Genomic DNA, 57,671 nt, shown 5'->3' with positions numbered 1-57,671 from the left:
GCTCGGGTACAGCTCGGCGTAGGTCGCGCCGAGGAAGGTCCCGTACGACGCGCCCACGTAGTAGAGCTTCTCGTCGCCGAGGGCCGCGCGCAGCAGGTCCATGTCGCGCGCCGCGTCCACGGTGCTCACGTGGCCCAGCAGATCGCTCGACCTGCTTGCGCAGGCCCGCCCGTAGGCGCCGGTGCCGTCCAGCCAGGCCTGCTCCTCGGCGGGGGTGTCCGGCGTCGCGTCGAGCTGGGTGAAGGTGTCCATCGCGTTGTCGGTCAGGCAGCCGATCGCGGTGCTGCGGCCGACGCCGCGCGGGTCGAAGCCGACGATGTCGAAGCGCTTGCGCAGGTCGGCCGGATACCTGAGGGCCGCGTACTGCGCGAAGTCCAGACCGGAGCCGCCCGGACCGCCCGGATTGAGCACCAGCGAGCCGATGCGATTCGGGCCGCCGGCGGGCTTCTTGATCACCGCGAGCTTGATCTTCGGGCCGTCCGGCTTGGCGTGGTCCAGCGGCACCTGGAGCGTGCCGCACTGGAAGCCGCCGGTACACGCGGTCCACCCGATCGGCTCGACCGCGGCGGTCGGCGGCGCCTTGTCGGTGGGCGTGCCGTCCGAGTCGGCGGTCGCGGGCGCCTTGGCGGAGTCCGCGACCCGGTCCGGTGATTTCGCCGACGATCCCGACTCGCATCCCGCCACCAGGAGCAGGCCGACCGCCGCCGCAACGACCCTCGCGCACGAACCCCGCATCATGCGACCCGCTCCTCAGCTAGCCCAGTACGACCGTGCACCTCAGGGGAGGGTAACCACGCAACCCGGCGATACTCCCGACGACGCGACGACGCGACACGCGGTCACGCGGTCACGCGGTCACGCAGTCACGCAGTCACGCAGTCACGCAGTCACGCGGCAACGCAGCCGCCCGATCAACTACACCGCTTCCCCTTCGCCGGCATGGTCCCCCGCAACAGGAACCCCTCCACCGCCCCGTCCACGCACGTGCTGTTGCCGCCATACGCCGTGTGCCCCTCGCCCTCGAAGGTCAGCAGCGTCGCGTCGGCCAGCTGGCTCGCCAACTTCTCGGCCGAGGCGTACGGCGTGGCCGGGTCACCCGTCGTCCCGACCACCAGGATCGGCGCGCTGCCCTGCGCGCGGATCGTGTGCGGCTTCGCCGGCGACTTGAACGGCCAGTCCTCGCAGCTCTGCCCGGTCAGGTCCTCGGCGGTGACGTCGCGCGACAGCAGCGGCGCCTCGGCCTTGAGCCGGGTCAGCGCGGCCTGCACCTGCTGCGGCGTCGGCGCGTCCCCGGACCCGTCCGCACAGCCGATCGCGATGAACGCGTCCGAGCTGTTGTCGTAGTGCCCTTCCTCGTCCCGCCCGTTGTAGTTGTCGGCGTAGAACAGCAGCGCGTCCGGCGACTTGCGCACGATCGCGTCGGCGAGCGAGTCGCGCAGGTACTTCCACGCGGTGTCCTTGTCGCCGTAGAGCAGACTGATCACACCGGTCCAGCCCAGGCTGGAGGTGAGCTTGCGGCCGCCCCGGCCGGTGAGCGGGTTCTCCTGAAGGCCGTCGAGGAAGTCGGCGGCCCTGGTCGGCGCGGTCTTCGGGTCGTTGCCGAGCGCGCAGCCCGAACGCCCCGCGCAGTCCTCGGCGAATCGGCGCAACGACCGGTCGAAGCCCACCTGCTGCTCGACGGACGCACTCAGGTTGTCCGCGGCCGGGTCCACCGCGCCGTCCAGGACCAGTCGCCCGGTGCGGGTCGGGAAGCGTTCCGCGTAGGTGGCGCCCAGGTAGGTGCCGTAGGAGAAGCCGATGTAGTTGAGCTTCTCGTCGCCCAGGGCCGCGCGCAGGACGTCCATGTCGCGTGCGGCGTTGTCGGTGCCGACGTAGGGCAGCAGTTCGCCGGACCGGCTCTGGCACTCCGCCGCGTAGGTCTTCTCCCGTTCCTTGGCCCGCGCCTCGGCCCGGACCGGGTCCTCGGGCAGGTCCTCCGCCACGTACGCGTCCCGCTCGGCGTCGGTCATGCACTTCACCGGCGCGCTGCGTTCGACCCCGCGCGGGTCGAAGCCGATCAGGTCGTAGGCGTCCTGGAGCGGCTTGCCGATGGTGTCCTCGGCCATCCACCACGCCGCCTCGACCCCGGAGCCGCCCGGACCGCCGGGGTTGAGCAGCAGCGAGCCGATCCGCTGCCCGGGCTTGCCCGCGGTCTTGCGGGTGACCGCGATGTCGATGGTCTTGCCGGTCGGCCGGGAGTAGTCGAGCGGCACGGTGAACGTCGCGCAGCGGAACGCCTTGGCCTGGCTGCGCTCGTCGGGGTCGTCGCTCTCGCACGCCTTCCAGGCGGGCTGCTGGGTGTAGAAGCGCGTCAGCCGGGGATCGGGGTCACCGGGCGTGGCCGGTCCCTTGGCACCGGCCACGGTGGGCCGGGCCGGGCCGGATCGGCCGCCACCCGCGGCATCACCGAGATCGGACGCGACCGTACAGCTCGCGACTGTCGCGACGGCGAGCGCGACCGGAATCGCACGGCCGAGGAGTCCCACCCGGGATATTCGTTTCACGCGTACTGCCTACCATCGAACGGACACTCACGCACGAACGGTACGCGGCGGGCCCGGGCCACGCGCGCCCGCCCCGGGGCGCCCGGTCCGATCCCGCCGCGTCGCGTCACGCCGCCGGGGTCCGGGTGTTGCGACCCAGGAAGGCGAGTGCCTCGGGCAGTTGACGCACTATGTCGCCGGAGGCTCCGCCGGCGCCCGGGATCGCCTTGACCGACGTCGGCGCCTTGGCCTTGGCGGCGAATTCGCTGCCCGTACTGCCGGTGTGACCGGAGAGCAGGATCTGTACGTCGGGCCGCGCGTCGAGCAGCCTGACCGGGTCGTTCGCCGCCTTCGCCGCCGCATCGGCGCCCCACAGCGGGGACTTGAGCGTGGTCCGGCCGGACAGGCTGACCGCCGCCGCGTAGTACTGCGGGTACTGCAACGCGTACTTGACCGAGCACAGGCCGCCCGAGCCGTCCCCGATCAGCGCCCACGAGGCGCGGTCGGCACTCGCGCGGTAGGTCGTCAGTACCGCCTCGCGCACGTCCTCGTTGTGGAAGGTGGCCATCTTCGGCCCGTTCGGGATATCGCTGCACTCGGTGTCCTTGGCCGCCGTCCGACCGGCTTCCGCATCCTGCTTCGAGTACGGCATCAGTTCGGGCGCGACCACGATGTACGGCGGGACCGTACCGGCCTCGATGGCCGCCGCGAGCTTGGTCAGGAACGGCACGGAGTCGTCCACGAAGCTGTTCGACTCGATGCCCGGGAGCGCGGACTGGGTGACCAGTACGGGGTAACTGCGGCCCTGGTTGGCGGCGTTGTCGTAGCCCGGCGGCAGCCAGACCCACACATCGGCGGTGACTCCGGACCGGCCGCCCGCGAGGGTCGTCCTGTTCAGCGTGCCACCGGACTTCGCGCCCACCTTGGTGAACTTCTGTGGCGCGGCCTTGGGTTGGGCCGACGTGGCGGACGGTTCGACCGACGGGTCGGCGCCGGTGGAGGACGCGACGTTCTGCTTGTCGTCGTCGGAGATGCCCTTGTACGCGAAGGTGCCGCCGACGCCCGCCGCGACCACGGCCAGCGCGAGCAGCCCGATGCCCAGCGGCGAGCGCACCCCACGCTTACGACGAACGGACGCCGGGTCGGCCCCGATCGGCCGGGCCTCGGCAACGCGCATCGGCTCGTGGCGAGTCAAACCCGCGGGCGCGGACGAGGTGAGCTCCACCGGTGCGAACGGCAGCGGCGCCTCGGCTCGAACCCGGGGCGACTCCGAAGCACTCGTCCGCTCGGGCGCGTTCGTCGACTCCACCGCACGGACCCGCGCGGCCGGGGCAACAGGCGCGACGGGCGCGATCGGCCCGGGCCGGCTCGATGTCCCACCCCGCACCTCGGCCGGCGTCGACACGGCGGCCCGGGGCCCCGGTTCGCCCCTCGGACCGGCCTTCGGTCGCGCCGGAACCTCCGTCGGACCGGCCTTCGCACCGTCCCTCGGACCGGCTGTCGAATCAATTGCCGAATCGGTTGCCGAATCAGCTGCCGAATCGGTCGACGAGAGGCTCTCGGCCGGGTCGGCCGCACCACGCGACTTGCGCGCTCTCAGCACGAGAACGACAACCGCCCCGAGGGTCACCGCGATCAGCAGACCTTTGAGCGTCCTGGTCACGGAACGCAACCCCGCACCGTCCTTCCGAACCTCACCAGCCACAATGTTCCCGCGAACTCTCCCACGATGACGTCCGAGCGGGGGTCCCGGGTTCCGCCCCAGGAGCACCTCCGCTCCAAGGAGTGAAGGCCCGAACCGAACACACCCGCAAACAACCGGACGGCCTTGCGACGCTCCCGTCGAGCGGACGACCGAACGGGCCGAGCGCAGCGCACGAGCAGCACGAACACGGACCACGCCGGCCCCACCCGGCCACGGAGCGGACGCGCGACACGGCAGTCGGCCGAGCCGGCACCGAGGCCGGGAAGCGCTCGCCCCGACCGACCGGCCTACCCCGTCCGCAGTGTCAGCACCATCGCCTCGACGGCCAGCAGCGGCGCCACGTTCGCGTCGATCGCCCGCCGACAGGCCAGGATCGCCTCGATCCGGCGCAGTGTCGCCTCCGGGGTGGAGGAGCGGGCGATCGTGTCCAGGTCCGCGCGCAGCACGTCGTTGGCCAGGGGCACGGCCGCGCGCAGTTGCAGTGCCAGTACGTCCCGGTAGAACGCGGTCAGGTCCACCAGTGCCCGGTCCAGGCAGTCCCGCTGGGTGCGGGTGGCCCGCTTCTTCTGCTTGTTCTCGAGTTCCTTCATCACGCCGGCCGTGCCGCTGGGCATCCGGCCACCGCCGACCGCCCCCAGTGCGGCCCGCAGATCCTCGGTCTCGCGACCGTCCAGGTCCGCCGCGACCTGCTTCGCGTCCTCCGCGGCGGCGTCCACCAGCCGTTGTGCCGCGGCCATCGCCTGGCCGATGTCGCCGACCACCATCGGGATCCGCAGCACGTCGGCCCGGCGTCCACGCGCCTGTTCGTCCAGTGCCAACCGGCGTGCGCTCTTGATGTCGCCGCCGGACGCGGATGCCGCGAACGCGGCCATCGCCGGGTCGATTCCGTCCCGGCGCATCAGCAGATCGGCCACCGCGCCGGCCGGAGGCGTACGCAGTGCCACATTGCGACAGCGCGAGCGGATCGTGGGCAGCGCGTCCTCCAGGGACGGTGCGCACAGCAGCCACACGGTACGGTCGGCGGGTTCCTCGATCGCCTTGAGCAGTACGTTGCCCGCGCCCTCGGTGAGCCGGCCGGCGTCCTCCAGGATGATCACCTGCCAGCGCCCGCCCGCCGGCGTCATGGCCGCGCGGCGGACCAGGTCGCGGGTTTCCTTGACGCCGATCGAGAGCAGTTCGGTGGCGACCACGTCGACGTCGGCGTGCGTCCCGGTGAGCGCGGTGTGGCAACCGTCGCAGTGCCCGCAGCCGGGCTCGGCGCCCAGGGCCAGGTCCGGGCTGACGCACTGCAGCGCCGCCGCGAACGCCCGCGCGGCGGTCGCCGTGCCGACCCCGGGCGGGCCGGTGAACAGCCACGCGTGGGTCATGCCGCCGACGCCCTCGCCCGCGAGGACCGCCCGGGCGGCGCCGGCGGCCGTGCGCAGTTGCTCGGCGACGCGATCCTGCCCGACGAGGTCGTCCCAGACGGTCACGCGCTCTTGTCTCCTCGATCCGGTGTACCCCCGATACGACCGTACCGGGGTGACGTGACAATCGAGGCCACGTCACCCTCGGACGGACCCGACCGAGGGCCGGGCCGTCGGGAGCCCGACCGACGGAGCCCGACCGACGACCGGACCACCAGGCCCGCCCGAGGGCCGAACCGACACTCCACGGCCGACGACCGGACCGACAAGACCCACCCGACAACCGGACGCCAGGGCCGTATCAGGCCCCGGCGTCAGGCCCCGTGATCAAGCCCCGTGATCAGGCCCGGGCGTCAGGCCTTGTTGCGACGCCAGCGCCGCTTGCGCCCCGGCTCGCCCGACTCCTCGGGCGTACCCGCGTCCGCCGCTTCCGCGTCGTCCGCGTCCGGGCCGGCCGTCCACGGCCCGAGCAGGTCGTCGGCCAGTGTGTGATCGCCCGGCTCCGCCGGCGGCGGCACGACCGTGGGCAGTGCGTGCGTCTCGTCCAGGTTCACCTGCGGGATCTCCCGGGTGTCCTCGGCCGCCTCACGCAGCCGGATCTGCTGCAACTCGGTGGTGTCGGCGTCGTCCGCGGGCGGCTTCGGGATGCCGTGTACGGGCGTGTCCGCCATCGACGGGTCCGGCCGCCGGATCCCGTGCACCGGCGTCTCGACCATGTCGCCGTCCCGGGAGGGACCCGCCTCCGCGGCCAGCGCGGCAGCCTCCTGCGCGGCGCGGGCCTGGGCCGACGCCGCGGCCTCGGCCGCACGCGACGCCTCCCGCTCGGCCCGGCGGCGATCCGACTCGGCCCGGCGCAGCGCGTCCTCCGCCCGCCGACGCTCCTCGGCGGCCCGGCGCTCGTCGGCGACCCGGATCGCCTCCTCGGCCCGCATGCGCTCGACGTCGCGGGCCGCCTCGGCCTGCAACCGGTCGCGCTCCTCCTCGGCCAACCGCTGCCGCTCCAGAGCCGCCTCGCGCTCCTCCTCGGCATCGGCCCTGGCCTGCTCGGCCTGGAGCGCGGACGCCTCCTCCAGCCGGCGGCGCTGCTCGTCGCGGCGCTCGGCCTCCTCCTCGGCGCGCACCCGAGCCTCCTCGGCCCGGGCCTTGGCCTCCTCGGCGACCCGCTGCTGCTCCTCGGCCCGGCGCTCGGCCTCCAGCGCGAGCCGACGGCGCTCGGCCTCGGCGTGCAGCCGGGCCTCCTCGGCCGCCTCGGCTGCGGCACGGGCCCGCTCGTCCGCCTCGGCGGCGATCCGGCGGGCCTCCTCCTCGGCATGCCGCTGCTCCTCCTCGGCCAGCCGCGCGGACTCCTCCTCCAGCCGGGCCTGCTCGGCCTGGCGCTGACGCTCCTCGCTCTCCGCCCGCAGCCGGGCGATCAGCGCGGCCTTCTCCGCGTCCCGGGCGGCCTGCTCGGCCTTGCGCCGGGCGTCCTCCTCGCGCATGCGCTTGGCCAGCTCGAGCGCCTGGCGCTTCTCCTGCTCGGACAGCGGCAGTTCGCGGTCGAGCCGGTGCCGAATCGGCGTGGTGACCGCGTCCGGCTCCTGGTCGGCGTCCACCACCAGGTAGCGGTCGGGGTCGTGCGCGGCCAGGTCCAGGAACGCGTGTCGCACCCGCAGGTGGAACTCGCGCGGCTCGGACTCCAGGCGGTCGGGCGCCTCGGTGAAGCGGCCGTGTCCCACCGAGGGGTCCAGGTCGAGCAGGATGGTCAGGTCGGGCAGCAGCCCGTCGGTGGCCCAGCGCGAGACCCGGCCGATCTCCCGCGCGCCCAGGCCGCGACCGGCGCCCTGGTAGGCGATCGAGGAGTCGATGTAGCGGTCGCTGATCACGATCGCGCCGCGCCGCAGGGCGGGCAGGATGACGGTCTGCACGTGCTCGGCGCGGTCCGCCGCGTACAGCAGCGCCTCGGTGCGCGGGTCGACCGGAGCGCCGTCCAGATCGAGCAGCATCGCCCGCAGCCGCTTGCCGACCTCGGTCGCGCCGGGCTCGCGGGTGACCACGACCTCGTGTCCCTTGGCCCGGATCCAGGCCGCGATCGCGTTGGCCTGGGTCGACTTGCCCGCGCCCTCGCCGCCCTCCAGGGCGATGAAGAAGCCGGTGGCCCCGGCCGGTCGGCCGGTGATGTGGTCCTCGTTGCGGGTGGCCGCGGCGAGGTCGCGCAGGATCGGCACGCCGCGCCGGTCGTCCACGCTCAGCAGCGCGACCCAGCCCAGGATCACCACGAACGCGCCCGTGCCGGCCAGGACCAGCGCGGCTCCGCTGTAGTCGAAGGTGAACCGGTCCGCGATCACCCACGAGCGCATGCCCAGGTAGCCCGCGGCGATCGGCCCGGCGACCAGCGCCACGAACAGCACGATCCGCACGATCAGTTGCGCGAACGCGAACGCCCGGGCCCGCAGGTCCTCGCCGAAGTCCAGGCCGTACATGGTGTATCCGGTGACCCACGCGACGCCCGCGAACACGCCGAGCACGGCGGCGAGTACGGCGGCCACCACCACGTTGGCGACCGCGGCCAGGATCAGCAGGGTCAGTCCGGCGAACATCACCGCCATGCCGTACAGCCGACGTCGGCTGAACGCCGGCACCACCCTCGGGCCCCACAACATGCCCGCGCTGACGCCCGCGATGAGCATCAGGAACACCGTGCCGTAGGCCGCGTTGCCCGCATGCAGCCCGGCCACCAGCAGCGGAGCGGTGGCCACCAGCGCGCCGCCCGCCAGGAACAGCGCGATCATCCCGACGATCAGGCCGCGCGCGGTGCGCCCGTGCCCGAACACCCTGCGGCCGTCGGCGAGCACCTTGAAGGGGTTGGGCCGCCGGGTGCTGACCGAGCGGCCGCGGGTGGGCATCCGGATCAGGAAGGCGAACACCGAGGCGAGCAGGAACACCGCGCCCGCGGTGTAGCAGGCCAGGTTCGAGGGGTGCTCGACGAACATCGACACGTCGTGCGAGAAGGCGGTGCCGACCAGCGCGCCGAGGATGAACAGCAGCGCCGCCGCCGGGGCCGCGCCGTAGGAGGTGACCAGGTTGAACTGGTTGGCGGTGCCCAGCCGTTGGCGCGGCACCAGGTTGGGCACGGTGGCGTCGCGGGCGGGTCCGGCGAGCGCGCCGACCACACCGACCACCGCGGTCGCGCCCCAGACCCACCACATCTTGTCCACGAACGGCACGGACACGAGCACCAGGGCCCGGATCACGTCGCACGTCACCAGCGTCCAGCGCCGGTCGAGGTGGTCCACGATCGCGCCCGCCACCGAGGAGACCACGGCGGCCGGCAACATCCGCAGCGCGAACACCACCGCGACCGCGGTGGCGTGCTTGCGGTAGTCGCCCTCGACGGTCCACAGCGCGGCCGAGGTCAGCGCCAGCAACGCGAGCCAATCGCCCAGCGCGGAGGCCGCGACCGCGAACCAGAAGCGGCGGAAGGGGCGGATGCTCAGCACGCCCCCGATGCCCTCTGTCGGTTCGACCTGACGGGGCGGTATCGCCGAATCCGGCGCTTGCTGCTCCGCGTGCGTCATACGGAGAACCCTAACGTCGTCACCTGACGGGAAACGGCAACCTCGGCCGGATCCCCCGTGCTCCGGCGGCGGACCGTAGCACAGGGCCCGATGTCGTCGCCGGAACCGACCGAGGCGGCGCCGGATCCCGCCGGCGCCGCCTGGTCGAAACGTACCGAGATATCCCTACCTCAGTCTTGTCGCCTCACGCCTTGTCGGCCGCGTTCTTCGCGCCGGCACTCGCCGTCGCCTTCGCGGCGGCCGACTTCGTGGTCTTGCCGTCGGCGGCCGGCTTCTTGGCCGCCGTCTTCTTCGCGGCGGTCTTCGTCGCCGTCGCCTTCTTCGCCGGGGCCTTCTTGGCCGCCGCCTTCTTGGTCGTCTTCTTCGCCGGGCCCTTGGCCCGCTTGTCCGCGAGCAGCTCGTAGCCCCGCTCGGGGGTGATCGTCTCGACCGAGTCGTCCGCACGCAGCGTCGCGTTGGTCTCGCCGTCGGTCACGTACGGGCCGAACCGGCCGTCCTTGACCGTGACCGCCTTGCCGCTGACCGGGTCGGTGCCCAGTTCCTTCAGCGGCGGCTTGGCCGCCGCCCGCCCGCGCGCCTTGGGCTGGGCGTAGATGGCCAGCGCCTCCTCCAGGGTCACCGTGAACAGCTGGTCCTCGGTCTCCAGCGAGCGCGAGTCGGTGTCCATCTTGAGGTACGGGCCGTAGCGACCGTTCTGCGCGGTGATCTCGGTACCCGTCTCCGGGTGCTTGCCCACCACGCGCGGCAGCGTGAACAGCTTGAGCGCGTCGTCCAGGGTGACGGTGTCCAGCGCCATCGACTTGAACAGCGACGCGGTGCGCGGCTTGGGGCCGTTCTTCGCGGCGGCCTTCTTCGCGGTCTTCTTGGCCGGCTTGGCGCCGTCCGCGGCCGGTGCCGGGGCGGCGGGCGCCTCGGGCTCGGGCAACACCTCGGTCACGTACGGGCCGTAGCGCCCGTCCTTGGCCACGATCATGTGCCCGCTGACCGGGTCGATGCCCAGCTCGTGGTCGCCGCTGGGCTTGTCGAGCAGTTCCTCGGCCTTGGCCACGGTCAGCTCGTCCGGCGGCAGGTCGTCCGGCACGTCCGCGCGCCGCTCGCCGCGCTCGACGTAGGGGCCGTACCGGCCCACACGCAGCACGATGCCCTCGCCGACCGGGAACGAGTTGACCTCGCGGGCGTCGATCGAGCTGAGGTCGGTGACCAGGGCCTTGAGGCCGCCGAGGTGGTCCTCGTCGGGCCGGCTCTCGTCGCCGAAGTAGAACCGGCGCAGCCACGGCACGGCCTCGGTCTCGCCGCGCGCGATCCGGTCGAGGTCGTCCTCCATCTTCGCGGTGAAGTCGTAGTCGACCAGCGTGGCGAAGTGGCCCTCCAGCAGGCCGACCACGGCGAAGGCGAGGAATGAGGGCACCAGCGCGGTGCCCTTCTTGAAGGTGTAGCCGCGGTCCAGGATGGTGCCGACGATCGACGCGAACGTCGAGGGGCGACCGATCTCCCGGTCCTCCAGCTCCTTGATCAGCGACGCCTCGGTGTAGCGGGCCGGCGGCTTGGTCGCGTGGCCCTCCGGGGTGAGCTCGTCGGCGCTGAGCGCGTCGCCCTCGGTGACCATCGGCAGTCGCCGCTCGCGGTCGTCCAGCTCCGCGTCCGGGTCGTCCGAGCCCTCCACGTAGGCCTTGAGGAAGCCGTGGAAGGTGATGATCTTGCCGCTCGCGGTGAACTCCGCGTCGCGCCCGGGCAGGTCCGCGCCCTGCGCGATGCCGCCGATGCGCACGGTCACCGACTGGCCGACCGCGTCCTTCATCTGCGACGCGACGGTGCGCATCCAGATCAGTTCGTACAGCCGGAACTCGTCGCCGGACAGCCCGGTCTCGGCCGGCGTGCGGAAGCTCTCGCCCGAGGGACGGATCGCCTCGTGCGCCTCCTGCGCGTTCTTGACCTTGCCGGCGTAGACCCGCGGCGCGTCCGGCACGTACTCGGCGCCGTACAACTCGCGCACCTGCGCCCGGGCGGCCGTGACGGCCGTCTCGGACAGCGTGGTGGAGTCCGTACGCATGTAGGTGATGAAGCCGTTCTCGTACAGCTTCTGGGCGATCTGCATGGTGCGCTTGGCGCCGTAGCCGAGCTTGCGCGAGGCCTCCTGCTGGAGGGTGGTCGTGCGGAACGGGGCGTACGGGGAGCGGCGGTAGGGCTTGCGCTCGACGGCGCGCACGGTGAACGACGCGGATTCCAGCGCGGCGCTCAGCGCACGGGCGCCGGCCTCCTCCAACTGGAGCACGCCGGCGTTCTTGAGCTTGCCGTCCGGGCCGAAGTCGCGACCGGAGGCGACCCGCTTGCCGTCCAGCGAGACCAGGCGCGCGTTCATCGTGCTCGGGTCGGTGGGGTCGCCCGCCCGGCCGGTGCCGAACACGCCCAGCAGGTCCCAGTACGAGGCCGAGGTGAACGCGCGGCGCTCCCGCTCGCGCTCGACCACCAGGCGGGTGGCCACCGACTGCACGCGGCCGGCCGACAGGCGCGGGCCGACCTTCTTCCACAGGACCGGCGAGACCTCGTAGCCGTAGAGGCGGTCGAGGATGCGGCGGGTCTCCTGCGCGTCGACCAGTCGCTGGTTCAGCTCACGCGGGTTGTTCACCGCGTTGCGGATCGCGTCCTTGGTGATCTCGTGGAACACCATGCGGTGCACCGGCACCTTGGGCTTGAGCACTTCCAGGAGGTGCCACGCGATGGCCTCGCCCTCGCGGTCCTCGTCGGTCGCCAGGAAGAGTTCGTCGGCGTCCTTGAGGAGCTTCTTCAGCTTGGCGACCTGGGACTTCTTGTCCGCGTTGACCACGTAGATCGGCTCGAAGTCGGCGTCGACGTCGACACCGAGTCGGGCCCACGGCTTGCCGGCGTACTCCGCCGGTACCTCGGCGGCGCCGTTGGGCAGATCGCGGATGTGTCCCACGCTCGCCTCGACCACGTAACCGGGGCCGAGATAGCCCTTGATCGTTTTCGCCTTGGCCGGGGACTCGACAATGACGAGTCTCAGGCCGTCGCGCGCGGTCTCGCTGCTCGGGGACACCTTCGCTTCTCTCTCCATCGTCGTCGGCAGCGGCCGTGCCCGGTTGGGCAAGGCCGTACTCGGGGATTCGTATTCACATTGCGGTTGCCGGGTGGCGGAGCGTGACCGGGAGTCGGCCCCGTGTGTCAAACCGGTTCTGCTCGGCTTGTCACGGAGTCGTCCCGAGGCCGCCGTCCGACCGGACCGTCCCCCGGATCCGGCGATTCGCTCCGACGTCCGCGTCCCTCGCCCCTCGAACGGTAACGCGCGCATCGCGGTTCCCGCCTCCCGACCCCGTTGGTTCGCGGTCGAGCTGGAAGCCGCCGCCTCCATACAACACATTTTCTTGGCAACGGCAAGGAGCATCCTGTGGGGACAACACCTGCGACTGTACAGGCGTGCCGCCCCGGATCACGGTGCACCGGCCCAAGCCGCGCTCAGTCGGTGGGGTCGGGCCGCTCCCCGGCAGGCTCCCCGACCTCGGGGAACAGCAGGAATCCGTCGGCCACCAAACCGCGCAGTTCGCCGGGTACGGCATCGCGCAAGCGGGCCGGATCCTCGTCGAGCAGCTCGGCGATCGCGTCCACGATGACGCCGGCCGGAAGCCGGCCGTCGCTGGCTCCGGCCAGCGCCGCGCCGACGGTGTCCACCCGGTCCGCCCGGCACATGCCGCGCCGCTGACGCAGCACGACCGCCTCGGGGTCCTCGGCGCCCGGCGCGCCGGTCTGCTCCTGGACCACGTGGTCGGCGAGCCGGAAGGCGACGTCGAGCAGGCCGTCGTCGTCCGTCCGGGCCAGGGCGTCCTGTCGGCCGAACCAGGCGTGCACCTCCGCGCCGAGCGGTTGTTCGATCGCGTGCGGCCAGTCCTCGATGTGCACGTTCGGCGTGTCGGAGCCCGACGCACGCAGCGTGATCCAGCCGAATCCGATGCCCTCCACGCCGTCCCGCTCGAACGCCGCCAACCAGGCGTCGTAGCGTTCGGCGTACGCGGCGCCGTGGTGGTCACCCGAATCGCGCAACCACAGCTCGGCGTACTGCGCCGGGTCCTGCACGTCGCGCTGGACCACCCAGGCATCGCAGCCGGTGGGCGCCAGCCAGGCCGCCAGCCGGTCCTGCCAGTCCCGGCCGCGCAGGTGCTGCCAATTGGCCAGCAGCTGGCAGTAGCCGCCGTCGTTGAGGAACCGCGGCGCCTGCGCCACCAGCAGCCGACACACCTCGTCGCCGGGCAACCCCGCGTCGCGGTAGGTGTACCGCTCGCCCACCGGAGTGATCACGAACGGCGGGTTGGACACGATCAGGTCGAACCGCTCGCCCTCGACCGGCTCGAACAGGCTGCCCTCGGCCAGGCCGACGTTGCCCACCCCGGACAGCGCCATGGTCAGCCGGGTCAGGTCGAGCGCCCGCTTGTTGACATCGGTGGCCAGCACCGAGTCGGCGTGTCGCGACGCGTGCAGCGCCTGCACGCCGCACCCGGTGCCCAGGTCCAGCGCGCGGCCCACCCGCTCGCGCACGGTGATGCCGGCGAGCGTGGTGGACGCCCCGCCGATGCCCAGCACGTGATCCGCCCGGACCGGGCCGTTGACCCCGCCGATGCCCGCGCCGAGGTCGGACACGACCCACCAGTCGGTGTCCGCCTCGCCGTAGGGCCGGATGTCCACCAGCGGCCGCACGTGGTCGCCGTCCTGTTCCAGCAGCCCCCCGGCCAGCGCCTCGGCCAGCGGGAGGGCGCGCCGTACGTGCGCCTCGGGCGCGGGCGTCTGCAGCAGGAACAGCCTGATCAGCACCGCGAGCGGGCTCGCCGCGTCCGCCCGCAGGGCACGCAGCGCCGGCACGGTCTCACCGCGCGACAGCGCCGCGTATGCCTGGGGGCCGAGGGCGTCGAGGCAGCCGTCGACGGTGTAGCGGGCCGCGATCAGGGCCTCGCGAAGTCGGGCCACCTGGGAGGTGTCGTTCATCGTCACGCGCACCATCCTGCCTCGTGCGCGCCGGGGCGGCGGTCAGCCGGCCGGTGCCGTGCCGGTCGGCGGGGCCGAGGAGGACTCCGCGCCGGCGCTCGGCGGCGGGCTGCTCGGCGCGGTGGAACCGGTCGAGGACGCGCTCGGCGAGGTGGACTTGTCGGGCGCGGGACTCGAGGCACCGGCGCTCGGCGTCGTGCTCGTCGTGGGCGCCGAGGAGGTGACCGGGGTGGTCGGGATGGCGTCCGGCTTGCCCGCCGCGCACCCCGGCACCGCCGCGAGCGCCTTGCCGGCCTCACCGCGGTGCAGCCTGTCCAGGGCCGTGTGCGAGGACGCGCGCAGCCCGTCGATCTCCGGGTTCAGCGAGCGCAGCCCGTCGGCGAACTCGTTCTGCTTCTCGATGGTCAGGCCCTCGACCTTGGCCTGGATCCCGGCCCAGCCCTTGGCCGCGTTGCGCAGCTCCGCGACCACCGAGGTGCGCAGCGTGGCGCCGTCGGCGACCGCGGGTATGCCCGCCTTGTCGATCGCGTCGGCGAGCGCGTTGTCCGCGTCGGCGAGTCGGGAGATGTCGGCCGCCAGCCGGGTGCGCAGGGTCGCGGGCTGCTCGTTGGGGATCACCTTCCCCACATCCGCCAGCGCCACCCGGGACTCGTCGATCCGCGCCGTCACGTCCACCGCGCAGACCTTCGCGGCCCAGGCCCGCAGTTCGGCCTGCTTCTTCTTGTTCTCGTCGTTCTTGTCGTCGCCGCCGCCGCATGCGGTCAAGGCCGATGCCAGGACCAGCGCGGAGACCACCAGGAACTTCCTCGACACGCTTTCCACCTTTGCTCGGAGCCGGACGCAGACTCGCACAGCGCAAAGGTGTTCGGCCAAACGTGCACTCTGCCCGCGGCACGGGCGCGGTTCCGGTTTCTCCGGTTCCGCGCCCGTACGTACCTCGGGTCGGATCAGGCGGCCGCCTTCGTCGCCCGCTCCTCGTGGTCGCCCTCGTCCTCGCCGACGACCACCGACTTGCGCTTGCTGTACCAGACCGCGCCCACGATCACCACGATCGAGAAGGCCGCCGCCAGAGCGCGCAGCGCGCCGTTCTCGTCCGCGCCGATGCTCAGCTTGATCACCGCCGGCGCGATCAGCAGCGACACCAGGTTCATCACCTTGAGCAGCGGGTTGATCGCCGGTCCGGCGGTGTCCTTGAACGGGTCGCCGACCGTGTCGCCGATGATCGTGGCCTCGTGTGCGGCGGAGCCCTTGCCGCCGTAACTGCCGTCCTCGACCATCTTCTTGGCGTTGTCCCACGCGCCGCCGGAGTTGGCCAGGAACACCGCCATCAGCGTGCCGGTGCCGATCGCACCGGCGAGGAACGCCGCGAGCGGGCCGATGCCCAGGGTGAACCCGACCGCGATCGGGGCCATCACCGCGAGCAGTCCGGGGGTGGCCAGCTCACGCAGCGAGTCGCGGGTGCAGATGTCCACCACTCGGCCGTACTCGGGCAGTTCGGTGCCGTCCATGATCCCGGGTCGGGTCCGGAACTGGTTGCGCACCTCGAACACCACCGCGCCCGCGGCCCGGGAGACCGCGTTGATGGCCAGGCCGCTGAACAGGAACACCACGGCCGCGCCGAGGATCAACCCGACCAGATTGTTCGGCTGGGTGATGTCGGTGGAGAACGCGAACGAGGTGAGCTTGGAGGCGTCCGCGAGCCCGCCAGCCTCGTCCACGGCCGTGCGCACGGCGTCGCGATAGGACCCGTACAGCGCGGTCGCCGCCAGCACGGCGGTCGCGATGGCGATGCCCTTGGTGATCGCCTTGGTCGTGTTGCCCACCGCGTCGAGCTCGGTGAGCACCTGGGCGCCCTCGCCCTCGACGTCGCCGGACATCTCGGCGATGCCCTGCGCGTTGTCGGAGACCGGTCCGAAGGTGTCCATGGCCACGATCACCCCGACCGTGGTCAACAGACCGGTGCCCGCGAGTGCGACCGCGAACAGCGCGAGCATGATGATCCCGGCGCCGAGCAGGTACGCGCCCAGCACCGCCACCGAGATCAGCACCGCCGCGTACACCGCGGATTCCAGGCCGAGCGCGATGCCGGACAGGATCACCGTGGCCGGACCGGTCAGCGAGGTCTTGGTGACATCGCGCACCGGTCGCCGGCTGGTCTCGGTGAAGTAGCCGGTCAACTGTTGGATGACCGCCGCGAGCACGATGCCGATCAGCACCGCGACCAGCGCGAACACACGCGGGTCGGCGTCGTGCGCGAGGATCTCCTGGTCGCTCAGCCCGTCCAGATCCGAGAACTTGCTCGGCAGGTACAGGAACGCGGCGCCCGCGACCAGGACGAGCGAGATGATCGCCGAGACGAAGAAGCCCCGGTTGATCGCGGTCATGCCGCTGCGGTCGCCCGGCCGGGGCGCGACCGTGTAGATGCCCACGATCGCGGTCAGCACGCCGATCGCGGGCACGATCAGCGGGAAGACCAGGCCCGCGTCGCCGAAGGCGGCCTTGCCCAGGATCAGCGCGGCGACCAGGGTGACCGCGTACGACTCGAACAGGTCCGCGGCCATGCCCGCGCAGTCGCCCACGTTGTCGCCGACGTTGTCGGCGATCGTCGCGGCGTTGCGCGGGTCGTCCTCGGGGATGCCCTGTTCGACCTTGCCGACCAGGTCCGCGCCCACGTCGGCGGCCTTGGTGAAGATGCCGCCGCCCACGCGCATGAACATCGCGAGCAGCGCGGCGCCGAAGCCGAAGCCTTCGAGCACCTTGGGGGCGTTCTCGCGGTAGAGGATCACCACGAGCGCGGCCCCGAACAGGCCCAGACCGACCGTGAACATGCCCGCGACGCCGCCGGTGCGGAAGGCGATCCGCATCGCCGCGTCCCGACCGGCGTTCCCGGCCCGGGCGGCCGCCGCGACGCGCACGTTGCTGCGCACCGCGAGCCACATGCCCACGTACCCGGTGACGGCCGAGAAGACCGCGCCCACCAGGAAGAAGATCGAGCGGCCGATCCGCTCGTTCCAGTCGTCCGCCGGCAGCAGCATGAGCAGGAAGAAAACGCCCACGGCGAACACCGCGAGGGTGCGGAACTGACGGGCCAGGTAGGCCGCCGCGCCCTCTTGGATCGCACCGGCGATCCGGCGCATGGATTCGGTGCCCTCGTCGGCGGCGAGCACTTGACGCACGAGTCCGGCGGCGACGCCCAGGGCACCGAGGGCGATCACCGCGACGATCACGACGTAGGTGAGGTTGCCGCCGGAGACGGAGACGTCCGCGGCGACGGTGAGTTCGGAGGGGTGGATCCCGGACATTCGTCCTCCTTGGCTAGGAGCACTTTCAGATCGGGACTTCTCAATGCGAAAGGAGTGTATGCAAATGATCAAGATCAGACCATGGGAATCGCCATGATCAGATCAAATTACCGATGAAATCCGGGCGTGATTCCCAAAATCGGCGTGTCGATCCGGAATCAGGTTTTACGACCCGAAAAAGGGGATACACGAGAACGCCGAAATCGCCCCCGGGCATCCCGGAGGCGATGAGGGTCGTACGGGGTGGGGCTCGGTCAGCCCACGGTCTCGGCGGACTTCGCGCCGGAGGGCCACGACATGCGGATCACGCCGCCCTCGGCGCCGGTCCGCACGTCGAGGTCGTCGACCAGGCCGAGGATGACGGCCAGGCCCATCTCGTTCTCGATCAGGTCCAGGCCGGAGCCGTTCGCGGACAGGTCGGGCACCATTCCGGCGCCCTCCGCGAGGCCGGCCTCGGTCAGCGCCGGCTGTGGCACGCCGTCGTTGACCTCGATACTGAAGCGGCCGTTGCCGTCGTCCAGGGTGACCGTGACCGGGCGGTCGTCGTCCACCCGGTCCTGGTGCATCCCGACGGCGCGGGAACACGCCTCGCCGACAGCGAGACGCACCTCGTCGAGCACCGTCTCAGCAACCCCCGCGCGCCGCGCCACGGCGGCGGCGACGAGCCGCGCCGTGCGGACGTGTTCGGGCAGCGCGCTGAAGCGCAGCTCGACGATGGCCATGGTTCCCCCAGCCGTGCGAGCACCCGCCCGGGCCGGCGCGGGTGCGGTGTACGTCCGGTCAGGACGTACGTCGGTCAGTCGGACGAGGCGATGGCCACGGCCACCGACGGATGAATCGGGAAGACCTTGGTCAGGCCGGTGATGCGGAAGATCTTCAGGATGCGCTCCTGAGTGCACACCAACTGCAGCGACCCTTCGTGGGCACGCACCCGCTTCAGGCCACCCACCAGCACACCGAGCCCGGTCGAGTCCAGGAAGTCGACGGCTTCCATGTCGACGATCAGGTGGAACTGGCCTTCGTTGACGAGTTCCACCAGTTGCTCGCGCAGCTTGGGTGCGGTGTATACATCGATCTCGCCGCCCACCTCGACGATCGTACGACCGCCCTCGGTTCGGGTCGACAGGGACAAGTCCACGGATCCTCCAGCACCTTGCTCTTGAGCGGTCGCCCCCCATGGATCGGCAGCCGCCAAGGCATTCAACCACTTATGGGCACTAGGGGACGATGAATCCCGCGACATTGGATGTAACACTGGTGCCCGATGCAGCCCAGAACACGCCCCCCGGAAGGTCTTCTCGGCCGCCTTTTGGCGGGTCGGGATCGACCCGATCGAGTGACGCACGTCCGGCGCATACCCGCTCGCGAAGGCGTTACCGCAGCCTGGCCCGACTGGGTTCGGCCGGAAGTCGGCGACGCGTTTCGCGCTACGGGTATCGAAGTGCCGTGGGAGCATCAGGCCCGCGCCGCCTCTGTTGCGGCACAGGGCCGCTCGGTCGTGATCGCCACCGGCACCGCCTCGGGCAAGTCCCTCGCCTATCTGTTGCCGGTCCTCACGACCCTGGTCGAGGGCGCGGACGCGCCCAGTGGGCGCGGTGCGACCGCACTCTACCTCGCTCCGACGAAGGCGCTGGCCTCGGATCAGGCGCGCGCCGTCGAGGAGTTGCGGACCGCGAATCCCGCGCTCGGGTGTGTCCGGGTCGCCACCTACGACGGCGACACGCCCGTGGAGGTGCGGCAATGGGTGCGCTCCCACGCGTCCTACGTCCTGACGAATCCGGACATGTTGCACCGTGCGTTGCTGCCCGGACACCGCTCGTGGGCGGCGTTCCTGCGCTCGTTGCGCTACGTGGTGATCGACGAATGCCACACGTATCGCGGCGTTTTCGGCTCCCATGTGGCCCAATTGATCCGCCGGCTGCGCCGGGTGTGTCGCCGGTACGGATCCGACCCGGTGTTCATCCTGGCGTCGGCGACCGTGTCCGATCCGGCGGTCGCCGCCGAACGGCTGATCGGCGCGCCCGTGGTCGAGGTGACCGAGGACGGCTCGCCGCACGGCGAACTGGTGTTCGCCCTGTGGGAGCCGCCACTGACCGGCCACGAGGGTGAACACGGAGCACCCGTCCGGCGTACCGCGACCTCGGAGACCGCGGATCTGCTCGCCGACCTGGTGCTCGACGGCGTACGCACGGTCGCCTTCGTGCGCTCGCGACGCGGCGCCGAGGTGGTTCGGGTGATCGCGCGCGATCACCTGGCCCGGGTGGACGAGGCACTGGCCGATCGGGTGGCCACCTATCGTGCGGGCTATCTGCCCCAGGAGCGGCGGGCGATCGAGCGCGCGCTGCACGACGGCAGCCTGCTCGGGGTGGCCGCGACCACCGCGCTCGAACTGGGTGTGGACATCTCCGGCCTGGACGCGGTGCTGATCGCGGGCTATCCCGGCACCCGGGCCTCGCTGTGGCAGCAGGCCGGGCGCGCGGGTCGGGCCGGACAGGAGGCGCTGGCCGTCCTGATCGCCCGGGACGATCCGCTGGACACCTTCCTGGTGCACCACCCCGAAGCCCTGTTCGACCGCCCGGTCGAGGCGACCGTGCTGGACCCGGACAATCCGTACGTGCTGGCCCCGCACCTGTGCGCGGCCGCGGCCGAGTTCGCGCTCACCGAGGAGGACCTGGAGCTGTTCGGACCGGTGGCCGCGGAACTGCTGCCGGGCCTGGAACGGCGCGGGCTGCTGCGCCGGCGGTCCACCGGCTGGTACTGGACGAGCCGGGAGCGGGCCACCGACCTGACCGACATCCGCGGCGCGGGCGGGCCGGCGGTGCGGGTGGTCGAGCAGGACACCGGGCGCCTGCTCGGCACGGTCGACGCGCCCGCGGCGCACTCCGCGGTCCACCCCGGCGCGGTGCACCTGCATCAGGGCGACACCTTCCTGGTCCGCGAACTCGACCTCGGCGAGGGCGTGGCCCTGGTGCGCGCGGCGAATCCGGACTGGACCACCAGCGCGCGCGAGGTCACCGAGATCCGGATCCTGGAGACCGCACGCAGCCAGGAGTGGGGCGCGGCCCGGCTGCACTTCGGCTCGGTCGAGGTCACCGGCCGGGTGGTCTCCTTCCAGCGCAAGCGGATCATCACCGGCGAGGTACTGGGCGAGCACAAACTGGACCTGCCCGAGCGCAGCCTGCGCACCCGCGCGGTGTGGTGGACGGTCACACCCGACCAGGTGGCGGCGGCGGGCATCGAGCCGACCGACCTGCCGGGCGCCGCGCACGCGGCCGAACACGCCTCGATCGGCCTGCTGCCGCTGTTCGCCACGTGCGACCGCTGGGACATCGGCGGCGTGTCCACGTCGCTGCACCCCGACACCGGCCTGCCGACCGTATTCGTCTACGACGGCCACCCGGGCGGCGCGGGCTTCGCAGAACGCGCCTACATCACCGCCACTGCCTGGCTGAGCGCGACCCGCGAGGCGATCGCGTCCTGCGAATGCGAACACGGCTGCCCGAGCTGCGTGCAATCCCCCAAATGCGGCAACGGCAACCAGCCGTTGGACAAGCTCGGAGCGGTGGCGCTGCTGGACGCTTTGCTGGGGGTGGGTGGGCCCGGAGAGGCGGGCGGCGGGGGCGCCTGAGTCGCGCGGCCGGCGGGTGGGGTGGTTGTCGGGCCGGCGTGGGCGCCGGCGTGGGCCGGGGGGCCTGCGGGGGTGGGGGTGGTCACCTCGACCGTCGCGAAGTCGTTGGTGAGGCGGCAGCGGGTCAGCGTGGCGTGCTGGGCCTGGGCCACGCGGCGGGCCAGGGCGCACGCCTCCTCGGGGCCGGCGGCGGCTCTGCCTGCCGCCGCGAGTGCGGCCAGGTCGGCCGCGGCGGCTGCGCGGTGGCGGGCCGCGACCGCGCCGGCGAAGGCGAACACGAACGCCACCACGCACATCGGCACCAACGCGAGCGCGAGCACCCACAACGTTGCCGAGCCCTCCTGCGCCGAGGGGCGTGGGCTCACGGCGGCACCTCGTCCTCCATGGCGGCCACCGCCACATGTTCCACGTGGAACCGCACCCCGGCCCAGGCCGCGCCCGGAACGCCGACCTCGCCGGCGACCCGGAAGCGCACCAGGCCGTCCGCGCGGGACACCTCCGTCCGCGCTGCGACCGGCCCGGCGGCCCGCGCCCGTTCCTGGGCCACCGCCGCCGGCTCGCCCCGGGCCAGTGCCCGAGCGCCCGCCTGCGCCGCATCCACGCAGCGGATCTGCGCGGCGGCGGCACCGATTCCGGACACCGACACGGCGGTCAGCAGGACCAGGACCGGCAGTACGACCGCGGTTTCCGCGGTGACGAAGCCGTTCACCGCACGTGCCCGGCGAGCGGCGGCACGGGGCTCGGGACGAGGCTTGGTGCACGGCTCGGGACGAGGCTTGGTGCATGGCTCGGGACGAGGCTCAGAACGAGACATCGAGGGCCTTGGTGATCACGCCGGTGAGCGCCTGCGCGACGCCCGGACTGGTCACGATCTTGAACAGCACGGCCCCGAAGGCCACCGCGGCGACCGTGCCCACCGCGTACTCGGCCGTGGTCATTCCGGCGTCGTCGCGCAGCCGCAGCCACATCCGACGCGCGGTCGGAGCGGTAATCGGCAGAAGAAGGCGCAAGCGCATGTGAGTCTCCCTTTTTTCTGTGTACGTGGATGAGTCGGAAGGTCAGAAGGGCTGCAACAGGGTCGTCGTCAGCCCGATCACGATCGGAACCACACCGATCAGCAGGAAGGCCGGCAGGAAGCACAACCCGAGCGGAACGGTGGCGCGCACCCCCACCCGGCGCGCGGCCGCGGCAGCCGCCCGTCGATGCTCGGCCCGTTGTTCGTCGGCCATCCGGGCCACCAGGGCCGCCGCCGGCGCACCGCCCGTCGCGGCCCGGGCCAGCGCCCGGCCCAGCGGCGCGAGCACCGGATCGTCGGTCAGCCCGAGCCAGCACCGACCCGGATCGCCGCCCAACCGCAGCGAGGCCACGATCGGCCACAGCCGGGCCGCCAGCGGTCCCCCGACGGCGTGCGCGACCGCCTCGGCGGCCTCCACGGGCGAACTGCCGGCCAACAGACACGCCGCGAACAGGTCGGCGGCAGAGGGCAGATCGGCCCGCAGCCGCTCCCGGAGCACGCGCCCGGAACGGGGCTCCAACCGGCCCAGCCGCCGGTCGAGCGCGAGCGCCACCACGACCCCCACGCCGCCTCCGATCCACCCACCGAACAGCACGAACACGGCCGCCCCACCCAGTAGCGCCGCCACCCGCCGCCGCCACACCGGATCGTGCCCCCGCCCCGGCTCCCGCCGGCCGCGCCGGTTGCTGCCGCTCCCCCGCACGGCGCCCCCGGCGCCCGCCGCCGCCGCGACGACCGCCACCGACATCGCCACGCCACTCACGCCCACCACCCGCCCCCGATCCACCCCGAGATCAACCCCGCCCGAGACCCACCGCACCGAGCCGCACCCGACCTCCCGCGCCCGGCGCCCCACCGGTCCCTCCTCCGAGCCGGCCCCCGCCCCTGCCGATACGCGGAACGCGCCGCCCCTCACGCCGCCCCCGAGGCCGCGTGCGCGGCCAGGCGGTCCGTCCACTCCAGGCCGATGGCCACCAGGGTCAGGCCCACGCACAGGCAGGTGATCCCGGTCGGGGTGCGGAGCAGTACGTCCAGGGGTCGGGCGCCCAGGCCGCTGCCCAGGAACAGGCCGAAGACCGGCAGCGCGGCCAGTACGTGCGCGGTCGAGCGGGCTCCGGCGAGTTCGGCGAGCGATTCCTCGTGCGCGTCCTCCTCCGCTCGCAGCGTGGCCGCGATGCGTTCCAGCGCCGACGCGAACCCGGCGCCCCGACCGGTCGCGATCCGCCAGCACGCGGCGAGCCGCCGAAGTCCGGCCGCCCCGGGTCGGGCCGCCGCCCGGTCCAGCGCATCCGGCACGTCGCCGCCGACCCGGGCCGACCCGATCGCCTCGCCCAGCACCGCCAGGATCGGCCCCGACACCGCGCGCGCAGCCGCCGCCAACGCCTCCTCCGGCGACCGTCCCGCCCGCAACTCCCCGGCGAGCGCGGCACACAACCCGACGACTCCGGCCCGCACCGCGGCGGCCTCCCCAGCGGCCGCGGCCCGCGCCCACCGTCGACGCAGCGCCCACGCCCCCGGCAGCGCCACCAGCGCGGGCACCGGCGACGCCAGCAGCAGCGCCGCACCGCTTCCGGCCGCGAGCACCGCGAGCGGCACCCGATGCCGCCGCACCGCCGCCCCGAACGCCGATCGACCCATCCGCTCGACGTCGAACGCCCCCAGCACCCCCCGCAGCCGAGCCGGCCCACCCCGAGTCGTCGACAACCACACCAGCCCCGCGACCCCACTCGCCGCAACCAGCGCCGCCCCCGTCCCGGCCCTCACCCCCGCCACCACCCCGCCAGCAGCGTGGTCAGCCGCTGGTGACCCGGGCCGGGGCGAGAGGCGCCGCCGCGCTCGAAACGCATCGCGGACACCGGGTGCACCCGACCCGCCGCATCGCGTTCGAGCACATGGATCTCGGCCACCCGACGCAGGCCGTCCCGCTCGCGCACCACATGCACGACCAGATCGAGTGCGGCGGCCAGTTGGCTGTGCAGCGCGTCCCGGCCCAGGCCCGCCAGCGCGCCCAGGGCCTCTAGCCGCGCGGGTACGTCCGCCGCCGAGTTCGCATGCACCGTGCCGCAACCACCCTCGTGGCCGGTGTTGAGCGCGGCGAGCAACTCGACCACCTCGGCGCCGCGCACCTCGCCGACCACGAGTCGATCCGGCCGCATCCGCAGTGCCTGCCGGACCAGGTCCCGCAGCGTCACCTCGCCCGCGCCCTCGACGTTGGCCGGGCGCGACTCGAGCCGCACCACGTGTGGGTGACGTGGCGTCAGCTCGGCCGAATCCTCGGCCAGCAACAGCCGTTCGGCCGGATGGGCACACCCGAGCAGCGCCCCGAGCAGGGTGGTCTTGCCCGAGCCGGTGCCGCCGGAGACCAGAAAGGCGGCGCGGGCCGAGACGACCGCGCACAGCAGTTCCGCCGCGACCGGCGACAACGAACCGGCCCGGACCAGATCGGCCAGGCCCAGCGAGGTGCGCCGGGGCACCCGCAACGACAGACACGTGCCGCGCACCGCGACCGGACGCAGCACCGCGTGCAGTCGGATCCCGTCGGCGAGCGTCGCGTCCACATACGGCGAGGCGTCGTCCAGCCGCCGCCCGGCGCCGCTCGCCAGCCGCTGGGCCAACCGCCGCACCGCCGCGTCGTCGGCGAACGTCACCGCCGTGCGCTGCGGCCCCGCGCCGCGGTCGATCCACACCTCGTCGGGCGCGTTGACCAGCACGTCGGTGACCTCGGGATCACGCAACAGCACGTCCAGCGGCCCGGCCCCGGCGATCTCCGACCGCAAGGCCCGAACCAGCTCCGGCAACGCCGCCTCGCCGAGCACCCGCCCCTCGGCACGCAGCGCGGCGGCCACCGCGCCCGGCGTGGGCTCGTGTCCGCCCGCGGCCAACCGCGACCGCACCGCCTCGACCAGATCCGGGTCCGGCGGCGCCGGCACGGCCTGCGCGGCGGTGACCGCGCCGGCCGCCGGCACCGTCCGCAGTTGCGGCGCCGAGAAGACCCCCGTGCCCCCGTTCGCCGGCGTCGGCACCGGCCACGGCGGTGGCTGCGGCACCCCGGCCGGCCGCGCCTCCCGCCCACCCCGCGGCGGCGACCCGCCCGGGAGCGGCGTCGGCGGCGGGAACGGCGGCATCGGCGGCACCTCGCGCGCACTCACGCGGCCTCCCTGCGCACCATGCCGACCGGATTGCCCGCCAGGTATTCCCGACAGAACCGGGCCAACGGTCCACGCGAGCGCAGGCCCGGCGGATCGCCCCGCTCGACAGCGGCCGACAACCCCGCCTCCGGCCGCAACTCGCCCGCGAGCGGCAGGCCGAGACCGCGTGCGGCCGCCTCCGAGGTCAGCCCCGAGGAACTCGGCTGCCGCACCACCGCCCGCAGATCGCGCAACATCGGCCCGATCCGCGCCGACACCTGTGCCGCCGCGGCCAGCGCCCGCACCTCGGCCGGCACCACCAACAACCCGGTGTCGCACTGCCGCAGCGCCTCCGCGCCCGCCGAGTCGGCATGCCGCGGCACGTCGAGCACCGCGAGGTCGTGTCGTCTGCGCACCGCCCGCACCACCGAACGGATCGTGTCCGGCGGGATCCCCGGTGGTCGCTCGCGGTCCCACGAGAGCACGGTCAGCCCGTGCAGATGCACCAGCGCGTCGGACAGCGCGCCACCGTCGATCCGGCCCCGCGCGCTCGCCAGGTCCGGCCAGCGCAGGCCGCTCTCGTCCTCGCCGCCGAGCAGCACGTCCAGTCCCCCGCCCAGCGGATCCACGTCCACCAGCGCGGCGTTCAGTCCCCGACGCCCCGCGGTCACCGCGAGCGCGCAGGCCAACGTGCTGGCCCCGCTGCCGCCGCAACCGCCGAGCACCGCGATCGTGTGCGCGTCCGGTCCGGTGCCCTCCGCGACATCGCCCAGCCGGTCGACGATCCATGCCTCGGCGTCGGGCAGGAACACCACGTGGTCCGCCCCGACATCCAGGGCCCGTCGCCACACGTCCCCGTCGTCCAGGTCGGCGCCGATCAGCACCACGTCCTCCCGGCGGGGCAAACCGCACCGGGCCAGGCCCGGCGTCACGTCGTCGCCCACGATCACCAGCGGCGCCGCCGGCCACGCGGTCCGTGCCGCACCCGGGTCCGGCTGCACCTCCGGCTCGATCCCGGCGGCGGCGCACAGCCGCAGGAGTTCGTCGAGCAGGGCCGGATCGCCGGTCACCAGGAGCGGGCGAGCCGGCCGGGGTGGGGAAAGCGCTGCCACGGAACCTCCAGGGGGTCGGGGAGGTCCGTCCGAACCGGGCCTCCCGAGAACTGACCCCACCGTCGCCGCCGGCGCGCGCTCGGCCGAGCGGGTGGTTCGTGCCTGTGTACAAGACCGTGGTTGTGGATAGCGGATTCACTCGTGTGAGGGACGCCCGAGCGGTTGCGGACATGTTTCCGTGTCGGTGCGCGCGTAGAACACCGAAAATCGCCCGGGAATCCACCCGAAACAGCGGAGAACGACCGGTCCGAAAAAGCCGCCGACCCCAGGCTCGTGCGGCCGACCCGAAATCGCGGATTCAATCCGAGCCGGGCGGCCGGACGCCGCACCGACAACCACGCACGCCGGCGGTTGGTCGGACAAAGGCCGACCCACGCACGCGTACGGACACAAAAAAGCCCCCGGACAAGCGACGACCCCCGCCGGGGGGGAGAGCGGGGGTCGTCTCCACGGCCGACTCGGGGGGGGAGGAGTCGGACCGGGTTAGCACGGTCGCGAACGATCCGTGACTTCCAGGATGTACCCGAGGGGGTTCTCTAGCAAACCCACGACGTGGAGTTTACGCCGAATGGCTGCCCTTATCCTCGTGAACTGTGGAAACCCAGGCGCCGAAGCGGACAGCAGCCTTCTTCGACCTCGACAAGACCATCATCGCCAGGTCCAGTGCGCTGGCGTTCAGCAGATCCTTCTACCACGGCGGTCTGATCAATCGCCGCTCCGTCCTCAAGAGTGCCTACGCGCAGTTCGTGTTCCTCGTCGGCGGCGCGGATCACGACCAGATGGAGCGCATGCGCGAATATCTCTCCGCGCTGTGCCGCGGGTGGGACGTCCAGCAGGTGCGCGAGATCGTCGCGGAAACCCTGCACGACATGATCGACCCGATCATCTACGACGAGGCGGCGTCGTTGATCGAGGAACACCACGCCGCGGGACGCGACGTGGTCATCGTCAGCTCCTCCGGAGCCGAGGTGGTCGAACCGATCGGCGACATGCTGGGTGCGGACCGGGTGGTGGCCACCCGGATGGTCGTCGAGGACGGCCGCTACTCCGGCGAGATCGACTTCTACGCGTACGGGCCCAACAAGGCCGCGGCGGTCAAGGAGTTGGCCCGCACCGAGGGCTACGACCTCACCTCCTGCTACGCGTACAGCGACTCGATCACCGACCTGCCGATGCTCCTGGAGGTCGGTCACCCGTACGCGGTCAACCCCGATCGCGGCCTGCGCCGCGAGGCGACCGGGCGAGGCTGGCCCGTGCTGGTGTTCAGCCGGCCGGTCGCGCTGCGCCAGCGGGTGCCGTCCCTGTCGGTACCCTCGCGCCCCGTGCTCGCGGCGACCGCGATCGGCGCGGGCGCCACCGCGGCCGGCGTCGTCTGGTACCTCGCCAAGAAGCGCCGCTGACCCCGAGGCACCCCACCGGGAGCTGGATCGCGGACCGGGTCGGTCGGGCCGGGCGCGGGACCCGAGCGGGTCGACGGCACGGCGGATCGGGAGCAAATCCGACAAAGGCCAAAAGTAAAGATCTTGGGCCAGGGGTTCCCCTCCTCCCGGCAACCCACTAGAAAAGGGACCAACGGCCCGTACGGCCCCGCCTCGGCGGTCGCCGGAGCGGACCGGACACGACTGCCGGGAACCCACGTGCGACCGACCCTCGTAGGGGCCGAACGCGTCGGACGACCTGCATGTTCTTCCCCCCGTGGATGCGCATGCCGGGGCCGATCGTCATAACAGGTACACGCTTGGTACCCCGGTGGGAGTGACCAAACGGCGGCGTCCACAAGGGCGCCGCCGTCTCGTGTGTCCGGGTCCGTCCGACGGGCGGCCCGCGGGGCCGATCAGATCCCGCGCATCACCGCTTCGCAGACCGCGACGCTCTCCCGGGCGCCCAGCGTCATCGCCTCGGCGCAGTGCCGGATCCAGGTCGCCACACCCTCGCCGGTGCCGCTCTCGTACGCGCGCAGCGCCGCCGCGTAGGCGTCCACGCCCAGTTCCAGATGACCGACCTCGGGCACGGCCGCGCCCTTGGGGTCCAGGCCGCGGGTGACCAGTACGATCCGCTGCGCGGCTCGGGCGACCAGGCCGTTGCCCCAGCCGAACGGGGCGAGCGTGAGGATCTCCGCGTGGGTGACGGCGGCGACCACGATCGCCGGGGCCGAGGACGGTGCGAGCAGCAGTCGGGACAGTCCGTCCAGCCGGGCGGCCACCTCCTCCGCCGACGGCAGCGGGCCGGGCAGTTCGCCGTCACGGCGCGGCCGACCGAGCGCCTCCGCGGGCACCGCGTCGGCGGCGGCGACCACATGCAGCCGGGCCAGCACCTGGAGCGGACTGTGCCCCCAGGTGCCCAGCAGCGAGCCGATCTCGGCGGACAACCGCAGCGCGCCCGCGATCACCGCGCCGCCCTCCTCGGCCGAGGACGAGAAATCGGTGCGGCGGCGGATCTCCTCCAGCGACCAGTCGACCCCTTCGAGCGCGGCACTCGCCCGCGCGCCCCGAAGCGCGGACTCGGCGCTGATGTCCATGCTGCGGCGACGCATCGTGCGGTGGCCGAGCAGTCGGTCGACGGCCGTGCGGGTGTCCTCGACGGCCTCCGGCACGCCGGGCAGCGCGGCGAGGGCGGCGAGGGGATCGGTTGCGGTGCTCACCCGGGCGACCCTACGCCGCGCGGGAAAGCACCCGCGACACCGGTCCGCGCACGCCCCCGCGGTCGGCGCACCCTCCACGGTGCGACTACCCAACGACTTGACGCGGGCACGGTAAGCGACGGATGATCCTATTCGAAAACGATTGTCAAACCCGATTGACGAACCCGGACGCTCGGACCCGACCGGTTCGGACCCGACCGGTTCGGACCCCGCCGTCCGATTCCGGATCGTCGAACCCGTCATCGAAGGGCCCCATCCGTGAAGATCGCCTTCGTCGGCAAGGGCGGCAGCGGCAAGACCACGTTGTCGTCCCTGTTCATCCGGCATCTCGCGACCACCGGCCGGCCGGTGGTCGCCGTGGACGCGGACATCAACCAGCACCTGGGCGTGGCCCTCGGCCTGGACGAACACACCGCCGCGGCACTGCCCGCGATGGGCGCCGAGCTGCCCGCGATCAAGGACTGGCTGCGCGGCGACAACCCGCGGATCGGCTCGGTCGCCGAGATGGTCAAGACCACGCCGCCCGGCCGGGGTTCGCGGCTGATCCGACTCGCCGAGGACAACCCGATCCACGCGGCCTGCGCGCGCGAGGTGCCCGGCCTGCCCGGTCTGCGGCTGATGGCGACCGGGCCGTTCGAGGAGTCCGACCTGGGCGTGGCGTGCTACCACTCGAAGGTCGGCGCGGTGGAGCTCTACCTCAACCATCTCGTCGACGGTGCCGGGGAATACCTGGTGGTGGACATGACCGCCGGGTCGGACTCGTTCGCCTCCGGGCTGTTCACCCGCTTCGACATCACCTTCCTGGTCGCCGAGCCGACCCGCAGGGGCGTCGGCGTCTACCGGCAGTACCGCGACTACGCCCGCGACTGGGGCGTGTCGCTCGCGGTGGTCGGCAACAAGGTCCAGGGCCCCGAGGACATCGAGTTCCTGCGCGAGCACGTCGGCGCGGACCTGTTGACCTGGACCGTGCAGTCCGACTTCGTCCGGGCCCTGGAGAAGGGCCGCGCACCGGGCTTCGAGACCCTGGAACCGGCCAACCGTGCCGCGCTGGACGAGCTGGTACGGGCCTGTGACGCCCGCTTCGAACACCGCGACTGGGAGCGGTACACCGCGCAGATGGTCGAGTTCCACCTCAGGAACGCGCGCGGCTGGGCCAACGCGAAGACCGGGGTCGACCTCGCCGAGCAGGTCGACTCGGCGTTCGTGCTGGGCCCGCACGCGATCTCCGCCCCGGTCTGAACGCGGTGGGGCGGCCCGCCCCCGAAGGGACGGGCCGCCCGGGCCCGGTGATCGACCCGGCTCAGTCCTCGGCCGCCGCCGACGACTGCTGCGCGGAGATCTGGTCCATCACCGACGAGTCGGTCAGCGTCGTGACGTCGCCGAGCGTGCGCCCCTCGGCCATGTCCCGAAGCAGGCGGCGCATGATCTTCCCGGAGCGCGTCTTGGGCAGTTCGGTGACGACCTGGATGCGCTTGGGCTTGGCGATCGGACCGAGCACCCGACCGACGTGCTCGCGCAGCTCGGCGACGAGTTCGTCGGAGGAGTCGCCGGCCGAGCCGCGCAGGATCACGAAGGCCACGATGGCCTGGCCCGTGGTCGCGTCGGTCGCGCCCACCACGGCCGACTCGGCGACCTTGGCGTGCGAGACCAACGCCGACTCGACCTCGGTGGTGGAGATGTTGTGCCCGGAGACGAGCATCACGTCGTCCACCCGGCCGAGCAGCCAGACGTCGCCGTCCTCGTCCTTCTTGGCGCCGTCGCCGGCGAAGTACAGCCCGTCGAAGCGTGACCAGTAGGTGTCCTCGAACCGCTGGTCGTCGCCCCAGATGGTGCGCAGCATCGACGGCCACGGCTCGTCGAGCACCAGGTAGCCGCCACCGCCGTCGGGCACCTCGGTCGCGGTGTCGTCGACGACCTTGGCCGAGATGCCCGGCAGCGCGCGCTGCGCGGAACCCGGCTTGGTCGAGGTGACGCCCGGGAGCGGGCTGATCATGATCGCGCCGGTCTCGGTCTGCCACCACGTGTCGACGATCGGGGTCTTCCCGGCGCCGATGTGTTCGCGGTACCAGATCCACGCCTCGGGGTTGATCGGCTCGCCGACGCTGCCCAGGATGCGCAGCGAGGACAGGTCGAACTTCGCCGGGATGTCGTCGCCCCACTTCATGCAGGTGCGGATCGCGGTGGGCGCGGTGTACAGGATGGTGACCCCGTACTTGGCCACGATCTCCCACCAGCGGCCCTGGTGCGGCGAGTCCGGCGTGCCCTCGTACATGACCTGGGTGGCGCCGTTGGAGAGCGGGCCGTAGGTGATGTACGAGTGCCCGGTGACCCAGCCGATGTCGGCCGTGCACCAGTACACGTCGGTCTCGGGCTTGAGGTCGAACACCGCGTTGTGGGTGTAGCTCGCCTGGGTCAGGTAACCGCCGGAGGTGTGCAGGATGCCCTTCGGCTTCCCCGTGGTGCCCGACGTGTACAGGATGAACAGCGGATGCTCGGCGTCGAACGCCTGCGGCTCGTGCTCCTCGGACTGCGCGTCGACCAGGTCGTGCCACCAGATGTCGCGACCCTCGGTCCACGCGACGTCGCCGCCGGTGCGGCGCACCACGAGCACGTTGCGCACGTCCGGGCAGGACGCCAGCGCCTCGTCGATGGCCGGCTTGAGCGCGGAGGGCTTGCCGCGGCGGTAGCCGCCGTCGGCGGTGATCACGATCCGCGCGTCGTTGTCGTTGACACGTGAGGACACCGCGTCCGCCGAGAAGCCGCCGAAGACGACCGAGTGCGGGGCGCCGATGCGCGCGCACGCCAGCATCGAGATCACCGCCTCGGGGATCATCGGCAGGTAGATCGCGACCCGGTCGCCCGCCTCGACGCCCAGCGCGGTCAGCGCGTTGGCCGCCTTGGACACCTCGCGCTTGAGGTCGGCGTAGGTCAGCGTGCGGGTGTCGCCCGGCTCGCCCTCGAAGTGGATCGCCACCCGGTCGCCGTTGCCCGCCTCGACGTGCCGGTCGACGCAGTTGTAGGCCACGTTGAGCTTGCCGTCGGCGAACCACTTCGCGAAGGGCGGCGTCGACCAGTCCAGCGTCTCCTGCGGCTCCACCGCCCAGTCCAGCCGCCGGGCCTGCTCGGCCCAGAAGCCGAGCCGGTCGGCCGACGCGCGCTCGTACGCGTCGGCCTTGACGTTGGCGGCGGCCGCGAGCGCCGGCGGGGGCGGGAAGCGTCGCTCCTCGCGCAGCAGGTTCGACAGTGCCTCTTGGGCCTTGTCCCCGGTGTTCCGGTCTGCGTTGCTCACGCGTACTCCTCCGTGCTGCTGCGGTCGGTTCCTTCCGCCGTAGCTCATCAGGGACCGGCCCGAGCCGGCAAGAGGAGGACCGCGATTGGTTTAGACCACTTATCGAGCCACGGTGCATCGTGGCCGACGGCGCGATCGTACGGGGTGGCTACCCCGCGTTGAGTGCCGGAAAAGTGTGATCTTCGGCGCCCGCCGCGACAGCCTGCGGCAGCGCCCCGGACTCGGCCCGCTCCGCGTCCACCGGCCCGAAATCGCCGCGCACGCCGTCGTAGAGGTACAGCTGTGCGGAGGCGATGTCGAAGTACAGCCCGAACAGCCGGAGCCGGCCCGCGGCCACCGCTTCGGCGACCACCGCGTGGTCGAGCAGGTTGTCCAACTGCTGGACCACGTTGGTCAGGCACAGTTGCTCCACCGGCGGCACCCGATACCCGGTCAGGGTCGGCGCGGGACCCGCCGCGAAGCGCGCCATGGACGCGTCGCCGTTGCGCAGCCAGCGATCGAGGTGCGGCGTGGTGGCCTGCTCCGGGCCGGCCTCGCCGGCCTTGCCGACCTTGTCGAGCAGCGCGCCCATCGCCCCGCAGCCGGAGTGGCCGCACACCGTGATGCTGCGCACCCCGAGCACGGCCACCGCGTACTCGATCGCCGCGCCCACCGAGGCGTCGGCCGTGTTCGGGTCGGCGTACCCGGCCTCGCCGCGCGGCACCAGGTTGCCGATGTTGCGCACGGTGAACAGGTCGCCGGGGCCGCTCGCGGTGATCAGGTTCGGCACGATCCGCGAATCGGCGCACGTGATGAACAGTTGCGCGGGCTTTTGCCCCTCCAGTGCGAGCCGCTCCAGGAACGGCTGGACCAGGGGCGCGGTGCGCTGCCGGAACTCGCGCGCGCCCGCCACCAGCGCCTGGGACGCGGTGCCGTCCTCGCGCGGGCAGGCGCGCTGCCAGTGCCACCACGGCGCGAACCAGCGCGGCGAGGGGGTCAGCCGGGAGCGCCCGGGGCCCGGCGAACCGCCCGCCGCCCGCTCGTAGCAACCGTCGTGGATCTCCTCGATGTCCACCCGCCCACCGTGCGCGAGGTAACTCGCCCGCCACGAGTGCACCGCCTCGAACGCGGCCTGGTCGAGGTAGTCCACCGTCATGTCGACCACGACGTGCTCGCCCGGCGGCAACTTGCCCAGCACCCGGGACAGTCGCGGCACCGACAGGAAGGTCAGCGACCCGTGCACCTCGACGTGCAGCACGCCGTCGCCGGGATACACCCGCACGGTGCTGCGGCTGAGCCGGTACAGCGCGGTGAGCACCGCGACCACCACGCCGAGCAGCACGCCCTGGAGCACGCCGGCCAGGATCACCCCGGCGATGGTGGCCGCGTAGGCGGGGAATTCGCGATGCCGGTGCACGTGTCGGATGTGCGCGAGGCTGACCATCTGAACACCGACCACCATCACCAGCGCGGCCAGCACCGCGAGCGGGATGCGCTCGACGAACGCACCGAGCAGGCCCACGAACAGCATCACCCACACGCCGTGCAGGATCGTCGCGGCCCGGGTAAGGGCACCGGCCCGCACGTTGGTCACCGAGCGGATCGCCACGCCGGTGACCGGGTAGCCGCCGATCGCGCCGGAGACCACGTTGCCCACACCCTGGCCGATCAGTTCGCGATCGAGCTTGGCCCGCGGCCCGTGGTGCAGCCGGTCGGCCGCGGCGGCCGAGAGCAGCGACTCCATGCCGGAGACCAGGGCCACGCTGACCACACCGACCGCGATCGCGCCCCACGCGCCCGCCAGCGGCAGCATCGGCGTGGCGAAGGCGATCGAGGACAGGTCCACCCGGGCCACGTTCAGGTGCAGGACGCTCGCGGCCACCGTCGCGAGCGAGACCGCGATCAGCGGCGCGGGCACCTTGGCCAGGCCCGCCCACCGCCCGGGCAGCCGGCCGAGCATCGGCCAACCGAGCAGCAGGACCACGGTGATCACCCCGACCGCGACCGTGGGAGCGCGCAGGTTGCCCACCTGGGTGGGCAGTTCGCGCAGGTTCTCCCAGGCCGAGCGCTGCGGCGCGCCGCCCAGGACCACGTGCAACTGGGCCAGCGCGATCACCACGCCGATGCCCGCGACGACGCCGTGCACGACGGCCGGCGACAGGGCGAGGGTGGCCCGGGCCACCCGGAGCAGGCCGAGCAGGATCTGCAGCAGGCCGGCGCCGACGGTGACCAGGCAGGTCACCCGCCAGCCGTAGGTCTGCACGAGGCCGGCGACGATCACGGTCAGACCCGCGGTGGGTCCGCTCACCTGGAGCGGTGCGCCACCGAGCAGGCCGACCACGATGCCGCCGACCACGGCCGAGATGATGCCGGCGCCGAGTGGCGCGCCGGCGGCGAGCGCGATGCCGAGCGATAGCGGCACGGCGACCAGGAAAACCACGAGCGAGGCGCCGAGATCCGCGCGCAGCGTGGCCGCCCGGGAGACCGGCGCGGGCGTGGTGTCAGGGGCAACGGGCATGTCCGTGTCCTCCGGGTCAGTCATGTCAGTCATGTCATGGCGGGCATGGCTGCCGCAGGGATGGCGGCGCGCGCGAGTCGAACGAGAGTTCCGGGCCGAATAGGGCCAAGTTAACTCTAAGTATTTACCTCGTCACAGTAAGGCTATCCTTTTCGGAACGTAAAATATGCACCCACACGGGTGAAACGGGTGTTTCGGGTCGAGAAGCTTCCACACCGTGTGTGATGGCCCGTAACCTCCCCGGAGTGGGGGTGGTTCCGTGCAGGTGCTCACGCTGTTCGCGACCGGGCTCGGTGCGGGGTTCGTCGCGGGCGGCGCGTCCTGCGCGGCGGTCCAGGGCGGCCTGCTCGCCGGCGCCGTCCGCCCGTGCCCGGCCCCGGTCGGCGACTGCGCGACCACATCGCCGCGCGGCCTGCTTCCCCGGGCACTGGCCGCGTTCCTGGGCGCCAAGCTGGCCGCACACGCCGTCCTGGGGGCCCTGCTCGGACTGCTCGGCGGGGCGATCCAACCCACGCCCGGCATACGCGCGATCCTGCTGCTTCTGGCGGGCGCGCTGATGGTGCTCTTCGGCCTGTCGATGCTCGGCGTGCCCGGGGTCGGCAGACTGCTGCCGCGCGCCTCGTCCCGCGGCCCCGGGCGTGGCCCGCTGCTGCTGGGCGCCGCCACCGTGCTGGTGCCGTGCGGGGTCACCCTGGGCGTCGAACTGATCGCCGTGACCTCGGGAAACGCGTTCGGCGGAGCCGCCGTACTGACCGGCTTCGTGCTCGGAACCCTCCCGCTGTTCGCCGCGCTCGGCCTGCTGGTCGGCTCCTCCGGACGAGTCCTTCGCGGCCGACCGACCGCGCTGCTGGGCCTGTTGGTGCTCGCGGTGGCCGCGTGGACGATCGCCTCCGGACTGCGCCTGGGCGGCTGGTGGACCCCGGCCGCGGCGGGCGCCGTGGACCACGCGGCGGCGAGCACGGGCGCCGACGGCGTGCAACGGGTCACCGTCCGGGTCGAGAACCACGGCTACCGCCCGGCGCGCGCGCCGGCCCGGGCGGGCGTGCGCACCGTGCTGGTGTTGCGCACCGACCACACCACCGGCTGCACCCGGGGCTTCGTGCTGCCCTCCCGGGACCTGCAGCGGGTGCTGCCGGCGACCGGGGAGACCAGGATCGACCTGGGCACACCGCACGCCGGCACCCTCACCTGGACCTGTTCGATGGGCATGTACAGCGGACGGATCGAGTTCCGAGCCGACCCCTGAGCGCCGCACGCAGCCCGGATCGCTTCCGGGGCCTCACTCCCCGTACGGTGATGTGTCCGCGCTCACGCTCCCCGGGTGATCCGATGCGTCCCGACTCGGGTACGCCGGGAAGCGGTCCGGGCACGCACGCAACCGGGTGACCCCGGCGTGCGTATGTATCGATAGGGAATACAGCCCGGTCCGGCATGTCCATGGGAAGAGGTGAACTGTGCGAACTGTCCGCGGCGCTGCGGTGCTCGTCGTTGTCGCAGTCCTGGCCGCTATCGGTTTCGTGGTTTTCGCAAAGGACGGGAAAGATTCCGGCAACTCCTCTGCAAAGAACCCTGGCAACGGAAATCCGAGCGCTCCGGGCAAGGAATCGGACAAACCGAGAGGTCCGGTCAAGCCGATCGGCGACGGCTCGACGGCCGATACCGGCCCGCAGCCGCACCAGCCCAAGGTGGAGAAGCTCAAGCCGGGTGAGAAACCGCCGCAGTTCGTCGTGTTCTCCTGGGATGGCGCGGCCGAGGACGGAAACAAGCTGGTCTCGGAATTCTCGAAGCTGTCCGAGGCGAACAAGGCCCAGATGACGTACTTCCTGAGCGGCATCTATGTGCTCCCGAAGACGAAGAAGGCCATGTACACCGGCCCGAAGCACGCGGCCGGCGCGTCCGACATCAACTTCATGTCGGACGAAACGGTGCGCAACACGATCATCCAGATGCGTGAGGTCTGGCTCAAGGGCAACGAGATCGGCACGCACTTCAACGGGCACTTCTGCAACAGCGCCACGAGCGGCAAGACCTGGAGCCCCGCGGACTGGAAGAACGAAACCGAACAGGCGGTCAAGTTCGTCCAGAACTGGAAGACCAACACCGGGTACGCCGACCTTCCGCCGCTGCCGTTCGACTACGCCCCGGGCAAGGAACTCATCGGCGGCCGGGCCCCGTGCCTGGAGGGCCAGTCGAATCTGATGCGGGCCGCCAAGGAAATGGGTTTCCGCTACGACGCGAGTTCCCCGGGTGGTCTCCAGGTGTGGCCCAAGCGCGGCAAGGAGACCGGCATTTGGGACTTCCCGCTCCAGTCGCTGCCGTGGCCGGGAAGCCCGAACAAGTCGCAGCTCTCCATGGATTACAACATCATGTACGAGCAGGAAGCGCAGCACGGAAAGTTCGACCCGTCGAAGAAGGACGCGTGGGAGAAAGAGGCCCACGAGTTCTACATGAACGGATTCCAGCGCGCCTATACCACCAACCGCGCGCCGTTGTTCATCGGCAATCACTTCGAGGACTGGAACGGCGGCATCTACATGAACGCCGTCCGGGACACGGTGACCTCGGTCTGCACGAAGTCCGACGTACGGTGTGTGACCTTCCGTCAGCTCACCGACTGGCTCGAGGGTCAGGACCCCGCCGTGATCACCAAGCTCCAGGGTCTGGGCGTCGGCCAGACCGTGTCCGACTGGAACACGATCGTCAACGCGTCCGCGCAGTCCCCGAACAAGCCCGCCGCGAACCGCTCGTTGTCCGCCCCGGACAACGCGGTGCTGCCGCGCCGCCAGGACTGAGCGACCGGCCGGATCCACGCGGGCCCCGTATCGAGGACATCTTCGGTACGGGGCCCTTGCGTTGCCGGTGCGCCGCCGCCGGTACCGGTCGGTTCCGCCGGGCCGCGCACACTATCGATATACTTACGGGCGATCGGGGTCGGATTTCACACCCCACGTCATGGGTCTCCCCTCGGGAGACATGCCGGGAAGTCTGGTCGGCGCTGTTTTGTCGTTTTCGCAGGGCGGTATACGCCTGCGAGCCGCAGCCGACCTGGAGGTCCCGTGGGTGCCGAGTCCGCACCGCGCAACAAATTCTTTCGGCGTCCGTCCACCCTGGCCGAGCGGAATTTCATCGCCGACGCGCTGCGCACCGAAACGGTCGGCGGCGCGCTGTTGCTGATCGCGGCGGTGGTCGCGGTGATCTGGGCGAACACCGGGTGGAGCGAGGCTTATCACGACCTGCGCGACTTCCGGATCGGCCCCGAGGCGATCAACCTGAATCTGTCGCTGGGCACTTGGGCCGCGGACGGGCTGCTCGCGGTGTTCTTCTTCGTCGCCGGCATCGAACTCAAGCGCGAACTCGTGGTCGGCGACCTGCGCAATCCCGCCCAGGCGGTGTTGCCGGTGGTGGCCGCCGCGTGCGGAATGCTCACACCCGCGCTGTTCTACGTCGCGGTGAACGCGGGCGGCGGCTCGCCCGACGGCTGGGCGATCCCCACCGCGACCGACATCGCCTTCGCCCTGGCCGTCCTTGCCGTGATCGGCACCAATCTTCCCTCGGCGCTGCGTTCGTTCCTGCTGACCCTCGCCGTGGTCGACGACCTCGGCGCGATCCTGATCATCGCGATCTTCTTCACCGATTCGGTGAACTTCCTCGCCCTGGCCGCGGCGTTCGCCCTGCTGGTGGTCTTCGCCCTGCTCCAGCGCTTCCGGGTGCGCGGCTGGTGGTGGTACGTACCGCTCGCCCTGGTGATCTGGGCGCTGATGCACGAGAGCGGGGTGCACGCCACGGTCGCGGGCGTCGCGATGGGCCTGTTGATGCGCGTGCATCCCGACCGCGACGAGCGGACCTCGCCGGCCGAGCACGTCGAGCACCTGATCCGTCCGCTCTCCGCCGGCCTGGCGGTGCCGATCTTCGCGCTGTTCTCCGCGGGCGTCGCGGTCTCCGGCCCGGTGCTCGCCGACGTGTTCACGCAGCGGCCCACGCTCGGCATCATGATCGGGCTGATCGCGGGCAAGACGGTCGGCATCTTCGCGGGCACCTGGCTGGTCGCCCGGTTCACCCGGGCCCAACTCAGCGACGACCTCGCGTGGTGGGACGTGTTCGGCATGTCGATGCTGGCCGGCATCGGCTTCACGGTCTCGCTGCTGATCGGCGAACTCGCCTTCACCGACGACCCGACGCTGACCGAACAGGCCAAGGCCGCGGTGCTGGTGGGCTCGGTGCTGGCGGCCATCGCGGCCTCGATCGTGCTGCGGATAAGGAACAACACGTATGCCCGGTTGTGTGCCGAGGAGAATCGCGACGACGACGGCGACGGCATTCCGGACATCTATCAAGCGGAGGCCGATCGACTGCGCGACGAGAAGCTCGGGTACTCCTGACCGCTTCGTTTCCCATCCGAAACACTCGTACGACGCGCCCCAGTGGATACGAATCCCCGCAGCAGGGCATGATCGGGGTCGGATTATCCGTACCCGTACAAGGAGTGACCATGGCAGGCACCGACAGGTCCCCGGCCCAGGACGTGCCCGTCGACGCACAACGATCCCTCGGCGAGCTCTTCTCGTCGGCCAGCCGAGACATGTCCACGCTGGTGCGCAGTGAGATCGCGCTCGCCAAGAGCGAGGTCAAGGTCAGCGTGGTCAACGTGGCGAAGGGTGGCGGCGCGTTCGGCGCGGCGGCCTTCATCGGCGTGTTCGCGTTCGTCTTCCTGAGCTTCGCGATCGTGTACGGGATCCACGCTCTCGGTCTCGGCGTGGCGTGGAGCTTCCTGATCGTCGGCGGCTTCTATCTCCTGCTCGCGGGGGCTCTCGCGTTCTACGGCGTCAAGTCGTTCAAGAAGGTTCGGGCGCCGGAGCGGACGATCACCACGACCCGGGACACGGTCACCACGCTCAAGAACGTCGGCTGAGCCGGCGGCACGGGCTGCCCGAACCGACGCGGAAACAGGAGTGCGATCGCGAGTGTGCGACGCTGCTCCGCATGACGGTTCCCGAGAGCACCGTGGTCAACGTGGCCGGGCCCTGGACACACCGCGACATCGCCGCCAACGGCGCGCGGTTCCACATCGCCGAGATGGGCGAGGGCCCGGTCGTGCTCTTGCTGCACGGCTTCCCGCAGTTCTGGTGGGCGTGGCGGCATCAGATGCCGGTGCTGGCCCGGGCCGGCTACCGCGCGGTCGCGCTGGATCTGCGCGGATACGGCGGCAGCGACCGCACCCCGCGCGGCTACGACCCGATCACCCTGGCCCTGGACGTGACCGGGGTGATCCGCTCGCTGGGCGAGCCGGACGCGATCGTGGTCGGTCACGACCTGGGCGCCTATCTGGGCTGGACCGCCGCGGTGTTGCGGCCCAAGGTGGTCCGCCGGCTGGTCGCGGTGTCGATGCCGCACCCCCGGCGGCTGCGCGGGGCGCTGCTGACCGATCGGCACCAGATGGCGGCGAGTTCGCACATCTTCGGCTTCCAGCGGCCGTGGGTGCCCGAGCGGCAGTTGATCCGCGACGACGCGGCCATGGTCGGCGACATGGTGCGCGCGTGGTCGGCGCCGGGCCGGCCGGACGACGAGTCGATCGCGCGCTACCGGCAGGCGATGCTCGTGCCCGGAACGGCGCACTGTGCGGCGGAGCACTACCGCTGGCTGATCCGCTCGATCCCGCGGCCGGACGGGATTCAGTACTCGGCCCGGATGAAGGCACCCGTCGAGGTGCCCACGCTGCACCTGCACGGCGCCCTCGACCCGGTGATCCTGCCCCGCACCGCAGCGGGCTCCGGGCGCTACGTGGAGGCGCCCTACCGCTGGCGGTTGCTCGAGGGCGTGGGCCACTTCCCGCATGAGGAACAACCCGCGACGTTCACCGAGGAACTCCTGGGCTGGCTGAAAGATCCGGAACCCGAACGCTGAAGTTTTACAATGGTTCCGGCCTTTTCTTGTGTGATCTTGCCGGGGATATCCGACACTTCCGTACAGATCGTCCCGGTGCTGTTCGGGAGCCATTTCCGGCCCGCCCAAGCGGTGCGATTACGCCGTCGGTGACCCGGGTAGGCGCCCCCGTATGAGCCGGACGTACAACGCTCCGAGCATGGCGGCGGGGGCCGGGGACACCCGGTCGGAGACGGCAGAGACCCTCATGGTTGAGATCGGCACCACTGGCACTCACGGGTTCGAACACACGCGAGGGGCGCCGGTCGGCGCGGTTGCCGACCGGGGGGATCATGTCCCGGGGCTGATGGGGATATTGCGCCGACGAGCACGTTGGTTGACTCTGCGGCTGCGCTTCCCGCGCTGAGGCATCGACGCGGCTCGACACCGGGCCGCGTCACGCCACCGCTTTCCCGCGGGCGCCTTCTTCGCATTCACCGATCGATTCGTCTTTTCGCTTTCAGGCGAATGCGCCGAACCACAAAAGGGCGACGGTGGCGATCATCATCACCGGCACCAGGACGAGCGTCTCCATGCGATTCCCGGTCCGGCTGACGATCGCCACCTCGAAGCGGGTGCCCAACGGCCAGAACAGCGGTATCCCCTGCCTGGTGAGGAAGTCGCCGAGCAGGTGCGCGATGCAGCCGAGCACGACCACCATGGGCAGCCAGTCGGGAGCCGCCGGCATCCAGTGGTCGACCACGGCCGTGCCGCCGCCGGCGAGCGCGACGATGGTGATCCAGGACGCCAGGCCCTTGCCCGGCGGACACAGGTTCAACGCCCGCAACGCCAGCGCGAGCAGCAGGAAGACCATGGTCAGGGTGAACGGCCGACCCAGGTGCTCCACGCCCTGCCAGGTCAGCAGTCCGGCCAGCACCACGAAGGCGATCGAGTGGGTCGCGTGCCGATGCCCGCCGGAGACCTTGGCCACACCCGTGCACAGCGCGCGCGAGAAGGGGCCCAGGAAGTTGGCGATCGTGCCGTTGTGGTGATCGAGGTCGGGCAGCAGGGCCGCGCCCGCGGTCAAAAGTGTGCCGATCACGATCTCGGACCCGGACAGGTGGTTGTGCCACAGGTGTTGCGGTAAGACCGGCGCCGTCGCGGCGAACACCAGTGCCCCGCTGACCGCATGCGAATGCCCGAGCATTCCCCCACCCCACCCTGCCGGTTGCCCCACCACGTCGCGGCGCTGCTCGCACATCTGCCCGAACAGGCTTCGAACATGCGTCACATGGCGCAGCTCTGGGTATCGACGGGGCGTTCGGCGACCGCGCCCGCCTCGGCGTCGGCGCGGACCTCCTCGACGGTGAGCGCATACCCGGTGGACTCGTCGTCGAGCGACTTGGCGAAGATCACCCCGGCGACCTTGCCCCCCGGCGAGATCAGCGGCCCGCCGGAGTTGCCCTGACGGACCTTGGCGTACAGCGAGTACACATCGCGACTGACCGTGCCGCGCTTGTAGATGTCCGGCCCACCGGCCTGGATCCGGGCCCGCACCCGGGCGGGTTCGACATGGAAGGCGCCGTTCTCCGGAAAGCCGACCACGATCGCGTCCGCGCCGCTCTCCACCTTCGGTTCGAACTGCAACGGGGTGGCCTTGAGGCCGGGCACCTTGAGCACCGCGATGTCGCGCTTCCAGTCGTAGAGCACGACCTCGGCCTGATACTCGCGGCCTTCGCCGCCGATCTGCAGGATCGGCTTCTTGACGCCGCCGACGACGTGGGCGTTCGTCATCACCCGCTGCGGGGCGTAGACGAAGCCGGAGCCCTCGATCACCTTCCCGCAACTCTTCGCGGTACCGACGATCTTGACGATGCTGTCCCGGGTCTCCTGGACGGCGGGCATCGACAACAGCTTGGGGTCCGGCGGCGGGACCTGCGGGATGTCCTCGCGCACGAACGGACTGAACACCTGCGGGAAGCCGTTGCGGTCGAGCAGGTTGCCGAACGAGGAGAACCACGTGTCGGCGCCCTGCGGCAACACCTTCTGCACCCCGCCCAGCACCTGGGACGAGCGCACCTCGCGCGAGATGGTGGGCATCGAGGCGCCCGCGACCGAGGATCCGATCAGCCACACCACGATCAGCAGCGCACAGACGCTCACGATCGAGCCGCCGGCCGCGTCCACCAGCCGCGCCGGGCGCCAAGTGAGCCGACGGCGAAGCCGGTTGCCCGCCGCGGTGGTCAGCGCCTGGAGCGCGGTGGCCAGCACGAGCACGACACAGATCGCCGCGATCGAGGGGCCCAGACCCGGCTCGAAGCGGTTGAGCAGCGAGGGCACGAGCCACATGCCGAACACGCCGCCGCCGATGAAGCCCAGGAACGAGAGCACGCCGACGATGAAGCCCTGCCGGTATCCGGAGATGGCGAAGGCCACCGCGGCGGCGAGCAGCAACAGGTCCAGGACATTCACGCGCTCACGTTCTCATGTACGAGCCTGCGCTGTCCGCAGCCGTGCCGGTTCGTCGAACACCGGTGACACAGCTGTACAGGGCGGTATTGACGCCCCGTCAGCCCCGCCGCGGCACCGGGCGCGGCGGCCGGCCGACGGCTGCCGGCCGGATCAGTCCCGGACCTCGGGTTCGGAGGCGGTCTCCTCGTAGCGGTCGAAGCCGCGCCGGGCCAGCCGGGCCTCGGTCTCGGACAGGGTCACCTCGCGCCGTTCGTCCCACGGCCGTTCCCAGCCGGTGTAGTGCAGCACCCGGTCGATCAGCCCCGCGGTGAAGCCCCAGACCACCAGGTCGTGCACCAGGAACGCGGGGCCCAGGTGGCCGCCGGGGTGGCGCAGCCGGGCCCGGTTGGCCGGATCCGCGAGATCGGCGATCGACACCCGCAGCACCCGCGCGACCTCCTCGGGCGCCCCGGGGGCCACTTCGCTCTCGCGATGCCACCACGCGAGCACGGGGGTGACCACGAAGTCGCTCACCGGGATGTACAGATCCGGCAACCGGCCGAAGATCCGCACGCCGGCGGGGTCGAGCCCGACCTCCTCCTGGGCCTCGCGCAGCGCGGTCCCCTCCGGGCCGTCGTCGCCCGGGTCCACCGAGCCGCCGGGGAACGCGGGCTGGCCCGCGTGCGAGCGCAGCGTCGCGGCGCGCTGGAGCAGCAGCAGATCCGGGCCGTCGGGCCCCTCGCCGAACAACATCAGCACCGCGGAGCGCCGACCACCCTCGGCCGGGGGCAGGAAGCGGCTCAGTTGTTCGGGGCTGATCGACTCGGCGGCGCGCGCGACCGGGCGCAGCCATTCCGGCAGATCGGCTTCGGCCCAGGTCTGGATCCCGGTCCCGGTCTGAGTCACCCGGCGTCCCCCTCGTCTTTCGGTGCGCCGTCCTGCGGTGCGTTCTGCGCCGCTTCGTCCTTCGGTGCGTTCGTCGCCGGGTCGACCGGCACGGCCAGCACCGGCAGGGCCGGCGGCTTGAGCCGTTGGCCGGGCTGCCCGGCCATCTCGTACTTGAGCAGCGCCTTGGCCTTGATCGGATCCGTCTCGCCCTCGCCGTACGCCGGACACAGGGGGGCGATCGCGCACGCCCCGCAGGCCGGGCGGCGGGCGTGGCACACCCGGCGGCCGTGGAAGATCACCCGGTGCGAGAGCAGGGTCAGGTCCTTGCGCGGGAACAGCGCCGCGACCTCCTTCTCGACCTTGACCGGATCCTCGTCCTTCGTCCAGCCGAAGCGCCGGGCCAGTCGGCCGAAGTGGGTGTCGACGGTGATGCCGGGGACGTCGAAGACCTCGCCGAGCACCACGTGGGCGGTCTTGCGTCCCACTCCCGGCAGGGTGACCAGGTCGGCGAGCCTGCCCGGCACCTCGCCGTCGTAGCGCTCCAGGAGCGCCTGGGCCAGACCCTGGACCGAGCGGGTCTTGGCCCGGAAGAACCCGGTCGGCTGAATGATCGCCTCCAACTCGGCCGGCTCCGCGGCGGCGATCGCGGCGGCGTCGGGGAAGCGGGCGAACAGCGCCGGGGTGACCGTGTTGACCCGCCGGTCGGTGGTCTGCGCGGACAACACCACGGCGACCAGGAGCTGAAAGGCGTCGCCGTAGTCGAGTTCACAGTGCGCACCCGGGTATATCTCACCCAGTTCGCGATTGATCCGGCGCGCACGGCGCACCAGAGCGAGATGGGACTCGCCCTTCACGGCTTTTGTGGACTTCACGACCTTCGCGGCTGCCCGCGGCCTGCGCGGTGCGGGCTCCGTCACGTTGCTCGACACCCGGCCAGAGTACGCAGATGTGCGGGGACTACGGTCGAGCAGTCCGCACACGCTTGATCACAGGAGCGACATGTCCGGTTACTGTGGATCCGCCCGTTCGTGATCCAGGCCACCCCGCGTGATGATTGCGGGTACCGGTGCGTCAGACTGTGACCGATCGCACTGTTTGACCGCTCGGCTTCATTGGTGTCGACCAGGCCGGCCTAGGAGGAACCTCGTGGACGACGTTTTGCAGCGGGCTCCGCTGTTCGCGGCGCTCGAAGATGAGGACGCCGCCGAGCTGCGGGCCTCCATGACGGAGGTCGCGCTCGAGCGCGGGGACTCGCTCTTCCACGAGGGTGACCCGGGTGACCGCCTGTACGTGGTGATCGAGGGCAAGATCAAGCTGCACCGCAGCTCCAACGACGGTCGCGAGAACATGCTCGCGGTGCTCGGCCCGGGCGAGATGTTCGGCGAGCTGTCGCTGTTCGACCCCGGACCGCGTACGGCGACCGCGACCGCGCTCACCGACGTGCGGCTGCTCGGCCTGGGCCACTCCGACCTGCAGCCCTGGCTGACCGGTCGGCCCAAGGTCGCCGCGGCACTCCTTCGGGCGATAGCCCGTCGGCTGCGGCGGACCAACGAGAGCCTGGGCGACCTGGTCTTCTCCGACGTCCCCGGCCGGGTGGCCAAGGCCCTGCTGGACCTGTCCCGCCGCTTCGGGGTGCCGGCCGACGAGGGCATCCACGTCGCGCACGACCTCACCCAGGAGGAGCTGGCCCAGCTGGTCGGCGCCTCGCGGGAGACCGTCAACAAGGCGCTGGCCGACTTCGCGAGCCGGGGTTGGCTGCGGCTGGAGGCACGTGCGGTGGTCCTGATGGACGTCGAGCGGTTGTCGCGCCGCTCCCGCTGACACCTCGAACACGACGCGGGGCCCGCCGTCGGCGGGCCCCGCGTCGTGTTCCGGCGTGTGCCTCAGGCGTCCGGGTGTTCGGCCAGGTAGTCCAGCTGGGCCCGGACCGACATCTCGGCGGCCCACCACAGACCTCGGTCCACGTCCGCGTAGACCCGCTCCACGACGTCCTGGGCGGTCTTGTCGCCGGCTGCGACCGCGGCCTGCACCTGGGCCAGCCGGGCCGCCCGGTGCGCCAGGTAGAAGTCGAGCACGCCCGCCGCGTCGTCCAGGATCGGACCGTGCGCGGGCAGTACGGCGGTGATCTCGCCGGATTCGACGAGCGCGCGCAACCGGCGCAGTGAGTCCAGGTAGTCGCCGAGTCGGCCGTCCGGGTGTGCCACCACCGTGGTGCCGCGGCCGAGCACGGTGTCGCCGGTGATCACGAAGCGGTCCGCGGCCACCAGGAAGCACACCGAGTCACCCGAATGGCCGGGCGTGGCCAGCACCCGCAGATCCAGCCCGCCGTCGTCGATCACCCGGCCGTCCACCAGCCCCTCGCCGCCGTAGCGCCACTGCGGGTCGACCGCGTGCACGACGGCGTTGGTGAGTGCCTTGAGGCCGGCCACGCCGGCCGAGTGGTCCGGGTGGCCGTGGGTGAGCAGGATCCGCCCCACCCGGCGGCCCTCGGCCTCGACCGCGGCGACGATCGCGCGCAGGTGGCCCTCGTCGTCGGGTCCCGGGTCGATCACCACGGCGGTGTCCGAGCCGGGCTCGGCCACGATCCACGTGTTGGTGCCGTCCAGCGACATCGCGCTCGGGTTCGGCGCGAGCAGACAGGTCACCCGCGGGCTCGCCGGCCCACCGATGGTCGGGCGGGGGTTGCCGGGCAGGGGCTGTGCGTTCATGGTCGCCATCCTGTACCTCAGTGCCTGTACCTCGGTTGCCCGGGACCGGTCCGGTGGAGGTCCGCGGACCGCCCGGGTCGTCGGTGGAGCCTCAGCGCAGACCGAACGGGTCGGCGATGCCGGGCCATTCGAGCACGAGGCGGTCTCCCTCGAAGCGGCCCTGCGCCATGATCGGAGCGATCTTCCGGTCCGCCGCGGCGGCCAGCGCCGCCGCCGGGTCGGCGAGCTCCGCCAGGTGGCGCAACGTGTCGATGGTGGGTGGCAACATCGCCATGTCCTGCGCCCGGTGTTGCTTCAGCGCGTCGGCGGGCCGGGCCCAGGTGACCCGGTCGGCCTCGCCGGAAACGTCCCGGGTGCGCTGGCCGGTGGGCAGGGCCGCGACGAAGAACCACGTGTCGTAGCGCCGGTCCTCGAACTCCGGGGTGATCCAGCGCGCCCACGCGCCCAGCAGGTCGGAACGCAGGACCAGGTCGCGGCGCTCCAGGAACTCGGTCATCGTCTGCTCGCGCGCCACCAGGGCCGCGCGGTCGGCCTCCCAGTCCGCGCCGGTGGTGTCCGAGACGATCGTGGTCGGGTCGGGACCGGCGAGCAGCACGCCGGATTCCTCGAAGGTCTCGCGCACGGCCGCGCAGACGATCGCGCGGGCCTCGGCCGCGTCGGTGCCCAGCCGCTCGGCCCAGGCGTCCGGCTCGGGTCCGGCCCAGGCCACCGAGTGGTCAGCGTCCCGCGGGTCGACGCCGCCGCCGGGGAACGCGTACATCCCGGCCGCGAACTTCATCGTGGTGTGCCGACGGAGCAGGTACGCCTCGGCGCCCCCGGGGCGGTCGCGCAGCAGCACCACGGTGGCCGCACGGCGCGGGGCGACCGGCTCCGCCTCGCCGGCGATGATCGCGCGGGCCCGCTCGGCCCAGGACGCGGGCATGCCCGACTGGACGTTTCCGGCTTGCGTACTCCCCGTTTCGGCCATGCGCCGGATCGTACGCCTGACCGAGTCAAGTTCCATCCCTCACCCCCGAAAACGATCGGACCCGACCCGAAAGGGGCAGGTCCGATCACCGCGGTGGCCGCATGGACGGTCCGCTCAGATCACCTCGACGAGGATCTCCACCTCGACCGGGGCGTCCAGCGGCAGCACGGCCACGCCGACCGCGCTGCGGGCGTGCCGTCCGGCCTCGCCGAAGACCTCGCCGAGCAGTTCGCTGGCGCCGTTGACGACACCGGGCTGACCGGTGAAGTCCGGCGCGCTGGCCACGAAGCCGACCACCTTGACCACCCGGCGCACCAGCGACAGGTCGCCGAGCTCGGCCTTGACCGCCGCGAGCGCGTTCAGCGCGCACTGCCGGGCGAGCTGCTTGGCCTCCTCGGGGGTGACCTCGGCGCCGACCTTGCCGGTCGCGGGCAGCTTGCCCTCGATCATCGGCAACTGGCCGGAGGTGTGGATGTAGTTGCCGGTGCGGATCGCCGGCACGTAGGCGGCGACCGGGGGCACCACTCCGGGCAGGGTCAGACCCAGCTCGGTGATCCGCTGTTCGGGGTGTACCTCGCTCACTCGGCCGTCACCTGCTTCTGCTTCGCGCGCTTCATGTAGGCCACCAGGCTCTCCGGGTTGGGGCCCGGCACCACCTGCACCAGCTCCCAGCCGTCGTCGCCCCAGTTGTCCAGGATCTGCTTGGTCGCATGCACCAGCAGGGGGACCGTCACGTATTCCCACTTCGTCATGTGTGCAGACTTTAGACGGACACGTCGGGCGGTTCGACGGGGCGCCACGCCACCGGCGAGGACAACACCATCGTGCTGGACGGTTTCCCGTGCTCGGCGAGCCGGTCGATCAGGACCTGGAAGTCCGCCATGGTGGCGACCGCGACCATCAGCAGGCAGCACGCGTCACCGGTGACCCGGTGCACCTGGAGCACCTCGGGCCATTCGCGCACGGTGTCGGCGTCCCGGCGCAGCAGGCAACCGGGGCCGTAACAATTCATCCGGACCAGTGCCACCACACCGCGACCGGCCGCCGCCGGATCCACGTGCGCGTGGTAGCCGGTGATCACGCCGACGTGTTCGAGCCGGCGCACCCGGGTGGCCACCGCGGGCGCGGAGAGGTTGATCCGTCGGGACAGCTCGTTGAGCGAGACCCGGGCGTCGCGCTGCAGTTCGGCGAGCAATCTGCGGTCGATCGCGTCCATGCGCACCCTCCGTTGACGATCGTGAGGAGATGCCCTCCGATACGTTGCGAGCGTAAACCGAAACGGTCCTTCGGATGCTCGACAGCCATTCCCAACCGAATGGTCGCACGATTCCATATGGGCACTCCCCGACCGGCCCTTCCGGCGCACCGGCGGGACGGGCCGGAGAGGTGGTCTGCGATGACGGTCGACGAACGAACGCCGCGAGCCGATCCGGCGGACGGCGGCTGCCCGATGGCCGACCCGCGCGAGCACTTCGCCGCCGCGGTCGCGCCGCCCTACGCGGACTACGTGCAACTCGACCGGCTGCTCGCCCTCCAACGCACCCGCACCGACGTGCCCGCCGAGTTGTCCTTCCTGATCTCCTCCCAGGTGATGGAACTGTTGTTCGCACTGCTGCGGCACGAGTGGACGATCGCGGGCGACGAACTGCACGCGGACGACGTGCCCGGCGCGATCGGCACGCTGCGGCGCAGCATCCACGAGTTGGACGTGCTGGTGTCCACGTGGGACCTGCTCGCCACGCTCACCCCCGGCGAGTTCGGCGCGTTCCGCGAGGCGCTCGGCGAGGCGTCCGGCTTCCAGTCGCACCTGTACCGGCACCTGGAGTTCCTGCTCGGCATCAAGCGCGCGGGCGTGCTGCGGCCCTACACCGGCTCCCCGGCCGTGCACGCCGAGCTGGCCCGCTCGTTGCGCGCGCCGAGCCTGTACGACCACGCGCTGGGCGTGCTCGCCCGCCGCGGCCTGTACTCCCCGGGGCAGGTCGCGGATCCGAGCCGGCCGTACGTTCCGTCCGAGGACGTCGAGCGCGCATGGGCGCGCGCGTACGGCGACGCCGCTGCCGACCTGGTCGAACTCGGCGAGGTGCTCACCGACATCTCCGAGCGCTGGACCCGCTGGCGCGAGCGGCACCTGGCCGCCACACTGCGAGCGCTGGGCAATCGGCCGGGCACGGGTGGCTCGGCCGGAGCGTCTTGGTTGGAACAGACCGTACGTGTGCGCGTTTTTCCCGAGTTGTGGACCATGCGCACCTTGGTCGAACCATCGAAGATCTGAGTTCATCGAAAGATGGGTGAAGCATGTCCGATTCCTTGTCGAACACGGCCACTGACGATTCGTCAGTCCTGTTTCCGACCGGTCGCCTCGCGGCCGATCGGGTCACCGAAGCCGCAAAGCTGGACGCGGCCGACCCGCTGGCGCACGTGCGCGAGCGTTTCCTGCTGCCTGCCGGTGTGATCTACCTCGACGGCAACTCGCTCGGCGCGCTGCCGGCCGCCGTGCCCGAGGCGCTGAACGACGCGGTGCACCGCCAGTGGGGCACCGACCTGATCCGCTCCTGGAACGCCAACGACTGGTGGGGCGCGCCCGCCCGGATCGGCGACCGGATCGGCACGCTGATCGGCGCCGCGCCCGGCCGGGTGATGTGCGGCGACTCGACCTCGGTGCAGATCTTCAACGCGATCGCCGCGGCCTTGCGGCTGCGTCCGGGACGGACCGTGGTGCTGGCCGACCCGGACAGCTTCCCCACCGACCTCTACCTGGCCGACTCGATCGCCAGGCTGCTCGGCGCCGAGGTGCGTCGGGTGCCGGTCGGCGAGGTCGCGGAGGTGCTGCGGACGGACGGCGCCGCGATCGCGGTGATCGCGTACAACCACGTCGACTACCGCAGCGGCGAACTGCGCGACCTGCCCGGCCTGACCGCCGCCGCGCACGCCGCCGGCGCGCTGGCGATGTGGGACGTGTGCCACTCCGCGGGCGCCCTCCCGATCGACCTGGACGCGCACGACGTCGACCTGGCCGTCGGGTGCGGCTACAAGTACCTGTCCGGCGGACCCGGCGCACCGGCCTTCATCTATGTGGCCGAGCGGCACATCGCCGGCTTCGAACCCGCGCTGACCGGCTGGCAGGGGCACGCGAACCCGTTCGGGATGGAGCCCGGCTACACTCCCGCGCCGGGCATCGAGCGGGCCCGGATCGGCACCCCGCCGCTGTTGTCCATGCTCGCGCTCGAAGCCGCGCTGGGCGCGTACGACGACGTGTCGATGACGGCCGTGCGGGACAAGGGCCTGGCGCTGACCGACCTGTTCATCGCGTGCGTCACCGATCTGGGCCTGGAGACGCTGACCCCGATCGAGCACGCCCGGCGCGGCAGCCAGGTCGCGGTGCGCCACCCGGAGCCGCACGCGGTGATGGCGGCGCTGATCGATCGGGGTGTGATCGGCGACGTTCGCCCGCCGGACGTGCTGCGCTTCGGCTTCAACCCGCTCTACGTCGGTTACGCCGACGTGGTCGAGTCCGCGCGCATCCTCGGCGACATCCTGGAGACGGGGGCGTACCTGGATGCGCGCTACGCCGTTCGGGCGACGGTGACGTGACGCGGGTCACCCCTGGGGGATCACCTCCGACCCGGCGGGGACCGGGTGGTTAGGCTCGACTCGTGAGTTTGGGTGCGCGGTCACACGGATCCGGTAACGCCTCGGCTGCGGCCGTATGGCGGAGGCCTTCGAGGGCAGGGATCCGGGCATGCCGGCTCCCCGAAACGAGCGTCGCGCCGCCCGGCCCGACCGCACCCGCTGGACGGACGTCGTGAACACCTCGACGGCAGGCGCACGCACGACCGACGGCAACGCCGATTGGGAGGGCGTGCGCCTGCACGTGGTCAGCGGCAAGGGCGGCACCGGCAAGACCACCGTGGCCGCCGCGCTGGCGCTGGCACTGGCCTCGGGCGGGCGACGCACCCTGCTGGTCGAGGTGGAGGGACGCCAGGGCATCGCCCAGCTCTTCGACTGCCCGCATCTGCCCTACGAGGACCGCAAGATCGCGGTCGCACCGGGCGGCGGCGAGGTCTACGCGCTGGCGATCGACCCGGAAGAGGCGCTGCTCGAATATCTGGACATGTTCTACCACCTGGGCCGGGCCGGAAAGGGCCTGAAGAAGCTCGGGGCGATCGACTTCGCGACCACCATCGCGCCGGGTCTGCGCGACGTGCTGTTGACCGGCAAGGCGTGCGAGTCGGCCCGCCGCCGTACGCACGGGAAGTTCGCCTACGACGCGGTGGTGATGGACGCCCCGCCCACCGGCCGGATCGCGCGTTTCCTCAACGTCAACACCGAGGTGGCCGGGCTGGCCAGATTCGGCCCGATCCACACCCAGGCCGAGGCGGTGATGGGCGTGATCCGCTCCCCGCAGACCGCGGTCCACCTGGTCACCCTGCTGGAGGAGATGCCGGTCCAGGAGACTGTGGACGGCGTCACCGAACTGCGCCACTCGGGCCTGCCCACCGGCGGCGTGGTGATCAACATGGCCCGGCCGCCGCTTCAGGCCGAGGACGAGAGCGACACCGGACAGCGGCTGACGCCCGAACTGCTGGAGGCCGGCCTGATCGCCGGCGGCATCAAGCCCACCCGTCCGCTGATCTCCTCGCTGCTCGCCGAGGCCGACGAGCACGCGAGCCGGATCGAGCTGGAGAGCACGGGGCGCGCCCTGGTCCGCGGCCTGGACCTGCCGGTCTACGAACTGCCGCTGTTGGCGGACGGGATGGACCTGGGCGGTCTGTACCGCCTCGCCGAGGCGTTGCGCGAGCAGGGGATGGCATGAACAGGCTGGAGATCGACGAGCTGATCGACGACCCGGGCACCCGCATCCTGGTGTGCTGCGGCTCCGGCGGCGTCGGCAAGACCACCACGGCCGCGGCACTGGGACTGCGCGCGGCCGAACGCGGTCGGGACGTGGTGGTGCTCACCATCGACCCCGCGCGCCGGCTCGCCCAGTCGATGGGTCTGACCGAGTTGGACAACACGCCCCGGCGGGTCGTCGACGTCGACGAGACCAAGGGCGGCAGCCTGCACGCGATGATGCTCGACATGAAGCGCACGTTCGACGAGATCGTCGAACAGCACGCCGACCCCGAGCGCGCGCAGCAGATCCTGGACAACCCGTTCTACCAATCGTTGTCCTCCAGCTTCGCCGGCACGCAGGAATACATGGCGATGGAGAAGCTGGGCCAGTTGCACGCGACCGGCGAGTGGGACCTGATCGTGGTGGACACCCCGCCGAGCCGGTCCGCGCTCGACTTCCTCGACGCCCCCCAGCGCCTGGGCTCGTTCCTGGACGGCCGGCTGATCCGCATACTCTCGGCTCCCGCCAAGGTCGGTGGACGCGGCGCGCTCAAGTTCCTGTCCGCGGGCATGGGCCTGATGACCGGCGCGCTGAGCAAGGTGGTCGGCACCCATCTGCTGACCGACATCCAGACCTTCGTGGCCGCGCTCGACACCACGTTCGGCGGCTTCCGCAAGCGCGCCGACGCGACCTACAAACTGCTCCAGGCCCGAGGCACCTCGTTCCTGGTGGTCGCCGCGCCGGAGAAGGACGCGCTGCGCGAGGCCGCGTACTTCGTCGACCGGCTGGGCACCGAACGCATGCCGCTGGCCGGCCTGGTGCTCAACCGCGTGCATGCCACGCGTGCGGGTCGACTGTCCGCGGAGCGCAGTGTGGCCGCGGCCGAGGCGCTGACCGAACAGGCCGACCAGGCAGAACAGGGTGAGCAGGGTGAGCAGGGTGAATCGTCCGGGCAGGGTGGGCCGGACGGGCTCGCGTCGCGTCCCGCCGACCTGCGCCTGGTCGCGGGGCTGCTCACGCTGCACGCCGAGCGGCTGCGGGTGATCGACCGGGAGGAGCGGATGCGTACCCGCTTCACCTCGATCCACCCCGAGGTGCGGGTGGCCGAGGTCCCGGCACTGCCCGGTGACGTGCACGACCTGGACGGCCTGCGGGTGATCGGCGAAAGCCTGGGCGCGGGCTGACCACGCGGTGCGCTCGCGAGCCGCCGGCCGGCGGGACGCGTGCGGACCCGCCCGGTGGCGAGCCCGCCGGCGGCCGATCCGTCGCCGGCCCGCCGGGACCCGGGCCTGACTCCCGGCCCCGGCAGGTGATGACGTTCGGAACGCGGTGGCGTTCGGAACACCGTGACGTTCGCAACGCGGTGGCGTCTCGGAACGTGGTGGCGTTCGGCTGCCGACACGTGTTCAGCGCGCAGCGTGCTCAGCCGGCGACCCGAAACTCCTCGTCTCCGTGGATGTCGCGCTCGTACTCCTCGCGCGCGGTCTCCAACAGCCGACGCCACGAGGTGATCATCGGCCGGCGACGCAGCAGCGCGCGCCGCTCCCGCTCGGTCATGCCGCCCCAGACGCCGAACTCCACTCGGTTGTCCAGCGCGTCCGCCAGGCACTCGGTGCGGACCGGACACCCGGTGCACACTGCCTTGGCGCGATTCTGCGCCGCCCCCTGCACGAACAGCTCATCCGGATCGGTACTCCGGCAGGCGGCCTGCGTGCTCCAGTCGGTAACCCAGCTCATGCTGGTGCCGTCCTCTCCCGATTTTCGAGGCTCCCCCAACGGCGGCGAAGGGAATTCCCGACGCCAAGCAGGACGGTACGAAACCCTGGCCACGCGCAACAGCCCCTGCGCGGGCAGTCATCGATGGCCCGGAAGGACTATGCGCAAATATGGACCCACCCGTCCGGGTGAATGCTCTTGCGTTTCCGGTCGCGGCTTCACTCAGAAGGAGGCACGTCGACGGCACGAAGCTCGGTACTGGGACCCGACATCCGGCCACATTCACTCTAAAGAGTGAAATGCCTACTCACACGGATCCCCCGGCTGCTTCGCCAGCTTAAGCGAAGTGCCTTCCCCGCGTAGGGTGTTTGGCCACGTAGGCTGTCGCCCATGGCCCGAACTTCCTCCGGCTCGGCCCGCCCGAAAAGCGGCTCGGCCCGCCCACGATCCCCGCTGGGCTTCGTGGGCCGATTCGCCGCCTTCGTGGGTGCGAGCATCCTCGCCGGTGCCCTGGTCGCGGGAATCGCGCTGCCGTTCGTGGGTGGCTTCGGCCTGACCGCGAAGGCGGCGTCGGAAAACTTCGACGACCTGCCCGGTGACCTGGACCAACCGTTCCTGTCGCAGCCGTCGTACATCCTCGACTCCGAGGGCAACCAGCTCGCGATGGTCTACGACCGGTATCGCATCCTGGTGAACTTCGACCAGATCTCACCGATCATGCGTCAGGCGATCGTGGCGATCGAGGACTCGCGCTTCTACGAGCACGGTCCGATCGACCTCAAGGGCACCCTGCGCGCCCTGATGCGCAACCAGCAGTCGGGTGGTACCGGCACCAAGCAGGGCGGCTCCAGCCTGACCCAGCAGTATGTGAAGAACATCTTCGTGGAGGAGGCCGGCAACGACCCGGCCAAGGTGGCCAAGGCACAGGCCCAGGAGATCTCCCGCAAGATCAAGGAACTGAAGTACGCGATCGGCCTGGAACAGCGGCTGTCCAAGGACGAGATCCTGACCAGGTATCTCAACATCACCTTCTTCGGCCGCCAGGCGTACGGCGTGGAGGCCGCGTCGCAGCGCTACTTCAGCAAGCACGCCAAGGACCTGACCCTGACCGAGTCGGCCACCCTGGCCGGCGTGGTGCAGGCTCCCTCGGCGTTCGACCCGATCGGCTATCCGAAGGCCGCCCGGGAACGCCGCAACATAGTGTTGCAGCGCATGGCCGAGGTGAAGGTCATCTCGCAGGCCGAGGCCGACGCGGCCAAGGCCACCGAACTGAACCTGAAGACCCAGCCGCTGCCCAACGGCTGCATCACCGCCGACCAGATCGACGGTGCCGCGTTCTTCTGTGACTACGTCGAACGGGTGGTCAAGAACGATCCGGTCTTCGGAGCGAATCGGGAGGAACGCGACAAGTTGTGGCGCGAGGGTGGTCTGCGGATCACCACCACGTTGGACCGAAAGGCCCAAAAGGCGGCCTACACCGCCGCAACCAAGGGCGTACTGCAAAAGGACCCGGTCGCCGACGCGGTCGTGATGGTCGAGCCGGGCACCGGCAGGATCAAGGCGATGGCGCAGAGCCGGCCGTACGGCTTCGGCGACTACGAGACCACGCTCAACTACTCGGTCGACCACTCCATGGGCGGCTCTACGTACGGCTTCCAGACCGGGTCGACGTTCAAGCCGATCACCGCCGCGGCGGCGCTGGAGAACGGGATGAAGGTCGATCAGGAGTACTCGACCGAGGCCCAGATGGACATGCGGAAGGAGAAGTTCCGCACGTGTGACAAGCCCACCTCGCCGGACCCGTCGTTCAAGGTGAACAACGAGAGCACGAGCGAGGTCGGCACCTGGAACATGCAGACCGCCCTGGAGAAGTCGATCAACACCTACTTCGTCCTGTTGTCCAAGGACGTGGGGCTGTGTCCGATCGCAACCCTGGCCGATCAGCTCGGAGTGCATTCGGGCGACGGCAAGGCGCTCCAGCAGGTGGGCAGCATGACGCTCGGCTCCAACACGGTGGCGCCGATGAACATGGCCGCCGCGTACGCCGCGTTCGCCAGTCGCGGCGTGTACTGCGCACCGGTCGCGGTCACCGAGGTGGCCAAGCTCGACGGCACCAAGTTGCCCGTCCCCCAGGCGGGCTGCAAGCAGGTGATGAAGCAGAGCACCGCGGACACGATAAACACCCTGCTCGAAGGTGTGGTCGAGGACGGCACCGGCACCCAGGCCGGCCTCAAGGACCGGGACAACGCGGGCAAGACCGGCACCACCGACAACCGCAAGGCGGCCTGGTTCGTCGGCTACACGCCGAACATGTCCACCGCGGTGTGGGTCGGCGGCGCCAAGGACGACGTCAAGATGTTCGACATCACCATCGCCGGCGTCACGCACGAGAAGGTGTACGGCGGTCAGGTACCGGGCCCGATCTGGAAGAGCGCCATGAACGGCGCGCTCAAGGGCATGGAAGCGCCGAAGTTCGTCGACCCGCCCGCGGGCACGATCCCCTCGAAGCCGGACCCGAACAAGAAGCCGACCGACGGCAAGCCGCGGGACCGGGACCAGAACCGGCCGCCGACCGGCGGTGGCACGCGACCGCCGTGGACTCCCCCGACCATGCCGACGAACACGACGCCGCCGGGCGGGGGCGGCAACACCAAGCCGCCGCCGGCGACGCGACCGCCGGGCCATTCGTGGCCGCCGCCGATCGGGGGCGGGTCGGGGGGTGGTGGGTTCGGTGACGACGGCTGACAGCTGATCACACTGGTCACCCTGAACCGATGGTGACCGGCTGCGGGTCGGTGTCGATCCGGGGCCGTGGTGAACGCGGATGGCGGTGCTCCCCTTCGGTGGGGGCACCGCCATCGGCGTTGTGGGGTGGGGTCGGCCGGGGCCGGGGCCGGGGCCGGGACCGGTATCGGGCCTGGGTGGGCCGGGTCGGCCGAGGTGGGGTGGATCCGGGCCGGGGTGGCCGGGGCGGGTCCGAGGTGGGCCCGCCGTCCGGGTCAGACGCCCAGCTGGCTCTTGATCTCGGCGGCGATCCGGCCGCCTTCGGCCTTGTCGCCGACCTTGGGGCGGACCACCTTCATCACCTGGCCCATCGCCTGCGGACCACTCGCCCCGGTCTGCGCGATGGCGTCCGCGACGATCACCTTGAGCTCGTCGTCGGACAACTGCGCCGGCAGGTAGGCCGCGAGGACCTCACCCTCGGCACGCTCACGCGCGGCGGACTCGGTCCGGCCGCCGTTCTCGAAGGCTTCGGCAGCCTCCCGGCGCTTCTTCGCCTCGCGCACGATGACCTTGAGGACCTCGTCGTCGGACAGCTCGCGGGCGGTCTTGCCCGCGACCTCCTCATTGGTGATCGCGGTCAGGGTGAGGCGCAGCGTCGAGGAGACCAGTTCGTCACGGGACCGGATGGCCTCGGTGAGGTCGCTCTGCAAACGGCTCTTGAAGGGGCTCATGCGAT

The 57,671-nt window shown here is 71.6% G+C and carries 45 protein-coding genes and 1 pseudogene (1 of these 46 running past the window's edge); 14 read left to right on the top strand and 32 right to left on the bottom strand.

Annotated features, from left to right (window positions below; translation table 11 throughout):
* The 11 genes from ACFZBU_RS27715 to ACFZBU_RS27665 all read right to left on the bottom strand — a co-directional run.
* Positions 1-738: the 5' portion of an alpha/beta hydrolase gene (locus ACFZBU_RS27715; RefSeq protein WP_391586380.1), read on the bottom strand. 813 nt of this gene lie to the left of the window's left edge; 738 of the gene's 1,551 nt are visible here — the first part of the coding sequence; it begins with the start codon at positions 736-738; the stop codon falls past the left edge of the window.
* Between the two features lie 173 nt (positions 739-911).
* Positions 912-2,543 carry an alpha/beta hydrolase gene (locus ACFZBU_RS27710; RefSeq protein ID WP_391586379.1) on the bottom strand — a complete coding sequence of 544 codons (1,632 nt, stop codon included), beginning with the start codon at positions 2,541-2,543 and terminating at the stop codon, positions 912-914.
* A gap of 106 nt (positions 2,544-2,649) precedes the next feature.
* Positions 2,650-3,699: an alpha/beta hydrolase gene (locus tag ACFZBU_RS27705; protein ID WP_391586378.1), complete on the bottom strand. Its 1,050-nt coding sequence runs from the start codon at positions 3,697-3,699 to the stop codon at positions 2,650-2,652.
* A gap of 815 nt (positions 3,700-4,514) precedes the next feature.
* Positions 4,515-5,699, bottom strand: a complete 1,185-nt coding sequence (locus ACFZBU_RS27700; protein WP_391586377.1) for a DNA polymerase III subunit delta' — start codon at positions 5,697-5,699, stop codon at positions 4,515-4,517.
* A gap of 287 nt (positions 5,700-5,986) precedes the next feature.
* On the bottom strand, positions 5,987-9,187 hold the full coding sequence (tmk, locus tag ACFZBU_RS27695; RefSeq protein ID WP_391586376.1) for a dTMP kinase: 3,201 nt from the start codon (positions 9,185-9,187) through the stop codon (positions 5,987-5,989).
* 184 nt (positions 9,188-9,371) lie between these two features.
* Positions 9,372-12,242 carry a type I DNA topoisomerase gene (topA, locus tag ACFZBU_RS27690; protein WP_391586375.1) on the bottom strand — a complete coding sequence of 957 codons (2,871 nt, stop codon included), beginning with the start codon at positions 12,240-12,242 and terminating at the stop codon, positions 9,372-9,374.
* Between the two features lie 416 nt (positions 12,243-12,658).
* Positions 12,659-14,191: a methyltransferase gene (locus tag ACFZBU_RS27685; RefSeq protein WP_391586374.1), complete on the bottom strand. Its 1,533-nt coding sequence runs from the start codon at positions 14,189-14,191 to the stop codon at positions 12,659-12,661.
* Positions 14,192-14,218: 27 nt separating this feature from the next.
* A complete protein-coding gene (locus tag ACFZBU_RS27680; protein ID WP_391586373.1) occupies positions 14,219-14,989 on the bottom strand; it encodes a hypothetical protein in 771 nt (256 codons plus the stop codon).
* Between the two features lie 134 nt (positions 14,990-15,123).
* The gene (locus ACFZBU_RS27675) at positions 15,124-17,478 is read right to left on the bottom strand and encodes a sodium-translocating pyrophosphatase (protein ID WP_391586372.1); all 2,355 of its coding nucleotides are present in this window, start codon (positions 17,476-17,478) and stop codon (positions 15,124-15,126) included.
* Between the two features lie 254 nt (positions 17,479-17,732).
* Positions 17,733-18,200: an ATP-binding protein gene (locus tag ACFZBU_RS27670; RefSeq protein WP_391586371.1), complete on the bottom strand. Its 468-nt coding sequence runs from the start codon at positions 18,198-18,200 to the stop codon at positions 17,733-17,735.
* Positions 18,201-18,274: 74 nt separating this feature from the next.
* Entirely contained in the window at positions 18,275-18,616 is a 342-nt protein-coding gene (locus ACFZBU_RS27665) for an STAS domain-containing protein (protein ID WP_020549531.1), read from the bottom strand.
* A 126-nt stretch (positions 18,617-18,742) separates the two neighbouring features.
* Here ACFZBU_RS27665 and ACFZBU_RS27660 point away from each other — a divergent pair, with 126 nt between their 5' ends.
* Complete coding sequence (locus ACFZBU_RS27660) at positions 18,743-21,106, top strand: DEAD/DEAH box helicase (RefSeq protein ID WP_391586370.1); 2,364 nt, start codon at positions 18,743-18,745, stop codon at positions 21,104-21,106.
* A gap of 89 nt (positions 21,107-21,195) precedes the next feature.
* On the opposite strand, the pseudogene ACFZBU_RS27655 reads toward ACFZBU_RS27660, so the two are convergent.
* The 7 genes and pseudogenes from ACFZBU_RS27655 to ssd all read right to left on the bottom strand — a co-directional run.
* Positions 21,196-21,402: pseudogene (locus tag ACFZBU_RS27655) on the bottom strand (Rv3654c family TadE-like protein); the annotation flags it as partial.
* Between the two features lie 65 nt (positions 21,403-21,467).
* Positions 21,468-21,815 (bottom strand): TadE family type IV pilus minor pilin, encoded by a 348-nt coding sequence (locus tag ACFZBU_RS27650; RefSeq protein ID WP_391586369.1) that lies wholly within the window; start codon positions 21,813-21,815, stop codon positions 21,468-21,470.
* Positions 21,816-21,906: 91 nt separating this feature from the next.
* Positions 21,907-22,122 (bottom strand): DUF4244 domain-containing protein, encoded by a 216-nt coding sequence (locus ACFZBU_RS27645; protein WP_391586368.1) that lies wholly within the window; start codon positions 22,120-22,122, stop codon positions 21,907-21,909.
* 42 nt (positions 22,123-22,164) lie between these two features.
* Positions 22,165-22,884: a type II secretion system F family protein gene (locus tag ACFZBU_RS27640; protein WP_391586367.1), complete on the bottom strand. Its 720-nt coding sequence runs from the start codon at positions 22,882-22,884 to the stop codon at positions 22,165-22,167.
* A 149-nt stretch (positions 22,885-23,033) separates the two neighbouring features.
* A complete protein-coding gene (locus ACFZBU_RS27635) occupies positions 23,034-23,885 on the bottom strand; it encodes a type II secretion system F family protein (RefSeq protein ID WP_391586366.1) in 852 nt (283 codons plus the stop codon).
* Positions 23,882-25,270 carry a TadA family conjugal transfer-associated ATPase gene (locus ACFZBU_RS27630; RefSeq protein WP_391586365.1) on the bottom strand — a complete coding sequence of 463 codons (1,389 nt, stop codon included), beginning with the start codon at positions 25,268-25,270 and terminating at the stop codon, positions 23,882-23,884. The genes ACFZBU_RS27635 and ACFZBU_RS27630 overlap by 4 nt, the downstream gene beginning before the upstream one ends.
* Positions 25,267-26,361: a septum site-determining protein Ssd gene (gene ssd, locus ACFZBU_RS27625; protein ID WP_391586364.1), complete on the bottom strand. Its 1,095-nt coding sequence runs from the start codon at positions 26,359-26,361 to the stop codon at positions 25,267-25,269. Before ssd ends, ACFZBU_RS27630 begins: the two co-directional genes overlap by 4 nt.
* A gap of 593 nt (positions 26,362-26,954) precedes the next feature.
* Here ssd and ACFZBU_RS27620 point away from each other — a divergent pair.
* Positions 26,955-27,761: an HAD family hydrolase gene (locus tag ACFZBU_RS27620; protein ID WP_391586363.1), complete on the top strand. Its 807-nt coding sequence runs from the start codon at positions 26,955-26,957 to the stop codon at positions 27,759-27,761.
* 434 nt (positions 27,762-28,195) lie between these two features.
* Here ACFZBU_RS27620 and ACFZBU_RS27615 read toward each other — a convergent pair whose 3' ends face one another.
* Positions 28,196-29,002, bottom strand: coding sequence for an oxidoreductase (locus ACFZBU_RS27615; RefSeq protein WP_391586362.1), 807 nt, complete (start codon positions 29,000-29,002; stop codon positions 28,196-28,198).
* A gap of 258 nt (positions 29,003-29,260) precedes the next feature.
* On the opposite strand from ACFZBU_RS27615, the gene ACFZBU_RS27610 reads away from it, so the two are divergent.
* Positions 29,261-30,241: an ATP-binding protein gene (locus ACFZBU_RS27610; RefSeq protein ID WP_391586361.1), complete on the top strand. Its 981-nt coding sequence runs from the start codon at positions 29,261-29,263 to the stop codon at positions 30,239-30,241.
* A 61-nt stretch (positions 30,242-30,302) separates the two neighbouring features.
* On the opposite strand, the gene acs is transcribed toward ACFZBU_RS27610, so the two are convergent.
* Both acs and ACFZBU_RS27600 read right to left on the bottom strand, forming a co-directional pair.
* A complete protein-coding gene (acs, locus tag ACFZBU_RS27605) occupies positions 30,303-32,291 on the bottom strand; it encodes an acetate--CoA ligase (RefSeq protein WP_391586360.1) in 1,989 nt (662 codons plus the stop codon).
* A gap of 148 nt (positions 32,292-32,439) precedes the next feature.
* Positions 32,440-34,788 carry a SulP family inorganic anion transporter gene (locus tag ACFZBU_RS27600; RefSeq protein ID WP_391586359.1) on the bottom strand — a complete coding sequence of 783 codons (2,349 nt, stop codon included), beginning with the start codon at positions 34,786-34,788 and terminating at the stop codon, positions 32,440-32,442.
* 259 nt (positions 34,789-35,047) lie between these two features.
* Between ACFZBU_RS27600 and ACFZBU_RS27595 the strand changes: the two genes are divergently transcribed.
* The 5 genes from ACFZBU_RS27595 (at position 35,048) to ACFZBU_RS27575 (ending at position 40,689) form a co-directional block, all read left to right on the top strand.
* Positions 35,048-36,034 (top strand): sulfite exporter TauE/SafE family protein, encoded by a 987-nt coding sequence (locus ACFZBU_RS27595; RefSeq protein WP_391586358.1) that lies wholly within the window; start codon positions 35,048-35,050, stop codon positions 36,032-36,034.
* 439 nt (positions 36,035-36,473) lie between these two features.
* Positions 36,474-37,580: a hypothetical protein gene (locus tag ACFZBU_RS27590; protein WP_391586357.1), complete on the top strand. Its 1,107-nt coding sequence runs from the start codon at positions 36,474-36,476 to the stop codon at positions 37,578-37,580.
* A 264-nt stretch (positions 37,581-37,844) separates the two neighbouring features.
* On the top strand, positions 37,845-39,167 hold the full coding sequence (nhaA, locus tag ACFZBU_RS27585) for a Na+/H+ antiporter NhaA (protein ID WP_391586356.1): 1,323 nt from the start codon (positions 37,845-37,847) through the stop codon (positions 39,165-39,167).
* 110 nt (positions 39,168-39,277) lie between these two features.
* Positions 39,278-39,697: a phage holin family protein gene (locus ACFZBU_RS27580; protein WP_391586355.1), complete on the top strand. Its 420-nt coding sequence runs from the start codon at positions 39,278-39,280 to the stop codon at positions 39,695-39,697.
* 71 nt (positions 39,698-39,768) lie between these two features.
* Complete coding sequence (locus ACFZBU_RS27575) at positions 39,769-40,689, top strand: alpha/beta fold hydrolase (RefSeq protein WP_391586354.1); 921 nt, start codon at positions 39,769-39,771, stop codon at positions 40,687-40,689.
* A 478-nt stretch (positions 40,690-41,167) separates the two neighbouring features.
* Here the strand turns inward: ACFZBU_RS27575 and ACFZBU_RS27570 are convergent, their stop codons facing one another.
* From ACFZBU_RS27570 to nth, 4 genes are all read right to left on the bottom strand, one after another.
* Positions 41,168-41,938 (bottom strand): metal-dependent hydrolase, encoded by a 771-nt coding sequence (locus ACFZBU_RS27570; protein WP_391586353.1) that lies wholly within the window; start codon positions 41,936-41,938, stop codon positions 41,168-41,170.
* A complete protein-coding gene (locus ACFZBU_RS27565) occupies positions 41,935-43,119 on the bottom strand; it encodes a MarP family serine protease (protein WP_391586352.1) in 1,185 nt (394 codons plus the stop codon). Before ACFZBU_RS27565 ends, ACFZBU_RS27570 begins: the two co-directional genes overlap by 4 nt.
* Positions 43,120-43,269: 150 nt before the next feature.
* Positions 43,270-44,004, bottom strand: coding sequence for an NUDIX hydrolase (locus ACFZBU_RS27560; protein ID WP_391586351.1), 735 nt, complete (start codon positions 44,002-44,004; stop codon positions 43,270-43,272).
* The gene (nth, locus tag ACFZBU_RS27555) at positions 44,001-44,915 is read right to left on the bottom strand and encodes an endonuclease III (RefSeq protein WP_391586350.1); all 915 of its coding nucleotides are present in this window, start codon (positions 44,913-44,915) and stop codon (positions 44,001-44,003) included. The genes ACFZBU_RS27560 and nth overlap by 4 nt, the downstream gene beginning before the upstream one ends.
* Positions 44,916-45,132: 217 nt before the next feature.
* Between nth and ACFZBU_RS27550 the strand changes: the two genes are divergently transcribed.
* A complete protein-coding gene (locus tag ACFZBU_RS27550) occupies positions 45,133-45,807 on the top strand; it encodes a Crp/Fnr family transcriptional regulator (RefSeq protein WP_020554920.1) in 675 nt (224 codons plus the stop codon).
* A gap of 62 nt (positions 45,808-45,869) precedes the next feature.
* Here the strand turns inward: ACFZBU_RS27550 and ACFZBU_RS27545 are convergent, their stop codons facing one another.
* The 5 genes from ACFZBU_RS27545 to ACFZBU_RS27525 all read right to left on the bottom strand — a co-directional run bounded on the left by ACFZBU_RS27545 (position 45,870) and on the right by ACFZBU_RS27525 (position 48,877).
* The gene (locus ACFZBU_RS27545; protein WP_391586349.1) at positions 45,870-46,703 is read right to left on the bottom strand and encodes an MBL fold metallo-hydrolase; all 834 of its coding nucleotides are present in this window, start codon (positions 46,701-46,703) and stop codon (positions 45,870-45,872) included.
* A gap of 82 nt (positions 46,704-46,785) precedes the next feature.
* Complete coding sequence (locus ACFZBU_RS27540) at positions 46,786-47,661, bottom strand: NUDIX hydrolase (RefSeq protein WP_391586348.1); 876 nt, start codon at positions 47,659-47,661, stop codon at positions 46,786-46,788.
* A 114-nt stretch (positions 47,662-47,775) separates the two neighbouring features.
* On the bottom strand, positions 47,776-48,243 hold the full coding sequence (locus tag ACFZBU_RS27535; RefSeq protein WP_391586347.1) for a RidA family protein: 468 nt from the start codon (positions 48,241-48,243) through the stop codon (positions 47,776-47,778).
* Positions 48,240-48,413 carry a DUF4177 domain-containing protein gene (locus ACFZBU_RS27530; RefSeq protein WP_020554916.1) on the bottom strand — a complete coding sequence of 58 codons (174 nt, stop codon included), beginning with the start codon at positions 48,411-48,413 and terminating at the stop codon, positions 48,240-48,242. The genes ACFZBU_RS27535 and ACFZBU_RS27530 overlap by 4 nt, the downstream gene beginning before the upstream one ends.
* Before the next feature lie 11 nt (positions 48,414-48,424).
* On the bottom strand, positions 48,425-48,877 hold the full coding sequence (locus tag ACFZBU_RS27525; RefSeq protein WP_391586346.1) for an Lrp/AsnC family transcriptional regulator: 453 nt from the start codon (positions 48,875-48,877) through the stop codon (positions 48,425-48,427).
* Positions 48,878-49,057: 180 nt separating this feature from the next.
* On the opposite strand from ACFZBU_RS27525, the gene ACFZBU_RS27520 reads away from it, so the two are divergent.
* The 4 genes from ACFZBU_RS27520 (at position 49,058) to ACFZBU_RS27505 (ending at position 53,679) form a co-directional block, all read left to right on the top strand.
* Positions 49,058-49,933, top strand: a complete 876-nt coding sequence (locus ACFZBU_RS27520) for a tryptophan 2,3-dioxygenase (RefSeq protein WP_391586345.1) — start codon at positions 49,058-49,060, stop codon at positions 49,931-49,933.
* A 23-nt stretch (positions 49,934-49,956) separates the two neighbouring features.
* Positions 49,957-51,252 (top strand): kynureninase, encoded by a 1,296-nt coding sequence (kynU, locus tag ACFZBU_RS27515; protein ID WP_391586344.1) that lies wholly within the window; start codon positions 49,957-49,959, stop codon positions 51,250-51,252.
* Between the two features lie 148 nt (positions 51,253-51,400).
* Entirely contained in the window at positions 51,401-52,474 is a 1,074-nt protein-coding gene (locus tag ACFZBU_RS27510) for an ArsA-related P-loop ATPase (protein WP_391586343.1), read from the top strand.
* Positions 52,471-53,679, top strand: coding sequence for an ArsA family ATPase (locus ACFZBU_RS27505; protein ID WP_391586342.1), 1,209 nt, complete (start codon positions 52,471-52,473; stop codon positions 53,677-53,679). Before ACFZBU_RS27510 ends, ACFZBU_RS27505 begins: the two co-directional genes overlap by 4 nt.
* 238 nt (positions 53,680-53,917) lie before the next feature.
* On the opposite strand, the gene ACFZBU_RS27500 is transcribed toward ACFZBU_RS27505, so the two are convergent.
* Positions 53,918-54,232 carry a WhiB family transcriptional regulator gene (locus ACFZBU_RS27500; protein WP_020554910.1) on the bottom strand — a complete coding sequence of 105 codons (315 nt, stop codon included), beginning with the start codon at positions 54,230-54,232 and terminating at the stop codon, positions 53,918-53,920.
* Positions 54,233-54,601: 369 nt separating this feature from the next.
* Here ACFZBU_RS27500 and ACFZBU_RS27495 point away from each other — a divergent pair, with 369 nt between their 5' ends.
* Complete coding sequence (locus ACFZBU_RS27495) at positions 54,602-56,956, top strand: transglycosylase domain-containing protein (protein WP_391586341.1); 2,355 nt, start codon at positions 54,602-54,604, stop codon at positions 56,954-56,956.
* A 254-nt stretch (positions 56,957-57,210) separates the two neighbouring features.
* Here the strand turns inward: ACFZBU_RS27495 and ACFZBU_RS27490 are convergent, their stop codons facing one another.
* Positions 57,211-57,666, bottom strand: coding sequence for a GatB/YqeY domain-containing protein (locus tag ACFZBU_RS27490; RefSeq protein ID WP_020554908.1), 456 nt, complete (start codon positions 57,664-57,666; stop codon positions 57,211-57,213).
* Positions 57,667-57,671 lie beyond the last annotated feature (5 nt).

Source organism: Embleya sp. NPDC008237, assembly GCF_042956465.1.
GTDB lineage: Bacteria > Actinomycetota > Actinomycetes > Streptomycetales > Streptomycetaceae > Embleya.
This window is presented reverse-complemented; position numbering and strand designations above follow the sequence as displayed.

Bases quoted from the DNA above. Each gene is read 5' to 3' on its own strand.
- ACFZBU_RS27705 (WP_391586378.1), bottom strand. From the start codon at position 3,699: ATGCGCGTTGCCGAGGCCCGGCCGATCGGGGCCGACCCGGCGTCCGTT.
- tmk (WP_391586376.1), bottom strand. From the start codon at position 9,187: ATGACGCACGCGGAGCAGCAAGCGCCGGATTCGGCGATACCGCCCCGT.
- ACFZBU_RS27685 (WP_391586374.1), bottom strand. From the start codon at position 14,191: ATGGTGCGCGTGACGATGAACGACACCTCCCAGGTGGCCCGACTTCGC.
- ACFZBU_RS27675 (WP_391586372.1), bottom strand. From the start codon at position 17,478: ATGTCCGGGATCCACCCCTCCGAACTCACCGTCGCCGCGGACGTCTCC.
- ACFZBU_RS27670 (WP_391586371.1), bottom strand. From the start codon at position 18,200: ATGGCCATCGTCGAGCTGCGCTTCAGCGCGCTGCCCGAACACGTCCGC.
- ACFZBU_RS27660 (WP_391586370.1), top strand. From the start codon at position 18,743: ATGCAGCCCAGAACACGCCCCCCGGAAGGTCTTCTCGGCCGCCTTTTG.
- ACFZBU_RS27645 (WP_391586368.1), bottom strand. From the start codon at position 22,122: ATGCGCTTGCGCCTTCTTCTGCCGATTACCGCTCCGACCGCGCGTCGG.
- ACFZBU_RS27600 (WP_391586359.1), bottom strand. From the start codon at position 34,788: ATGCCCGTTGCCCCTGACACCACGCCCGCGCCGGTCTCCCGGGCGGCC.
- ACFZBU_RS27580 (WP_391586355.1), top strand. From the start codon at position 39,278: ATGGCAGGCACCGACAGGTCCCCGGCCCAGGACGTGCCCGTCGACGCA.
- ACFZBU_RS27575 (WP_391586354.1), top strand. From the start codon at position 39,769: ATGACGGTTCCCGAGAGCACCGTGGTCAACGTGGCCGGGCCCTGGACA.
- ACFZBU_RS27545 (WP_391586349.1), bottom strand. From the start codon at position 46,703: ATGGCGACCATGAACGCACAGCCCCTGCCCGGCAACCCCCGCCCGACC.
- ACFZBU_RS27540 (WP_391586348.1), bottom strand. From the start codon at position 47,661: ATGGCCGAAACGGGGAGTACGCAAGCCGGAAACGTCCAGTCGGGCATG.
- ACFZBU_RS27530 (WP_020554916.1), bottom strand. From the start codon at position 48,413: ATGACGAAGTGGGAATACGTGACGGTCCCCCTGCTGGTGCATGCGACC.
- ACFZBU_RS27525 (WP_391586346.1), bottom strand. From the start codon at position 48,877: ATGGACGCGATCGACCGCAGATTGCTCGCCGAACTGCAGCGCGACGCC.
- ACFZBU_RS27520 (WP_391586345.1), top strand. From the start codon at position 49,058: ATGACGGTCGACGAACGAACGCCGCGAGCCGATCCGGCGGACGGCGGC.
- kynU (WP_391586344.1), top strand. From the start codon at position 49,957: ATGTCCGATTCCTTGTCGAACACGGCCACTGACGATTCGTCAGTCCTG.
- ACFZBU_RS27510 (WP_391586343.1), top strand. From the start codon at position 51,401: ATGCCGGCTCCCCGAAACGAGCGTCGCGCCGCCCGGCCCGACCGCACC.
- ACFZBU_RS27505 (WP_391586342.1), top strand. From the start codon at position 52,471: ATGAACAGGCTGGAGATCGACGAGCTGATCGACGACCCGGGCACCCGC.
- ACFZBU_RS27500 (WP_020554910.1), bottom strand. From the start codon at position 54,232: ATGAGCTGGGTTACCGACTGGAGCACGCAGGCCGCCTGCCGGAGTACC.
- ACFZBU_RS27495 (WP_391586341.1), top strand. From the start codon at position 54,602: ATGGCCCGAACTTCCTCCGGCTCGGCCCGCCCGAAAAGCGGCTCGGCC.
- ACFZBU_RS27490 (WP_020554908.1), bottom strand. From the start codon at position 57,666: ATGAGCCCCTTCAAGAGCCGTTTGCAGAGCGACCTCACCGAGGCCATC.